Genomic DNA, 57,671 nt, shown 5'->3' with positions numbered 1-57,671 from the left:
AGCCACCGACAGGATGATGGCCAGGCTTACCCAGGCGTACCAGCGTAAAAGGTTGAACGGCTTGCGCGGGGCAGCCAGCTCGTTACCGGCAGGCACTTCGAGAGCGTCGGAACGAGGGGCGATGTCCATGGCGGACTCCACATCTGGGCACCTTCAAAAAGTTATAGCCCAGAGTTGGGGAAACCATAGTGCTAAATTAATGGCATCCGCCGAAGGGTAATTTCTGGGCCTCATGCGATGCCTGTGGGAGCGGGCAAGCCCGCGAACACCGGCGCAGCCGGTGCCATCCATCGCGTCGCCTGCTTCGCGGGCTTGCCCGCTCCCACAGGGATCGCGCCAACTTCAAGATTCTGTGCAAGACGGTTCTAGAAAGGCGAATCATCTGCCAACCCCTGCAATTTGCGGTACTCGCGCAGCACCGCAGGCACGTAGCGCCGGGTCTCGGCAAACGGCGGCACCGCGCCGCGCCGCATGACGGCATCCGGCCCTGCATTGTAAGCCGCCACCGCCAGGGTGATGTCGTTGTCGAACAGGGTGAGCATGCGTTTCAAGTAGCGTGCCCCGCCCTGCACGTTGTCTTCCGGGTCCAGGCGGTCTTCAACGCCCATCTCGCGGGCGGTATCGGGCATCAGTTGCATCAACCCCACCGCGCCTGCCGGCGAACGGGCCTTGGGGTTGTAGCCGGATTCTGCCTTGATCAGCGCATGCAACAACGCCGGGGGTACGTTGTGGATGCGTGCCGCCGTGGCAACCACTTCGGCATAGGGGCGGCCCGTGATCATCTGCGCATTGGCCGGGCCAGCCTGGGCCAGCGGCTCGTTGATCACCTTTTCATAGTGGCGCCCGGGTCGGTGGACGTTGGTCAGTACGTAGCCGCCCTTGGCATCGATGGAAATGTACACATCGGCCTGGGCAGTACCTGCCGCCAGCCAGATCAAGCCAAGGATGAGTCCACGCATGTCGGTCGCCTCTTCGTCGTGGCCCCCGATGTGGGGGAAATGCCCCGGAAAACCCGAGGGTTTTGACCACGACGCAAGCACTGTGCCGCTTCCAGTGCCGCATGGTGCAAGGCCCCGAGGCAGACGTGCACGGCTGTTGCATGGTGCCTGTCAACGCATGTCCCCATGGCGTGGAGGGCTTCACCATGCAGCGCAGAACCAACCCGCAACGTGGCTTCACCCTGCTCGAACTCCTGGTGGTACTGGTGGTACTCGGCCTGTTGGCCGGCATCGTCGCGCCCAAGTACTTCAGCCAGCTCGGCCGCTCCGAGGCCAAGGTGGCACGGGCGCAGATAGAAGGCTTGAGCAAGGCCCTGGATTTATACCGGCTGGAAGTCGGCCACTACCCCAACAGTGAGCAAGGCCTGCAAGCCCTGGTTGTCGCCCCCAGTGGCGAGCCACGCTGGACCGGCCCCTACCTGCAGAAGGCGGTGCCGCAGGACCCGTGGGGCCGCCCGTACATCTACCGGCAACCCGGCGAAAACGGCGGTGAGTACGACCTGCTGTCGATGGGCAAGGACGGCCAGCCCGGTGGTGACGGGGAAAACGCCGAAGTCACCAGTTGGCAGTAAGGAGAGCAGCCATGCGTTACAGCCTAAAGGCCCTGGGCAGACAGGGCGTGGTGCAGTTGCAGATCGACGCCGAGGACGCCGACCACGCTCGCCGCCAGGCCGAGGACCAGGGCCTGCGGGTGCTCAGCCTGCGCGGCAATGGCAGCGCCCTGCGCGGCATGGCCTGGCGCCGTGAGGCGGTGTTTGACCTGGTGCTGTTCAGCCAGGAACTGTCGACCCTGCTCAATGCTGGCCTGCCGTTGATCGATGCACTGGAAAGCCTGGCCGAAAAAGCCCCCGCATCTGCCACCCGCAAGGTGCTGGCCGAGCTGGTGCGCCAACTGTACGAAGGCCGTTCGCTGTCACAGGCACTGGGCCAGCAACCCCGGGTTTTCCCTCCGCTGTATGTGGCGCTGGTGCAGTCCAGCGAACGCACTGGTGCCCTGGGCGACGCCCTCGCCCGCTACATCAGCTACCGCCAGCGCCTGGACCTGGTACGGCAGAAGTTGGTGGGGGCCTCGGTCTACCCGTTGCTGCTGTTGCTGGTGGGGGGTGGGGTGGTGCTGTTCCTGCTCGGCTATGTGGTGCCGCGTTTCAGCCAGGTGTTCGAGGGCATGGGTACCGAGCTGCCTTGGCTGTCACGCATGCTCATGCAGATCGGCCTGTTCCTGCACGCCCAGCAACTGCCGCTGGCGCTGGGCACGGCCGGTGGGGTCACGGCGCTGTGGCTGCTGCGCCGCCATCCCCGCGTGCGGCGCTGGGCCTCGTGCCAGTTGCGCCGCCTGCCGGCGCTGCACCAACGCTTGATGATGTACGAGCTGGCGCGTTTCTATCGCTCGCTGGGCATCCTGCTGCAAGGCGGCATTCCCATCCTCACCGCCATGGGCATGGCTCGCGGCCTGCTTGGCAGCGCAGCGGCCCAAGGCCTGGAACAGGCCAGCCAACGGGTGGGCGAAGGGCTGCCGCTGTCCGATGCACTCGAGGTGGGGCACCTGGTTACGCCGGTGTCGCTGCGCCTGCTGCGGGCCGGCGAACAGTCCGGCAACCTGGGCGAGATGCTGGAGCGCTGCGCCGACTTCCATGACCAGGAAATCGGCCGCTGGGTAGAATGGTTCGTCAAGCTGTTCGAGCCGCTGCTGATGACCTTTATCGGCCTGCTGATCGGCCTGATCGTCATCCTGATGTACATGCCGATCTTCGAACTGGCTTCAAGCATTCACTGAATCGCCAGGCCCAGGCTTTCGCGCAACGTGGTGCCTTCATAGGCTGTGCGGTATACCCCACGCGCCTGCAGCAGCGGCACCACCTCCTGGGTAAACCGGCGGAACTGCCCGGGGTGGCCGATGTAGATGTTGAAGCCGTCCAGCGCCCGCGCCTCGAACCATTCGGCCATTTTTGCCGCGACCGTCTCGGCCGAGCCGACGAAGGCGCCCGGGCGTAGCTTGCGCCCGAACTCCACCGTCTGGCGCAGGCTCAAGCCCTGCTCCCGGGCTTGGTCGGCAATGCGCTTGGCGTTGGTGAAGAAGCTGCTGCGGGCATGCTCCAGGCTTTCCTGGGGGAACGGTGCATCGAGGTCGTACTGGCTGAAGTCGTGCCAGCCGAAGTTGCGCCCGAACTCCTTGAGCGCCAGTTCAAAGCTGTGGTCCTGCTGGTGGTAATGGCGCTCGATCTCACGGGCGTGTTCGTCAGTGTCGCCCACGTAAATCTCGGCCCCGGGCAACACCAGCAGTTGCTCCGGGTCGCGCCCCAGCCGCTCGGCGCGCGCTTTCACATCGCGGTAGAACGCCTGGCCCTGCTCGATGCTGGCAGCGTGGGTGAAGATCACATCCGCGGTGGCTGCCCCCAGCTCACGCCCCTGCTGCGAGTCACCGGCCTGGAAGATGACCGGCTGGCCCTGTGGCGAGCGCTGGATGTTCAACGGCCCTACCACCGAGAAGTGCTCGCCCTTGTGGTTCAAGGCATGCATCCGGCCTGGGTCAAGGAATTGCCCGGTGGCACGATTGCGCGGGAACGCGCCGTCCTCATAGGACTGCCACAGGCCCTGCACCACCGCCACGTGCTCCTGGGCACGGGCATAACGGGTGTCGTAGTCATAGTGCTCGTCACGGCCATAGTTGCCGGCGGTGCCAGCGTCGCCGCTGGTGACCACGTTCCAGCCGGCGCGCCCCTTGCTGATCAGGTCCAGCGAGGCCAGGCGGCGGGCAACGTTGAAGGGTTCGTTGTACGACGTGGTCAGGGTGCCGACCAGGCCGATATGGCGCGTGGTTACGGCCAGTGCCGAGAGCAGGGTCAGCGGCTCCAGGCGGTTGAGGTAATGCGATGGCGAACCGGGGGTGATGTACTGGCTGTCGACAATGAACATCAGGTCGAACAACGCGGCTTCGGCCTGGCGGGCGATGTCGATGTACCAGTCGATGTTGACGCTGGCATCGGCGGGCAGCTCCGGATCGAGCCACAGGTTGTGCCGGCCCGGGCCGCCACAGCCCATGGTCAGGGCGCCGAGTTTGATCTTGCGGGTGGTCATGGTCATTCCTCAAAAAGGCTGTTGTCTGTACCGGCCTCTTCGCGGGCTTGCCCGCTCCCACAGGTACCGCAGAGCGCTTGAGCATTGCGCAACGCCTGTGGGAGCGGGCTTGCCCGCGAAGAGGCCGGTACAGGGGAACTTAATGCTCGAATGCCACCGAGAACGAGGTATCGAACAGGCTCGCCGCCGGGTAGGCCTTGATCAGCCCCAACCCGGCAAAGAAGTCCACGGTCTTCTGCGCATCCACGATCACCTGCGGGTTCAGCGGTGCCAGATCGGTACGCGCCCTGGCAAACCAGGCACGGGCAATGTCAGCATCGGCACGGGTGCGCTTGGCCCACGCGTCGGCATAGGCCGCGGTATGGGCCGGGTCGCTCAGGGTCCAGTCGCGGGCTTTTTTCAGACGCTGTAGAAAATCACTGATCTGCGCCCGTTTGGCCTCCACCGCCTTGGCATTGGCCACCACGAAACTCTGTGCCGGGATCAACCCTTCAGCCGTGGCCAGCACCCGCGCCCCTTGGCGCTCCTGCTGGGTGACATAGGGCTCCCAGGTGGCAATCACATCGACCGAACCACCGTCCAGGGCATGAGAGGCGTCCAGCGCGCTGAGGTAACGCAGCTCCAGCGCATCACGTGGCACGGCGGCCTTGTCCAGCGCGCTGAACAGCAACTGTTGGCTCCACGAGCCCTTCCAGATCGCTGCACGTTTGCCGCGCAGGTCTTCGAGGCTGTGAATGTTCGAGTCCTTGCGCGCCAGGATGGCCACGCCATCCAGGTTCTGCCGGCTGACCGCAATCACCTTGATCGGCGCACCCAGAGCGCCCAGGAACAAAGGCGGCGCATCGCCCAGCAGGCCGATGTCCAGGCTGCCCACGTTCAGCGCCTCGGCAACTGGCGAGCCGGCCGTAAATTGCTTCCATTCCAGGGTGTATGGCAGGTCATCGAGCACGCCGGCTGCCTCCATCACGGCACGGGCATTGAAGCTCTGGTCGCCAACCACCAAGGTTTGTGCGGCAGCAGCCAGGCTGAGAGAGCTGGCCAGCACACCGGCGGCCAATTGCTTGAGGTATCGCACGTTCGTCTCCACGTACCGTAACGGGTACATCAGGCCGATCCGCGCGTGCGGTCTCGTGGGAATGGGAATGGCATATTCACTTTGAATATAACCAGAGGCCTGCTTATAAGTTATCGTTTAATAACAGCGCCGTGAAATTCGTTTTGGGCATAACCTAATGCTTTGACCGCTGCCTATTTCAAATCAGATCAGCCCATCTGTAAATGCATTATTTGCATATTAGCTTATTCTTATTTTTACTTTTGAGAATATTCTGCGCATTTGCTAGGGTTAAGCCAAACCGTCAGCCGAGCCTGAACCATGAGCCAACCCCTGCGCCTTGAGCGCCTACGCCATTTCATCGACGCGCTTTCACAACTGGTGGACCAGCAAGCCGACGAAGCCACCCTGCTCGACCATGGCCAAGGCCTGCTGCGTAGCCTGGTCGCCCATGACGACTGGCTGCCCGAGGCACTGGCGCAGCCAGACCCGGCCCGTTACCAGCAGTACCTGTTGCACTGCGATTCGCGCCAGCGCTTTTCCATCGTCAGCTTCGTCTGGGGGCCTGGCCAGCAGACGCCCATCCACGACCATCGGGTGTGGGGCCTGATCGGCATGCTGCGCGGCGCCGAATACTCGCAAGGCTTTGCCCGCAGCGAACACGGCGCATTACTGCCAGCAGGCGCGCCAGTGCGGTTGGACCCGGGCCAGGTAGAAGCCGTGTCGCCACGCATCGGCGATGTGCACCAGGTCAGCAACGCTTTCGACGACCGGGTATCGATCAGCATCCATGTGTATGGCGCCAACATCGGCGCCGTCAGCCGTGCGGTGTACCTGCCCGACGGCAGCGAAAAACCGTTCATTTCCGGCTATTCCAACAGCCTTCTGCCCAACATCTGGGACCTGTCCAAAGAGAACCCTGCCCAATGAGTACCGTTGCCGCCCGCTCCTACCAAGACATTCGCCGGGCCCTGTTGGCCCACGAAGAACTGGCGCTGATCGATGTGCGCGAGGAAGACCCGTTCGCCCAGGAGCACCCACTGTTTGCCGCCAACATCCCGTTGTCGAAGCTGGAACTTGAGATCTACGCCCGCGTACCCCGGCGTGATACCGCCATCACGGTGTATGACGACGGTGAAGGCCTGGCAGCCCAGGCCGCCGCCCGCCTGCTGGCGTTGGGCTACAGCGATGTCGCACTGCTTGAAGGCGGCCTGCAAGGCTGGCGCGCTGCCGGTGGCGAGCTGTTCCGTGACGTGAACGTGCCAAGCAAGTCCTTTGGTGAGCTGGTGGAAAGCGTGCGCCACACGCCGTCGCTGGCGGCTGAACAGGTACAAGCGCTGTTGGATGCCAAGGCCGATGTGGTGGTACTCGACGCCCGCCGCTTCGACGAATACCAGACCATGAGCATCCCGGGAGGCATCAGCGTGCCGGGTGCCGAGCTGGTGTTGCGGGTTGCCGAACTGGCGCCCAACCCCGCCACCCGCGTCATCGTCAACTGCGCCGGGCGCACCCGTAGCATCATCGGCACCCAATCGCTGGTGAACGCTGGCATACCCAATCCCGTGGCCGCCCTGCGCAACGGCACCATCGGCTGGACCCTGGCCGGGCAAACGCTGGCCCACGGCCAGGAACGCCGCTTTGCCGAGGTAAGCGACAACACCCGCACCGATGCCGCGCAACGCGCGCGCGGCGTGGCCGACCGCGCCGGCGTACTGCGCCTGGGGCAGGAAACGCTGGCCGCCTGGCAGGCCGACACCCGCCGTACCACGTACCTGTTCGACGTACGTACACCCGAGGAATATGCCCTTGGCCACCTGCCGGCCAGCCGCAGCGTGCCGGGTGGGCAACTGGTGCAGGAAACCGACCATGTCGCCAGCGTGCGCGGGGCACGCATCGTGCTGGTGGATGACGACGGCGTACGCGCCAACATGAGCGCTTCGTGGCTGGCCCAGATGGGCTGGCAGGTGGCGGTACTCGATGGCGTGTCGGCAGCGGACTTCAGCGAGACCGGCGAATGGCAGGCACCGCAACCGGCGCTGCCCGCAGTGACCGAGATCGGCGTAGCGCAACTGGATGATTGGCTGGGAGCACCAGGCACCGTGCTGCTGGACTTCACCAGCAGTGCCAACTACGTGAAGCGGCATATTCCCGGCGCTCACTGGGCGATCCGTGCGCAGTTACCGCAAGCGCTGGAACGCCTGCCGGTGGCCGAGCGCTATGTACTGACCTGCGGCAGCAGCCTGCTGGCGCGCTTTGCGGCGATAGACTTGCAGGCACTCACACAAACCCCGGTGTACGTACTGGATGGCGGCACCGCGCGCTGGATTGCGTCAGGCAAACCGTTGGAAAGTGGCGAAACCCGCTTGGCCGTAGCACGAACCGACCGTTATCGCCGGCCCTATGAAGGGACGGATAACCCGCGTGAAGCCATGCAGGGGTATCTGGATTGGGAGTTCGGGTTGATTGCCCAGCTGGAGCGGGATGGGACCCATGGGTTCAGCGTATTGAGCTGAAACCGCCGGGGCCGCAACGCGGCCCCAGGGTATTAGAGAGCGCTAAAACCCCGCAGCCAAGACCGCCATGCCCAAAATCGATGATTGATCCGCACATATCATTCAGCGTGATAATAACCTTCGCCCCGTTCGATTCGTGCCTCACGCGCAACACACTCACACTCCGCCCACTACTAATACATTGGCGGAGTTCTCCATGGAACAATCACTCAAACCCTTGCGCTTCCCCCTCGCTGCCCTGGCAGTGGTGGTGATCAGCGCTTGCGGTCGAACCCCCGACGCCGTGCAGGCTCCCGCCGCGCCAAAGGTCAGTGTGGCCAAGGTGATCGAGCAACCGATCAACGAATGGGACGAGTTCACCGGCCGCCTCGAAGCCCCGGAAACCGTCGAAATCCGCCCACGGGTTTCCGGCCAGATCGACCAGGTGGCCTTCACCGAAGGCGCCCAGGTCAAGAAAGGCGACCTGTTGTTCCAGATCGACCCGCGCCCGTTCCAGGCTGAAGTCCGCCGCCTCGAAGCCCAACTGCAACAGGCCAAGGCCACCGCCATTCGCAGCGCCAATGAAGCCCGCCGTGGCGAACGCCTGCGTGACAGCAACGCCATTTCCGCCGAGTTGGCCGAATCGCGCAGCAGCGCCGCTGCCGAAGCCCGTGCCGGGGTTGATGCAATCCAGGCCCAGCTCGACCTGGCGCGCCTGAACCTCAGCTTCACCCGTGTCACCGCGCCTATCAGCGGCCGCGTCAGCCGTGCCCAGTTCACCGCCGGCAACATCGTCAGTGCCGATGTCACCCCGCTGACCAGCGTGGTGTCCACCGACAAGGTCTACGCCTACTTCGACGCCGACGAGCGCGTGTACCTCAAGTACACCCAGCTGGCCCGCGAAGGCCAGCGTGGCCAGAGCACCCCGGTGTACCTGGGCCTGACCAGCGAAACCGGCAACCCGCACCTGGGCCAGATGAACTTTGTCGACAACCAGGTCAACCCGCGCACCGGCACCATCCGTGGCCGCGCCGTGTTCGACAACAGCGACGGCCAGTTCACCCCTGGCCTGTATGCACGCCTGAAGCTGGTGGGCAGCGCCCAGTACGACGCCGTACTGATCAACGACGAAGCCGTGGGCACCGACCTTGGCAAGAAGTTCGTGCTGGTCATGGACAAGGACAACAAGGCCGCCTACCGCGCCGTGGAGCTGGGGCCGAAGCTGGAAGGCCTGCGCATCGTGCGCAGCGGCCTGGGCAAGGATGACCGCATCGTGGTCAAGGGCCTGCAGCGTGTACGCCCTGGTTCGCCAGTCACCCCTATCGATACCCAGATGGCCAGCGAACAGACCCTCGCCGCCCTCGCCCAGCAGCGCCAGGCCCTGGAGGCCAGCAACCCGGCGCCGAAGGTGGCGGGCAACAACGTGAAAGTCGCCAGCGCCCAGGCGCCACGCGGTTAAGGGACCACACCGATGAACTTCTCGAAATTCTTCATTACCCGGCCGATCTTCGCCGCCGTGTTGTCGCTGGTACTGCTGATTGCGGGCTCGATCTCGCTGTTCCAGTTGCCGATCAGCGAATACCCCGAAGTAGTGCCGCCCACCGTGGTGGTGCGCGCCAACTTCCCCGGCGCCAACCCCAAGGTCATCGGCGAAACCGTCGCCGCGCCGCTGGAGCAGGCCATTACCGGTGTGGAGAACATGCTGTACATGTCCTCCCAGTCCACCGCTGACGGCAAGCTGACGCTGACCATTACCTTCGCCCTGGGCACCGACCTGGACAACGCCCAGGTGCAGGTGCAGAACCGCGTCACCCGGACCCAGCCCAAGCTGCCCGAGGAAGTGACGCGTATCGGTATCACCGTCGACAAGGCCTCGCCCGACCTGACCATGGTCGTGCACCTGACCTCGCCGGACAACCGCTACGACATGCTCTACCTGTCCAACTACGCGATCCTCAACATCAAGGACGAGCTGGCGCGCCTGGGCGGCGTGGGCGATGTGCAGCTGTTCGGCATGGGCGACTACTCGCTGCGCGTGTGGCTGGACCCGAACAAGACCGCTTCGCGCAACCTCACCGCCAGTGATGTAGTGGCCGCGATCCGCGAGCAGAACCGCCAGGTGGCTGCCGGCCAGCTGGGCGCCCCGCCCGCACCCGGTTCCACCAGTTTCCAGTTGTCGATCAACACCCAGGGCCGTCTGGTCAACGAGGAAGAGTTCGAAAACATCATCATCCGTGCCGGTGCCGATGGCGAAATCACCCGCCTGAAGGACATCGCTCGGGTCGAGCTGGGCTCCAGCCAGTACGCCTTGCGCTCGCTGCTGAACAACCAGCCGGCAGTGGCCATTCCGATATTCCAGCGCCCAGGCTCCAACGCCATCGAGATCTCCGACGAAGTGCGGGCGAAAATGGCCGAGCTGAAAAAGGACTTCCCGGAGGGGATGGACTACAGCATCGTCTATGACCCGACCATCTTCGTGCGCGGTTCCATCGAAGCGGTGGTACACACCCTGTTCGAGGCACTGGTACTGGTGGTGCTGGTGGTGATCCTGTTCCTGCAAACCTGGCGCGCCTCGATCATCCCGCTGCTGGCCGTGCCGGTCTCGTTGATCGGTACTTTTGCAGTGATGCACCTGTTCGGCTTCTCGCTCAACGCCTTGTCGTTGTTCGGCCTGGTGTTGGCTATCGGTATCGTGGTGGACGACGCCATCGTCGTGGTGGAAAACGTCGAGCGTAATATCGGGCTGGGCCTGAAACCGCTTGAGGCCACGCAAAAAGCCATGAGCGAAGTGACCGGGCCGATCATTGCCACGGCACTTGTGCTCTGCGCGGTGTTTGTGCCTGCTGCCTTCATCTCTGGCCTTACCGGGCAGTTCTACAAGCAGTTTGCGCTGACCATCGCCATTTCCACCGTCATCTCGGCATTCAACTCGCTGACCTTGTCGCCAGCGCTGGCTGCCGTGCTGTTGAAGGACCACCACGCGCCGAAGGACCGCTTCTCGCGCATCCTGGAAAAACTGCTGGGCAGCTGGCTGTTCGCCCCGTTCAACCGCTTCTTCGACCGTGCCTCCAACCGCTATGTCGGCGGCGTGCGCCGGGTCATCCGTTCCAGCGGCATCGCGCTGTTCGTGTACGCCGGCCTGATGGGCCTGACTTACCTGGGCTTCTCGTCCACCCCGACCGGTTTCGTGCCGGCTCAGGACAAGCAATACCTGGTGGCCTTCGCCCAGTTGCCTGATGCCGCCAGCCTCGACCGCACCGAGGCGGTGATCAAGCGCATGAGCGAAATCGCCCTGAAACAGCCGGGCGTTGCCGACTCGGTCGCCTTCCCCGGCCTGTCGATCAACGGGTTCACCAACAGCCCGAACAGCGGCATCGTGTTCACCCCGCTCAAGCCGTTTGATGAGCGCAAGGACCCGAGCCAGTCGGCGGCGGCCATCGCGGCAGCACTGAACGCCCAGTTTGCCGATATCCAGGACGCCTACATCGCCATCTTCCCACCACCGCCGGTACAGGGCCTGGGCACGATTGGTGGCTTCCGCCTGCAAATCGAAGACCGTGGCAACCTGGGTTACGAAGCGTTGTACAAGGAAACCCAGAACATCATCGCCAAGAGCCACAACGTGCCGGAGCTGGCAGGCCTGTTCACCAGCTATCAGGTCAACGTGCCACAGGTCGATGCCGCCATCGACCGGGAAAAGGCCAAGACCCATGGCGTGGCGATTACCGACATCTTCGACACCCTGCAGGTATACCTGGGCTCGCTGTACACCAACGACTTCAACCGCTTTGGCCGCACCTACCAGGTCAACGTCCAGGCCGAACAGCAGTTCCGTCTTGATGCCGAGCAGATCGGCCAGTTGAAGGTGCGCAACAACCTGGGGGAAATGATCCCGCTGGCGACATTCCTCAAGGTCAGCGACACCTCCGGGCCGGACCGCGTCATGCACTACAACGGCTTCATCACTGCCGAAATCAACGGCGCCGCCGCCCCGGGCTACAGCTCTGGCCAGGCCGAAGCCGCGATCGAGAAACTGCTGAAAGAGGAACTGCCCAACGGCATGACCTTCGAGTGGACCGACCTGACCTATCAGCAGATCCTCTCGGGCAATACTGCACTGCTGGTGTTCCCGCTGTGCGTACTGCTGGCGTTCCTGGTGCTTGCCGCCCAGTACGAAAGCTGGAGCCTGCCGCTGGCCGTGATCCTGATCGTGCCGATGACCCTGCTGTCGGCCATCACCGGCGTGATCGTGTCGGGTGGTGACAACAACATCTTCACCCAGATCGGCTTGATCGTACTGGTCGGCCTGGCGTGCAAGAACGCGATCCTGATCGTCGAGTTCGCCAAGGATGAGCAGGCCAAAGGCCTCGACCCGCTGGCTGCGGTACTGGAAGCCTGCCGCCTGCGTCTGCGGCCGATCCTGATGACCTCGATCGCCTTCATCATGGGGGTGGTACCACTGGTGTTCAGTTCCGGTGCCGGTTCGGAGATGCGCCATGCCATGGGTGTAGCGGTGTTCTCGGGGATGATCGGCGTGACCGTGTTCGGCCTGTTCCTGACCCCGGTGTTCTTCTTCCTGATCCGCCGTTTTGTCGAACGCCGCGAAGCCCGCAAGGCCGAACGCGTTCACGTGTTGGAGAACCACGCATGAACCTGCTCAAACCCCTGACCCCAAGCCTGCTGGCACTGGCCCTGGCGGCCTGTGCGGTAGGCCCGGACTACCAGGCCCCGGCCACCGAACCTGCACAGCTGAACAGCGACGTGCAGGCCAAGGCCTACGACCGTAGCCGCTTCGAAAGCCTGTGGTGGAAGCAGTTCGACGACCCGGTGCTGAACCAGCTGGTGCAGGCCTCGCTCGACGGCAACCGTGATTTGCGCGTGGCCTTCGCCCGTTTGAAATCGGCCCGCTCGATCCGTGAAGACGCCGAGAACGATCAGTTCCCGGTGGTTACCAGCCGCGCCAGCAGCGACATTGGCAAGGGTCAGATCCCTGGCCAGACCACGCAGCGGGTGAACAGCGAGCGCTACGACCTGGGCCTGGACATGGCCTGGGAGCTTGACCTGTTCGGCCGCATCCAGCGCCAGATCGAGGCAAGCGAGGCTCAGGAAGCGGTAGCCGCTGCCGACCTGCAGCAGTTGCAGGTCAGCCTGATCGCCGAACTGGTCGATGCTTACGGGCAGTTGCGCGGTGCACAGTTGCGCGAAAAAATCGCCCTGGCCAACCTGAAGACCCAGCAGGAATCGCGGACCATCACCGAAACCCTGCGCGATGCTGGCGTGGGTAACGACCTGGACGTGGTGCGTGCCGATGCACGCCTGGCCGGGGTCGAGGCCACCGTGCCGCAACTCCAGGCCGAACAGGCACGAGCCCGGCATCGCATCGCCACCCTGCTCGGCCAGCGCCCTGACGCGCTTAGCGTAGACCTGTCGCCCAAGGCCCTGCCGGCCATCGCCAAGGCGTTGCCGGTAGGCGACCCGGGTGAACTGCTGCGTCGCCGCCCGGATATCCGCAGCGCCGAACGTCAACTGGCGGCAGCCACTGCCAACGTGGGCGTGGCCACGGCAGACCTGTTCCCCCGCGTGAGCCTTAGCGGCTTCCTGGGCTTTACTGCCGCGCGCGGCTCGCAGATCGGTTCCTCGGCCGCCAATGCCTGGGCACTGGGCCCAAGCATTACCTGGGCGGCTTTCGACCTGGGCAGCGTGCGCGCCCGCCTGCGTGGCGCCAAGGCCGATGCCGAAGGGGCGCTGGCCAACTACGAGCAGCAGGTTTTGCTGGCCCTGGAAGAATCGGCCAACGCCTTCAGCGACTACGACAAGACCCAGCAGCGGCTGCTGTCGCTGATGCGCCAGAGTGACGCCAGCCGTAAGGCAGCGGAGCTGGCTTCTATTCGCTATCGCGAGGGTACGGTCGATTACCTGGTGCTGCTCGATGCCGAGCGCGAGCGGCTGAGCGCCGAAGATGCGCAGGCCCAGGGTGAGGTGGAGCTGTACCGCGGCATCGTCTCGATCTACAAGGCCCTGGGCGGCGGCTGGCAACCGGAGACCGTGGCCAGCGCACGCTGATACATCCGTTTCAACGACTCCTTTGGTTGGCTCCTCCCCCAACCGTTTGCCCCGCAGGCCCTGGTTTGCGGGGCTTTTTTATACCTCTGCGCCTTCAGCGCCGGCAAGGTTGCATTTACCCCCCGGCTGGCCCAAGCTCTGCCCTTCCCGCCGCCACGGACCGTCCGATGCCCAGACGCAACCGCTACCTGATCGCCCTGCTGCTGTTGATCCTGGTATCGGCCCTGTTCGGCTACCTGTGGCGTGACGATCAGCCTGCCCCACCGACCTTGCCTGCGCACAGCTATGTCAAGGCCCTGCGCCAGGCTCATGAAGGCCGACCCGGGGCGGCGCGCGTGCTGTACCAACAACTGCAACGTAGCGACCTGCCCCCTATCCGCCGCGCAGCCCTTTATGCCGAGCTGCCCAATTACCCCTCGCCGCAGGCCCTGAAACTCGCCCGCCAGGACCTGGAGCACGCAGACCCTCTGGTGCGCCGTGCAGCCATTGCGGGTATTCGCCGCCTGCTGCCGGCGGCGCAACGCAGCCTGGTGCTCGGCCCGCTGCTGGACGATGACGAGCAAAGCGTGCGCTTTGCTGCGGTAGATGCCCTATTGGGCCTCGACCCCGACGACATTGGCCTGTATTTCGGCCCGCTGCAGGCAGCGCTTGAGCAGTACCAGCAAGCCCTTGAACAACAACCTGATGACGCCGACGCCCAAGTGCATCTGGCGCGCCTGTACCTGCACGAAAACGACTACGCCCAGGCTGCCACAGCCCTGCAACGGGCGCTGGCGGTTGCACCCGGCAACCTCGACGCCTTGGCCACCCAGGTGCGCCTGCTGGAACGTCAAGGCCACCACGATGCCTCGCGCCAGGTACTGGGCAAGGCTTTGGCGCTAAGCCCTGACTCAGCCTTTTTGCAATACGAACTGGGGCTGTGGCTGAACCGCCACGAGCAGCAGGAATACGCCTTGCTGGCCTTGTCCCGCGCCGTCGAGCTCGACCCGGATAACGCCGACTATCGCTATACGCTGGCAGCCACCCTGCACGAACTGGAGCAAGTCGATGCCGCGCAGAAGCAGCTGGAAACCGTGCTCAACCGCCAGCCGGCGAACCGCCGCGTGCGGGTGCTGCTGATCCAGTACTGGAAAGAAACCGGGCAGTTGCAAAACGTGCAGGTCCTGCTGGCCGAACTGGAGCGCCAGAACCCGGACGACCCCATCCTGCAACAAGGCCTGTAGCCATCACCTGAAAATTGTTGAACCCTCAGCCAGTGGGCGAGGTCCAGTGGTTATCGGGCCACCCTAAAGGAGATTCGTTTTGGCCAATGCAGTGGCACTGGACGAACGTGCCTTGATCCTGGCACCCCCACCGTTGGCTGCGGACACCTCACGCCTGCTTGCCTCCGTCGGCATCAATTGCCTGTGCGCCGCCGACCTGGCCAACCTGCAAGCCTGCCTGAGCGAAGGCGCGGGCCTGGCGATCATTGCCGAGCAGGTGTTCGACCACGGCCCAAGCGCGCTGCTGCAAGCCTTTATCGACCAGCAACCGAACTGGTCGGACCTGCCTATCGTGCTGGTCACCCAAGCCTCACGGTCGAACATGGGTACCGGCAACCACCCGGTGGGTAACCTGCTGATGCTGGTCGCCCCCTTCGACAATGCCCAACTGCTGCACCTGACCCAGTCGGCCTTGCGCAACCGCCGCAGGCAGTACCTCGCTCGCGACCAGTTGCAGGCATTGCAACAGCGCTTGGACACCCAGGCCGAACAACAGGTACAGAGCGAATTCGATCGCTACCAGGCACGCAAGATGGACGCCATTGGCCAGTTGGCAGGCGGTATAGCCCACGACTTCAACAATCTGCTCACCAGCATTGGCGGCAGTTTTGAACTGATCGAGCGTCGCCTGCAACAGGGGCGCAACGATGGCCTGGACAAGGTCGTGGGCATGGGCCGCCAATCGGTGTCGCGTGCTGCCCGGCTTACCCACCGCCTGCTGGCGTTCTCCTCCCGGCAATCGTTGCACAGCCAACGGGTCGATTTGCATGACCTGTTGGAAGCAGACCGGCTAAGGCCCGGCCTGAGTGCAGCCGTAAAGCTGCAGGTGCAGGTCAACAAGGGTTTATGGCCAGTGGAGGCCGATGACCAGCAACTCAAAGAGGCCCTCGACAACTTGCTGCTCAATGCCTGCGAAGCCATGCCCAGTGGCGGCCAGCTGCGTGTCGAAGCCAGCAACCGCCATGTTGCCACCGGCCAGTTCGCCGACGTTGCCTTGAGTGCCGGTGACTACCTGTGCCTGAGTGTCATCGACAATGGCCAAGGCATGGCGCAAAGCACCTTGGAACACGCCTTCGAACCGTTCTTCAGCACCAAGCCGACTGGCCAGGGTATCGGCCTGGGCCTTTCGATGGTGTACGGTTTCAGCAAGCAGTCTCGCGGCCATGTCACGTTGCAAAGCCAGATCGGCCAAGGCACCCGGGTGGATCTGTACCTGCCGCGCCATGTCGGGCAGCCCCGCCAGGCAAATTCAGCGGAAGCGGTCATTCGAGATAACCGGGGGCATCACGTGCTGGTGGTCGAGGATGACCCGCATGTTCGCCAATTGCTTTGCCAGGCGCTGACCGAGGCGGGTTTCCCCTGTCGCAGCGCAGCCAACGCCAATGAGGCACTGAAGGTACTGCGCTCTGCACAACCGGTGGACTTGCTGGTAAGCGATATCGGCCTACCGGGCATGAACGGCCGGCAGCTGGCCGAAATTGCACGTAGCCTGCAACCGGACTTACCGGTGCTGTTCATTACCGGATACGCCGAAACCGCCATGGCCCGCGAGGGGTTTCTGGCCGCGGGCATGCACTTGATCTGCAAACCGTTCGAACTGGAAACGCTCTGCGCGCAGGTTGTACAGATTCTCGGCGAGCCCTGAGGCCAATTACGCGTCGAGCATGCGCAGCGCCTGATCGGCGAGCTCGGCCAACGAAAACGGCTTGTTCATCAATGCCGTGCCTGGCTGTTCAAGCAGCTGTGCTTCAATGGACTGATCTGCATAGCCCGTGATGAACAGGATCTTCTGCGTCGGCATCTGCATCCGCATGGCCTTGGCCACTTGCCGGCCACTGAAACCGCCCGGCAAACCGATATCGGTAATCACCAAGTCGAACGGGCCATCATGACGGAATCGCCCGAGCGCGGTATTGGCGTCGTTTACATCGACGACATCGAAACCGCGTTCGGTCAGGTACTCACGCATTACGGCACGCAAATTAAGCTCGTCATCCACCAACAACAGGCGTTGCCCGCGGGCCATGTGCTCCGCTGGCTTAACAGGTTTGCGCCCCTTCTCCACTGGCTCATGGCACCGAGGAAAAAGCATGGAGACCTTGGTACCCAGGTTTGGGGTGGATTCGACCCACACATACCCCCCCGATTGCCTGACAAAGCCATACACCATCGATAAACCTAGCCCGGAACCACGCCCGATGGGTTTGGTGGTGAAGAACGGCTCAAAAGCCCTGGCAATCACCTCGGTAGACATGCCATGGCCATCATCCTCGACATGCAAGGCAACGTAGTCGCCAGGCGGCAGGCCACTCTCATCCGGAAAACTGGCCGTTAACCGCTTATTGACGCTGCGGACCGTGACATTGCCGCGTTCCAGACAGGCTTCCCGGGCATTGGTGAACAGGTTGATCAAGGCATTTTCGAGTTGGTGGGCGTCAAGATTGACTGCCCACGGAGCCACATCCAGCTGCCAGTGCAAACGCACCTCTGCGCCCAGCGTCCTCAGCAGCAGCGGCTCGTTTTGCCGCAGGTGCCGATTGAATTCCAGCGGCTTGGGTGCCAGGGGTTGATTGCGAGAGAACGCCAGCAAGCGATGTGTCAGCTCCATGGCACGCAGCACCGAATCACGTGCCACCTCCACATAGGCGTCAACCCGCTCCAGGCGCCCTTCCTGAAGCCGACGCTGCAGCAGTTCGAGGCTGCCACCGATACCCGACAGCAGGTTGTTCATCTCATGACCCACGCCACCGGCCAGCTGACCAACAACCTCCATGCGTTCGCTGTTGCGCATCATCGCTTCAGACTGACGCGCAGCCTCCTCACGGTCCCCCGTGATATCCCGACCCACTGCGGTCAGCAGGCTGCCATTGTAGCGGGCACTCCAGCGAAACCAGTGGTAATGGCCATCAGCATGACGCAAGCGGGTCTCGATCTGCTCGGTGTTGCTGAATTGCAAGAAGCCGCAGACAGCTACCTGCACTTCGGCCCGGTCTGCAGGATGCACCAGTTCCAGTATCGACACATTGCGCACTTGCGCTTCAGTCCAGCCCAGAGTGCGGTACCAGGCGGGATTGGCGGCATGCATCTTGAGTTCTGGGGTAACGGTCATCATCGCGTCACGCGACAACTGCCAGAACTGCTCCCGCTCGGCCACCTGCTGCTCAATCTGCCGTTCAAAGCCTTGCGCCTGCTCGCGCCAATGGTGGTGCGCCTCAACACTTGCCGTGGTCTCGATTACCGTGTGCAGGAACCCCGCTACATTGCCAAACTCATCGTGCAAGGGGGCATAACCGAACGCGCACCACAGCGGCTCCGTGCCTTCGCCACAGGCGATACGCAAGGGCGGATCCTCGACAAAATTCGAGTGCCCTTCGAGTGCCTTGAACACCCAGGGCCCCACCTTTGGCCAGATATCATGCCATAGCCCATCGAACGCCTGGCCCAGCGCATCCGGCACCACGGCCCGCAGCACCCGGTAGCGATCGTTGTGCACCACACTCAGATCCGGCCCCCACACCACCGCGCAGGGGAATGGTGACAAATGCATCAAGTCGACGGCAATGCGTAACGGTGCCGACCAGCGCGGCAACGGCCCGAGCGACGTACGCCCCCAGTCGAACCGGGCAATCCGTTCACCCATCAAGTCTTGCGGCGTCAAAACGTGCGGCTGCATTCCGGCCTTCGGCACAGGCTCGCGCGGCGTACCATTTGCGACCAATCTAGTGACTCCAGCAAGGCACAAGGTTAACCAAGGTGGCAGGGTTGCGCCTTGGGCTTTGTTCAACTTAGCACAGCACGCACGGCATACGATGGCGTACTTGCAGGCGCCAGCTATGCTGAGTAGGTTTTCCCCGGGCCAGGGAGCAATGGCCCACTCAGGTTGCCGACGGGAGCGTGGTCATGAGCAAGAAAATGCTGGTGGTGCTGACCAATACAGCCAAGTATCCAACCCTGAAACGGGCCACAGGGCTGTGGCTGGGTGAAGCGGTACATTTTGTCGAGAAAGCCGAACAGGCCGGCTACACGGTCGACTATGCCAGCCCGGAGGGCGGCTATGTGCCCATCGACCCCCATAGCCTGCAGATGGCGCCCGACCTTGACTGGCAATGGTATGACGACAAGCGCTTCATGACCCGCCTGGGCACCACCTTGAGCCCCGGCCAGGTGAAGGCCGACGATTACAGTGTCATCTATTACACCGGTGGGCATGGGGTGATGTACGACTTTGCCGATAACCAGGCGCTGCAGGAACTGGCACGCAGGGTCTACGAAAACGGCGGCATTGTCGCGGCGGTCTGCCATGGCGTGGTTGGCCTGCTGAATATCAAGCTCAGCGACAACAGCCTGCTATTGAAAGGCCGCAAGGTGACTGGCTTTTCCAATATCGAGGAAAAACTGGTTGAGCTGGACAACGTGGTGCCTTTCCTGACAGAGAATGAGCTTGTTGGCCGGGGTGGTGAGTACACCAAGCACGACGACCCGTGGGCAGCTTATGTTGTCGAGGATGACCGGCTGATCACCGGGCAGAACCCTGCCTCCACCGCCCAACTTGCAGAAAAAGTACTGGAAAAACTCAAGAACAGGTAAAGGCCTACACCCGCTTTTTGGTTTTCCTCTCGCGCAGACTGTACGTGGACTACAGCCGGCCGGCCATTGAATGCATAGGCTCAGGGCTCGGTTGTTCACCACGAACAGCTTCGGCCCGGAGAGCGATTGCCCTATGTTGAAGATCATGCACGCCGGGCGCCGCCTGCGGGAGCTGCTGCTGCTCACCACAGTGGGTCTGGTGCCTGTAATTTCCGGTCTGCTGGTGATGATTGTTCAGCTGGAAATGAAACTTGCGGAAAACGCCACCATCTCCGTTCAGGAAGCGGTGTTCAGCATTGACCAGGCACTGAACCGCCTGCACGAAGCCGCCCAGCGTGCCATGCCGCTTGCAGGCAAGCACTGCGACAGCGTCAAAAGCCAGTTACAGGAGCAAGTGGTAAGCCGCTCCATGATCAGGTCACTGACCTTGGTAGAAGGCAATGAAGCCTACTGCAGCAGTACTTCAGATTCTCTGGAACACTTATCGTCCTTTGCCGCGTCCGGCCAGCAAGTCGAACTGTCCTACGGGCAACCCGACAAACGCCGTAAGCTGCTGGTCAACTATTACTTGCAGGGTAATCATGGCGGGGTGATCGTGACCGCCTATGCCATTCAGCTACGCAGCGAACTGGACGGTTTTCAGGATGGGCTGACACTGTTGCTGGAGTTCGACGACCGCTACATCTGGAGCAAAGGCGACAGCCGTGACGCACAGCGCCCCTCACAGTCCGAGTTTCCTGCCAGCGCGCTGTCGACCAAGTATGGATACAGGGTAAAAGGCGGTTACGCCCAAGGCTTCACCGCCCAGGAAATACACCAATCAATGGTGCAGATCTTTCCCTCACTGATGCTGGTTGGGATCGTGACCGGCTCGATCGTGTATCTGGGCTTGTACCGGTCGCGAACCCACAGGCGTGAGGCGGCCGCCAGACATGCTTGATGGCGGCGCACCTCAAGCCGGCTCAGTCGGTGCTCAGCACACCACGGCGCACCTGGTCACGTTCGATCGATTCGAACAGCGCCTTGAAGTTGCCTTCGCCAAAGCCATCGTCACCCTTGCGCTGGATGAACTCGAAGAACACCGGGCCGAGCAGGGTCTCCGAGAAAATCTGCAGCAGCAGGCGCTTGTCTTCGGGCTGCGAGGCACCGTCCAGCAGGATGCCGCGTGCTTGCAGTTGGTCGACCGGTTCGCCATGACCCGGCAGACGCTCTTCGAGCATTTCATAATAGGTTTGCGGCGGCGCAGTCATGAAGCGCATGCCGAAGCCCTTCAGGGCATCCCAGGTCTTGAGCAGGTCGTCGGTGAGGAAGGCCACGTGCTGGATACCTTCACCGTTGAACTGCATCAGGAACTCTTCGATCTGCCCGGCGCCCTTGGACGACTCTTCGTTGAGCGGGATACGGATCATGCCATCAGGAGCGGTCATGGCCTTGGACGTCAGCCCGGTGTATTCGCCCTTGATATCGAAGTAGCGGATTTCACGGAAATTGAACAGCTTCTCGTAGAAGCCGGCCCAGTAGGCCATGCGCCCGCGGTACACGTTGTGGGTGAGGTGGTCGATGATCTTCAGGCCGGCACCCACCGGGTTGCGGTCCACGCCTTCGATGAAATTGAAGTCGATATCGTAGATCGAACTGCCTTCTTCAAAGCGGTCGATCAGGTACAGCGGCGCACCACCGATGCCTTTGATTGCCGGCAGGCGCAGTTCCATCGGGCCGGTTTCGATCTCCACCGGCTGGGCGCCCAGCTCCAGGGCACGGGCATAGGCCTCATGGGCATTGCGCACGCGGAACGCCATGCCGCATACCGACGGGCCGTGTTCGGCAGCAAAGTAAGAAGCGATGCTCTTGGGTTCGTTGTTCAGGATCAGGTTGATGCCACCTTGGCGATACAGGTGCACGTCCTTGGAGCGGTGGGTAGCCACCTTGGTGAAACCCAGTATCTGGAATACCGGCTCAAGTACGCCAGGGGTGGGCGAAGCCAGTTCGATGAACTCGAAGCCCATCAGGCCCATTGGATTGTCGAAGATATCAGCCATGTTCGTGTCCTCATCTGCAGCGAAAAATTATTGATTGCGTGGGATGTGGAACAGAAACGGCGGTGAGCACGGGATGCCCCGCACGCTGCGGGCGAGGAAGTCACCTATGATCAGCTTGAACCCATGGTATGTCATATGGACCCATTCTCGGCGGGCTTGATCCTTCGGTATTGAAGGATCTTATTGTTGTATTCGTAAACGGATTCTACATTGCGTAAAATCGTTTGTCGCGTTTTAGTTGGCCGTGCGTTCCGACAAGCGGCTATCCTCTCGTTACCCTCCACACACATCAGGTCAGCATGCCCCTCTCCGTGAAACGCCGCGCCAGCCTGGGCTGGCGCAACCTGCTGCCCTGGGCCGTTGGCGTGCTGCCGGTGGTGTGCGGCCTGGCCGTGGGGAGCTGGCAGGTCGAGCGCGAGATGCAGGCCAGCAGCCAGGCCACCACCCGCCAGGCGGTGGATCACATCGAACGCATCCTCGACAACCTGTCCAATGCCGCCACCGCACTCCTGCCGCTGGCAGGCAGCCCTTGCGACCAGGCCCAGCTTACGCTGCGTGCCCAGGTTACCCGCAATGCCTTCGTACGCTCCACCAACCTGTTCACGCACAACACGCTGTATTGCACGTCGCTGTTCGGCGCATTCGACGAACCGGTCAACGCCAGCGACTATACCGACGGCAAACTGTGGCTGATGGACGGTAACTCGGTCACCCCGGGGCACCCGCTACTGGTGTACCGCGCCAGCGACGGCAACCGCGGCGCAATCACCACGGTCGATGGCGACCACCTGCTCACGGCACTGCGCCTGATCGGCCCGGACGAAGACTTGCAGATACGGGTTGGCGAGGCCTGGATGGGCAAGGACGGTGTCGTTCACAAGGGTGCGCCACCTGCAGCCGCCAGCGCCAATGTGTTGCTGGGCTCGACGCGTTACCCGTTCAGCGTGCAGGGCGGCTACGGCGCCGACAAGCAAGGCCAGCTGCTGCGCAGCCATTACCCAGCCCTGCTCAGCCTGCTGCTGGTGCTGGGTGCCGTGGCTGCACTGGTGTGCCGTTGGCAGCTTCGCCGCGCCAACTCGCCCCGCGCCGAGCTGCGCAGGGCCCTGGAGGCCGACGAGTTCCTGCCGTACTTCCAGCCAGTGGTGCGCCAGGGCGATTATCGCTGGGCCGGTGCCGAAGTGCTGATGCGCTGGAAACACCCACGCGAAGGCCTGGTCCGCCCCGACCTGTTCATCCCCTATGCCGAACACAGCGGGCAGATCGTCGCCATGACCCGGGCGCTGATGATGCACACCGCGCAGAGCCTGGCGCCCTATGCCGGGCTGATGGAAGACGGCTTCCATATCGGTATCAACATCACTGCCGACCACTGTCGCGACCTGCGCCTGCTGGACGACTGCCGTACCTTCCTGCAGCATTTCCCGCCCGGCCGGGTGGTACTGACGCTGGAGCTGACCGAGCGCAAGCTGATCGAGCCCACGCCTGTCACCCTGGAGCTGTTCGAAAAGCTGCATGCCATGGGCGTGATGATCGCCCTGGACGACTTCGGCACCGGCCAGTCGAGCCTCAACTACCTGCGCCAGTTCAATGTCGACTACCTGAAGATCGACCAAAGCTTCGTCGCCATGATCGGCGCCGATGCGCTGTCGGTACATATTCTGGAAAGCATCATCGAGCTGTCAGGCAAACTGGGCCTGGGTATCGTTGCCGAGGGCGTGGAAACCGACACGCAGCGCGACTACCTGGCCCTCCATGGCGTGGACTTCCAGCAGGGCTACCTGTTCGCCAGGCCCATGCCGGCCGCCCAGTTCATCGAGGCACTGGCCACGCGCCCAGGCGCGGCGCAGTTGCCGCAAGGCGCAGCCCCTGAGATCATGCGCGGCTGATCCCCCGCACAACTCCCCCTTATTCGAGGCACTCGTGTCAAAAGGCATTGTTTCATCGGTCATGGCGTCCTGCTTGTTCGCTGTGATGTACTTCTATACCTCGCTGCTCACACCACTCGATGGCGAAGAAATCTTTGGCTGGCGCACCCTGCTGACGCTGCCCTGCCTCACCTTGTTCATGCTGGTGTCGAAGGACTGGAAACGGGTAGGCGAACTGTTGGGCCGGGTAAAACGCACGCCAGTGCTGTTGCTGGGCATGGTCGGTACATCGTGGCTGATGGGCGTGCAATTGTGGCTGTTCCTCTGGGCGCCACTGCACGGGCGCAGCCTGGAAGTGTCGATGGGTTACTTCCTGCTGCCGCTGGCCATGGTCCTGACCGGGCGGCTGGTGTATGGCGAGCGCCTGTCGCGCCTGCAAAAGGTAGCCGTGGCCTGTGCCGCGCTGGGCGTTGGCCACGAGCTGTATCAAAACGGCAGCTTTGCCTGGGAAACCCTGCTGGTGACGATCGGTTACCCGATCTACTTCGTGCTGCGCCGGCGCTGCCGCACCGACCACCTGGGCGGGTTGTGGTGCGACATGTGCCTGCTGCTCCCTTGGGCGCTGTACTTCGTCACCCAGGGCCCGCTGTCCAGCGCCGACCTGCAAGCACATCCCGCACTTTACGCACTGATCCCGATCCTTGGCGCGATCAGCGCCTCGGCCCTGATCGCCTACGTGCTCGCCAGCCGCCTGCTGCCGTTCAGCCTGTTTGGCCTGCTCAGCTACGTCGAGCCCGTGCTACTGGTGGGCGTGGCGCTGCTGCTGGGCGAAACCATCGGCCCGGATCAGTGGCTTACTTACCTGCCGATCTGGGCCGCGGTGCTGGTACTGGTGCTCGAGGGTTTCAAGCACCTGCTGCGTCAGCGTCGCCGCTCGGTGTAAGCCTTACCTGGCGCACCCGCCGCTCTTCAACCGCCTCCACGGTGAGCGTCCAGCCATTCCAGGCCAGGCGGTCGCCCACCATCGGCAGGCGGTCGAGCAGGCTCATCACCAAACCTGCCAGCGTCTGGTAATCCTCGGTGGCACGGGCACTGAAGCCGGTACGTGCCTGGACCTGGCTCAGGTTCAGGGCACCGCTCACCACAAAGCCTTCGCCCTCCTGGACAATACCGGGGCCTTCAACCTCACTGGCATCGGGCAATTCACCGGCAATCGACTCAAGGATGTCGGTCATGGTCAGCAGGCCGGTGAAATCACCGAACTCGTTGACCACGAACGCGATGTGGGTCGACTGACCACGCATCTGCTCCAGCGCGTTCAGGATGCTGAAGCTCTCCAACAGGTTCAACGGCACCCGGGCCATGCCTTCCAGGTCCGGCTGGCTGCCCGACAGCAGCTCCTTGAGCAACTCCTTCTTGTGCACGAAGCCCAATGGCTCATCGACACGGCCAGCGCGGATCAACGGCAGGCGCGAGTACGGCGAGTTGGCCAGCGCCTGGGTAATGGCCTCGGCCGGCTGCGCCAGGTCGATCATGTCCACCTCGGCACGTGCGGTCATCACCGTGCGGATAGGCCGTTCGGCCAGGTTCAGCACGCCACTGATCATCACCCGCTCACGGCGGTCGAACAGCACCTGTTCCTCACCACCTTCGACCAGGTCGGCGATTTCCTCGCCCACCTCGTCAGCCTCGACGCGGCGACCACCCAGCAGGCGCAGCACGGCATGGGCGGTGCGCTCACGCAACGGCCGGTGCTGCTGCAAACTGCGCTTGCGGCGGGCACGGGCCAACTGGTTGAACAGCTCGATCAGAATCGAGAAGCCGATAGCCGCGTACAGGTAGCCTTTCGGGATATGGAAGCCCAGGCCTTCGGCGGTCAGGCTGAAACCGATCATCATCAGGAAGCCCAGGCACAGCATGATCACCGTGGGGTGGGCGTTGACGAAGCGGGTCAACGGTTTGCTGGCAACGATCATGATACCGATCGAGAAGATCACGGCGATCATCATCACCGACAGGTGCTCGACCATGCCTACTGCGGTAATGACCGCGTCCAGCGAAAACACCGCGTCGAGTACCACGATCTGGGCAACGATCGGCCAGAACGCCGCATGGCGCACGGCGCCGCTGGCCTGGGTTACATGGCCCTCAAGGCGCTCATGCAGCTCCATGGTGGCCTTGAACAGCAGGAACACACCACCGAACAGCATGATCAGGTCACGGCCGGAGAAGCTCTTGTCGAACACCTCGAACAGCGGCGCGGTCAGGGTGACCATCCACGAGATACTGGCCAACAGGCCCAGGCGCATGATCAATGCCAGGCTCAGGCCAATCACCCGCGCACGGTCGCGCTGATGCGGCGGCAACTTGTCGGCAAGGATGGCGATGAACACCAGGTTGTCGATACCCAGCACCAGCTCGAGGACGATAAGCGTCAACAGGCCTAGCCAGGCCGTGGGATCGGCTAGCCATTCCATTAGCAGGTACTCACGAGGAAAGCGTCACAAGGACGGGGGAAGGATGGCCGAAAGGGCCGAAGACTGGGGGGCTCCGCGAAGGCGCTCATATAGACCTTGTCAACAAATTGGGAAGAAGATGCTACAAGCACAGCAGGTTTCCCTGATAGCGCAAAACTATTACAAAACCTGTAACAAGCAGGCTCCCACCAGGGCACGGGTTTCAACATGGGTACTTTTCTTCAATACCCTGCCCAAACGAATGCAAGAAGATCAGGCCATCTTCAGCCCAATGGATCCGCTCATGAGCCTGTCCCTGTCCATGGCCGCCTTCGCACTGGCGGCCTCGATCTCACCCGGCCCGGTCAACATCGTTGCCCTGAGCAGCGGTGCCACCCATGGTCTGCGCGCCAGCCTGGCCCACGTGGCTGGCGCCACGCTGGGCTTCTGCCTGTTGCTGGTACTGGTCGGCCTGGGCCTGCATCAACTGCTGCTGCGCTGGCCGTTACTGGGCCTGCTGCTGCACTGGGGTGGCGTGGCATTTCTGCTGTACATGGCGTGGAAGCTGGCCAGTGACGACGGCCACCTGGGCGGTGCACATCCTGATCACGCCCCTACAGCCTGGCACGGCGCCGCCATGCAATGGCTCAACCCGAAGGCCTGGCTGGCCGCCGTGGCCGGGGTTGGCGCCTACACCGGCGGTGAGCAGCCCCTGCTGTGGTTGTTCACCTGGATCTACGGACCGATCTGTTTCCTGTCGGTTGCCAGTTGGGCCTGGGCCGGAAGCGTGGTTCGCCAGTATCTGGGCAAGCCCCGGCACATGCGCCTGCTCAATCGGGGGCTGGCGCTACTGCTGGTGGGCAGTGCGGTTTACCTGGTTATCTGACCACATCGGCATTGCGGTAATGCCCAGGCGTCGCCGCCAGGTGCTGTTTGAAGGCCCGCTGCAGGTGCGCCTGGTCGGCAAACCCGGCCTCCTGCGCCACCTCGGCAATCGGCCGCCCTTGACGCAACTGCGCCCTGGCCAGTTGCACGCGCTGGTCGAGCAGGTAGCCATGCGGCGTCAGGCCGAAGCGTTGGCGAAACGCACGAATCAGATAGGAACGTGACAGGCCGCAAGCCGCGCAGATGTCTTCAAGGCTCAGCGGGTCGCTGCGATGGGCGCGCATGAACGCTGCTGCAGCCTCCAGCCGCGGGTTGCCCTGGTCATTCACACAAGCGTCGGCGCCGAGAAAGCCCGGCAATGAGCAGAACAGGGCTGCCAGGCGGCCTTCCCGGTCTGGCACGCTCGCATCGAACAAGTCAGCAAAGGTTCGTAGCAGCCGTTGGTACAACGCAGGCGATGTACTCCAGGTGTGCGTCGGCAAGTGAAAACCTTGCGTCTGTAACCAAGGCAGGTCGACGAACAGCATCAGGTACGACCAAGGCTCACCGTCAATGGGGTTGCAGGTATGCACCACCCCCGGGTTCATCAGCACCGTGGTGCCGGCCCTTGCTTCGATGCGCGTGTCACCGGTCAGGTAGGTGCTGCACCCACCCGTGATCACACCAATCGAAAAGCTCTCGTGGGAATGTGCGGCATAACACACCTGTCGCCCGTCCCCTACGCGCCTGGCCTCGACAAAGGGCAATGCCGGGTCACGCCAGAACCGCGAAACCTCGATCATCCCCTCGTCCACTCGTTGCTGACATGCCCCGATACTACACACTTATCGCGCAAACAGATCGAGCGTGCGCTCCACTTCATCGATATCGATCCGGAACCCATCGCCCTCCGGTATCCCGACCACAAAGCCGAACTGCTGGTGGTCGCGATCCGTCAGGTATTTGTAGTAGCTGACAAACCGGTCAGGCGGCTGCAAGGTCAGCAGGCTACCGCCAGGCTGCAGCACATTCACCCCATGCACCAGCTGGCTACCCTCCACGCCAATCACCACGTTCGCCCCCGCGCAGGCTGCAACAATACTCGGCACATCCGACTTGAGCGGGTTGACCACGCGAAAGCCACGGGTAACCCGCAGATGCTCGGCAAGCTCAAGCTCGTTACGCAGCAAGCGCAAGTCGCCATCACCGCCACGCAGCAGGAACACCCCAGGGTGCGGGGCATGCGGTACATGCGACAGCAGCTTGTCGCCCATGGCCCGATAGCGGGCGTGCCGGCTGCGGTTGTTGCTTTGGTCGTCGAAAAGCACCAGTTCCCGGAAAAACGCACTGCGCAGGCGCAACGGCTTCATGTCCAGCCAGTCTTCATAGGCGGGCGCCTGGGTAAACAACGGGTACCTGGCCGACGGCGCAGTGGTCACGGGTATGCCTTCGTTACAGGCCAGCGCGTAGGTGGGGCAATCTTCCATCAGCCAGGTGCCGAACCAGGAATTGCCGTTTTGCGTGCAATAAATGGCCGCGCGATCGATTTCGTTGTCCACGATGATGCCAGGAAAGGTACTGGGCTTGAGCGACAGCCAATGGCTGGCCTTGCCTTTGTACAGCGCACCATCGACCAGCCATACATTCTTGATCAGGTACCCACGGGTCGGCCCTTGCAGCGTGCTGACGCCGCCCTCCATGGTACGGGCGGGGTGCACGTAGGGGTAGAAACGCTTGCCCTCCCAGCCCGTCACCCGTTCCAGTTGGCCGGGCAGGTAAATGGCGGGTGGCGACACTGTGGTTTCGCCTGGGGCAATGTCCCAACTCTTGCTGGCAATGCTCTTGAGGTCGATGGCCGTGTTCTTGCCCAACCGCTTGCGTGCCATGTAGCGGTAAGCGGCCAACGTCCAGGTATGCTGCTTGGCGCCGGGCGATGCACTGAACTGCGAGATGTCGCTTCCCATGAAGCGTCCTCCCTTGGTAACAAAGTCATAAACCGGGCGCCAGGCGCCCTTTCAACGCATCCCTGGCAAACACTCAGCTGGACATTACCCGCTCCATGGCGGGGGGGGATTGCAAGTTGGCATACCTGCTGCGCAACGCCTCCACGAACGGCTCGCCCGCCCCGTTGCCACCATAGAGGTAAATCTTGTGCAGGCCGCCAAACACCATTTCGTGGTAACGGCTGGCAAACTCCTCTTCACTAGGCCCCTCGGGCAAGCCCAGGTGCAGCGTGAGCTTGTCGCCTTCAACCGCGAACATGGGCGTGTCCCACAAGAACTTCGCGGTACCGGCCTTGGGCAAGCGCACAAACAAGTAGGCATGATTACCCAGCGAATCGATGTCACCGCCGCGCCGACGCTTCCATTTCAGCAGCCCGTCATCCGGGCGCGCCAGGCACAAACCAATGTCGTAATAATCGAAGCCATGTTCCAGCGCCCACTCAAGGGCCATGAACGTCGTGATGGAGTTCACCTCGCGCAACTTTTTGGCATCGGAAAACACCGCTTCGCAATAGCCAAAACGCAAGGTACTCCAGTAACGCTTGCCACCGCGTACCACTTCACATCCCAAGTGGCAGCCGATCACTTCATCGCCCACGGTAATCAGGTCGAGCCGGCCAACACTCTTGGCAATGCGGAACACTTCATCGGTGGGAAACTGCGCAGCATGAATACCCTGCCGGGCCGTGGCATAAGGGCGCAGCAGTTCACGATCAGCCATGGCGATCTCGTCGTCCGAAAGGGCCTGGCGCATCTGGTAAAGCGGGCGATTCTTGCGAATGCTGCGCCGCAGTTCGCTGTCGTAGCGGGCCGTGATGTCTTCCAGCGGGCGCCCTAGCGGTACCACGGCGCTCAGGTAATGCGGCACTGAAAGCGCCCCCGACGTTGGCATTTCGCTGATGACCACTACGTGGTTGGCCGCCGTTGTGGCACTTGCGCCTTCCACGATGGCAGCACTGCCCTGCCCCTTGCCGCCGATCAGCAGCTTGGCCATTTCCCGTTGCTGCTTGCGGCCAATGTAGAGGATTTCGTAAGGGCTCTCCTGCTGCAGCCTGAACCGGGCAACTTCCCAACGCCAGAAACAGGCGCGCGCCAGCACTTCACGCACCTTGCTGGCCAGCAGCCTCATTTCGTAGCGCAGGGAGGGCGACAGGAATTTACGCGCTGTAGCCGTCAGGGTCTCTTTCATTTCTTCTTCGACGTCCTTTTGAAGTGCTCTATGGTCAATCGGAAAAGAGAAAAATTCAGCAAAACCACTTAACGCTTTGATTTTTATAGTGTGCCCTGAAACTTTGTTATCACATTCAGTAACAATTTAAGATGCCTGCAAAGGCTTTGGCAAGCGGCTTCCAGCTAACTTTAGATCAAGTTTCATGGCGTCAAATTTCCTGCATGAAATGCATATTCAACAAGCACTTTGCTATAACCGTGCCCAACCAGCGCTTTCTTGACTACCCATTCGCTATCACTCAATTTGTTTTCATGCCTTCATTGCATAAATGCGGGCAAATGCCTGCGCGTCGACGGGCGCAGGGCGGCAGGTTGGGCCAGACTGGTGTTTTTCCGGCAGCCGGTGCATGCTCGCAGCTGAAGCGATTCACCCGGCTTGAAACCCGCCCTGTCATGTGAGGTGCAGTACCCATGGACCGTCTGCTCGATTCACTCTTCCCCAGCGCCGAAAACATCCCCGAAACCTGGCGCCTGGGAGCCCCCCTGGAACAACGCGACTACCTGGTGAATGGCGAACTCAGGCGCTGGGGCGGGCCCCTGGCCACGGTACGCAGCCCTGTATGGCTCAAGGAAGGCAACGAAGAACGCCAGGTGGTACTGGGCAGCGCTCCGCTGCTCGATGCAGACACCGCCCTTACCGCGCTGGACGCTGCCGTGCAGGCCTACGACAAGGGCCGTGGCGCCTGGCCGAACATGCGCGTCGCCGAACGTATCCAGCACGTCGAAACCTTCCTGGCACGCATGCGCGAACAGCGCCAGGCTGTGGTCAAGCTGCTGATGTGGGAGATCGGCAAGAACCTCAAGGATTCTGAAAAGGAATTCGACCGCACCTGCGACTACATCGTCGACACCATCAACGCCCTCAAGGACCTCGACCGACGCTCCAGCCGCTTCGAGCTCGAACAAGGTACGCTGGGCCAGATTCGCCGTGCACCGCTGGGCGTGGCCCTGTGCATGGGCCCCTACAACTACCCCCTGAACGAAACCTTCACTACCCTGATCCCCGCACTGATCATGGGCAACACGGTGGTGTTCAAGCCGGCCAAGTTCGGCGTACTGCTGATCCGCCCATTGCTGGAAGCGTTCCGTGACAGCTTCCCGCCAGGGGTAATCAACGTCATCTACGGCCGCGGCCGGGAAACGGTGAGCGCGCTGATGGCCAGCGGCAACATCGATATATTCGCCTTCATCGGCACCCACAAGGCCGCCAGCGACCTGAAAAAGCTGCACCCGCGCCCGCACCGGCTGCGCGCCGCACTGGGGCTGGATGCCAAGAACCCGGGTATCGTGCTGCCACAGGTCGACCTCGACAACGCCGTTGAAGAGGCGGTTACCGGTGCGCTGTCGTTCAACGGCCAGCGCTGCACGGCGCTGAAGATCCTGTTCGTGCACGAAGACGTGGTCGATAGTTTCCTCGACAAGTTCCAGCGCAAACTGGCCGCGCTCAAACCCGGCATGCCGTGGGAGCCCGGCGTAGCGCTGACACCGCTGCCAGAGCCCGGCAAGGTCGACTACCTCGACGGCCTGGTCGCCGATGCCACCGCCAAGGGCGCCCGCGTGCTCAACGAAGGCGGCGGGCAAAGCCGCGGCTCGTTCTTCTACCCGGCTTTGCTGTACCCGGTCAGCCACGAAATGCGCGTGTACCACGAGGAGCAATTCGGCCCGCTGGTACCGGTAGTGCCCTACCGCGACCTGCAAACCGTCATCGACTACGTGCTGGACTCCGATTACGGCCAGCAACTGAGCCTGTTCGGCAACGACCCGGCGACCATCGGCAGTCTGGTCGACACCTTCGCCAACCAGGTCGGGCGCATCAACATCAACGCGCAATGCCAGCGCGGCCCCGATACCTACCCGTTCAACGGCCGCAAGAACAGCGCCGAAGGCACCCTGTCGGTACATGACGCCTTGCGTGTGTTCTCTATCCGCACGCTGGTCGCCACCCGCTTCCAGGAGGCCAACAAGGAACTGATCAGCGAAATCATCCGCAACCGCCAGTCGAGCTTCCTTACCACTGACTACATCTTCTGACGGCCGCGTTTATAGACAATCGATCTAGCGCCCTTGTCGATTTTCCATCCGCGCAACCGACTCTAAGCAACAGGGCGCCCTCCGGCGCCCACTGCAAAGGAGCGTCGAACATGGCAGTCAAACCCATCCCCGAAGGCCAGCACAGCATTACCCCCTACCTGGCCATCAACGATGCCGCCAAGGCCATCGAGTTCTACAAGCAGGCCTTTGGTGCGGTCGAAATGTTCCGCCTCGATGCCCCAGGGGGCCGCGTTGGCCATGCCGAGCTGAAAATCGGTGATTCATCGTTGATGCTGGGCGACCCCTGCGACATGGAGGGCGGGCTCACCGCCAGCCAGAAGCTCAGCGGCGCAGGCGTGGGCCTGCACTTGTATGTCGAGGACTGCGACAAGGTTTATGCCCAGGCCCTGGCGGCTGGCGGCACCCAGTTGCACCCTTTGACCGACCAGTTCTACGGCGACCGTAGCGGTACCCTGAAAGACCCGTTCGGCAATATCTGGTTCGTCTCGACCCACAAGGAAGACCTCACCCCCGACGAAATTCGCGCCCGTGCGGCGAAGATGTTCGGCGGTAACTGAGCGGCATGTTGAAAGCGGCGCGAGTTTGCTTGAAGCTTGGGGCTTGTAGCTTGGAGCTGCTTCATGCGAATCATCGACAAAACCGCCGCCCAGGTGCGCAGCCTGACCCCCGCCGAGGAAGAGCTGCTGGTCGGCTTTGCCACCGGCAGCCTCGCCGGCCCACGCCTGTTGCAGGCCAACCAGCTGCTGATGAAGGTGCGCAACGCCAACCAGTGGCTGGCCTGCGACTGCCGTAGCGATGCCTTGCCAGTGCTCAACGTCACGCTCAACGGGAATACCGGCACGCTGTTTATCAAGAACAACCCGGGCACGGCCGAGCACGCACCCGGCTGCCCGTTCACTAAGGACGAGCGGGAAGCGGCCGAACGCGAAAACGACCCGGCACCGCCCGCTGCCTGGTTGCCGCCAGACACACCGCTGCGCCTGATCGGCGACTTCCGCAGCGCCGCCAGCGGTGCCGGCGGCGATGGCAATGACCGGCGCGAACAACAGCGCCTGCTGTCCCTGCTGTTGACCTGGATCGAAACCAGCGGCCTGAACCTTTACGCCACACACCTGAAAAAGGACCTGACCACCCAGTTTGCCGAACTGCGCAGCGTGGCCAACCGCTACCCGCTGCTGGAACGGGTACCCGCCAGCAACTACCTGGAAACCCGCCTGGACATGAAGCACATGATGATGCTCAAGTCCCGCCTGCGCGAAGCCACTGTGTTTGGAAACCATCGCCGCCACGGGCTGATGCTGGACTGCGTCGACCAGATCAAAGGGCGCAAGCTGTTCAACAACCGCAATGAAGACGGCTTCGACTTCCAGGGGCACCACCTGTACTGGGGCGGTAACCGCACCACCGGGCCATTACTGGCGCTGATGATCTACTCGCCAACCAGCGCCGGCAGCCATTACTACGAGCTGATCCATGTGGCCAGCGTACCGGTGCTGTCCCGCGCACACCTGTTCCCGGTGTACCGCGATGAGGAACGCGAACCGCTCAAGGCGCTGGTGTCGCTGATCGACTGGATGGCCAGCAAGGGCGTGAAGGTACAGATGCGCCGGCCGGTAATCGGCGGGCAGGTGATGGATGAACTGGTGCTGACGTCGGACCAGGACCGGGTGCTGTCGGTGTCGCTGCTTGAACAGCCGATCGGGCCTGAGCCGGACGCCGAGAATTTCAAGCGCTATGCCGACTTCAAAAGCCTGGAAACCTTCCGCAAGTTCGTTGCCGGCTTTTTCATGCGTGAGCGTTGAAACCTATTCGTCTGCTTGCGCAGATCCTTGTAGGAGCGGCCTTGTGTCGCGATCGGGCTGCGGAGCAGCCCCTCGATTTGTCCGGCGACGCTGATATCGCGGGGCCGCTTTGCGGCCCTATCGCGACACAAGGCCGCTCCTACACAAGATTGCATTGGTCACACAATTTGAGTCACCCCAGAAACAGCTTGTAAGCCGGGTTATCAGTCTCATCCCAATACCGATACCCCATCTCATCCAGCGCCAGCGGCAACCCTGCCAACTCGTCCCCCGGCACCTCCAGCGCTGCGAACACCCGGGCCTCTGCCGCGCCATGGTTGCGGTAATGGAACAGGCTGATGTTCCAGCGCTTGCCCAGCCGCTCCAGAAAGCCCAGCAACGCCCCGGGCCGCTCGGGGAACTCGAAGCGCATGACCCGCTCATCCGCACCCGGCGCGGCATGCCCCCCCACGGTATGGCGCACATGCAGCTTGGCCAGTTCGTTTTCGGTCAGGTCGAGCACGCTGTAACCCTGCTCGCGCAGGTTGGCCAGCAGCTGGTCTCGCGGGTCGTGCAGCGGGTGCGTCTGAACGCCCACGAACAAACGCGCTTCCTTGCCTGGGTAATAGCGGTAGTTGAACTCCGTGATCTGCCGCTTGCCCAGCGCCTGGCAAAACGCACGGAAGCTGCCCGGCTGCTCCGGGATGGTCACGGCAATGATTGCCTCACGCTGCTCGCCCAGCTCGGCCCGCTCGGCCACATGGCGCAAGCGGTCGAAGTTGACGTTCGCACCGGAGTCGATGGCCACCAGCGTCTGCCCCTGAACACCATCGCGCGCCACATATTTCTTGATCCCGGCTACCGCCAGTGCACCGGAAGGCTCGGTGATCGAACGGGTATCGTCATAGATGTCCTTGATCGCCGCACACAGCTCATCGCTGCTCACCGTCACCACTTCGTCAACGAAATGCCGGCACAACTCGAAGCAATGTGCGCCGATCTGCGCCACCGCCACGCCATCGGCAAAGGTGCCGACCTGCGGCAGGATCACCCGCTCGCCAGCGGCCATGGCGGCCTGCAGGCAGTTGGAATCCTCCGGTTCCACGCCGATCACCTTCACCTCGGGGCGCAGGTATTTCACGTAAGCGGCGATGCCGGCGATCAGCCCACCACCACCGACCGGAACGAAGATGGCATCCAGTGCACCTGGGCGCTGGCGCAAGATCTCCATGGCTACCGTGCCCTGCCCGGCGATCACGTCCGGGTCATCGAACGGCGGCACGAAGGTGGCCCCTTCACTGTCGGCCAGCTTCAGCGCGTGGGCTAGTGCGTGGGGGAAGCTCTCACCGTGCAGCACCACATGTCCGCCGCGTGAACGTACCCCTTCAACCTTAAGTGAAGGCGTGGTAGTCGGCATGACGATAGTGGCCTTCAGGCCCAGGTGGGACGCCGCCAGGGCCACGCCCTGGGCATGGTTGCCTGCCGAGGCAGTGATCACCCCACGCTCGCGTTGCGCGGTGCTCAGCCGTGACAGCCGGGTGTAGGCGCCGCGGATCTTGAACGAGAAAGTGGGCTGCAGGTCTTCACGCTTGAGCAACACCTGGTTACCCAGGCTGGCAGACAGTGCCGGCGCAGCTTGCAGCGGTGTTTCGATGGCCAGGTCGTACACCGGCGCGGCAAGAATGCGCCGCACCTGCTCCGACAGCAGTTGCTGGGGGGTAACGCTGGCACGAGGGACGCTGAAGCTGGTCATCGATGACTCCTTGGCTGTTTTCACGTTGCCCAGGAGTCAGAGAGTGGAAACCCGCCTCCAGGGCGGGTTCGGTGCACGTACGCGCTAGCCCGCCAAACTGATAATGGCGGTAATAATAATGGCGTTCACATGCGGGAATGTTTTCATGGGGTAGGAACTTAGCCGTTAGTGCGGCACAAAGTCAACACTTGGCCTGCTGCGCCGAAAGCGGTACATCGAACACTTTGTCGAACCCCCACTGGAAGACAAAGGCGTACACGAAGAAGAACACGAACAACGCCAGGTTGGTCAGCAGTGCCGCCCACAGGCTCACATCCAGCCAGTACGCCACCAGCGGCAGCAAGATCACCACCAGCCCACCCTCGAAGCCCAGGGCATGCAGCAGGCGCCGCAAGAAGGTGCGCTCGCGCTGCTGCTGGCGCGCTTCCCAGCGCTCGAACACCCAGTTGTAACCCATGTTCCAGCTCATCGCGATGGCCGACATCATGACCGACAACGCGGCCGACTGTGCCATGCCAGCGCCGAACGCCAGCTCTAGCACCGGCGCCACGCAGGCGACGGCGATGGCCTCGTAGAGAATGGCCTGGACGATCTTGCGGGCCTTGCCTTGCATGTTCAGCTCCCTGGGTAAACGACCTGTAAAACTACAAGATGTGGCCCACAAGAAAAAGCCCGAAATTTGGACAACAGCGCGTTCGGCTGCTTGTATCTATCCCGTACAAACGGCGACATCTCGTACAACTTCGTCGAGGGAACCGAGCGAGGATAAAGACGATGGCCCACACCGCCCCCACGGTGACTGCCGTATGAGCCTGGCATTCATCGATTTTCTCACCTATGTGCTGTTCGGCCTGAAGATCCTGGCCATCACCCTCGCCTCGCTGATGTTCCTGCTGGGCCTGGACGACCTGTTCATCGACCTGTGCTACTGGGGCCGCAAGCTGATCCGGCGTTTTCGCATCTACGACAAGTTTGAAAAGGCCGACGAGAAACGCCTGTACGAAGTCCCGGAAAAACCCCTGGCCATCATGGTCCCGGCCTGGAACGAAGTGGGCGTGGTCGGTGAAATGGCGCGCCTGGCGGCCTCCACCATCGACTACGAGAACTACCAGATTTTCGTCGGCACCTACCCCAACGACCCGCAAACCCAGGCCGACGTCGACGCGGTGTGCCTGCACTACCCCAACGTGCACAAGGTGGTGTGCGCCCGCCCCGGCCCTACCAGCAAGGCCGATTGCCTGAACAACATCATCGACGCGCTGCTGCGCTTCCAGCAAGACGCCGGTATCGAGTTCGCCGGTTTCATCCTGCACGACGCCGAAGACGTCATCTCGCCCATGGAACTGCGCCTTTTCAACTACTTGCTGCCGAACAAGGACATGATCCAGATCCCGGTGTACCCCTACGCACCGGAGTGGAAAGGCTTTACCGCCGGCCACTATGTCGACGAGTTCGCCGAAAACCACGGCAAGGACGTGATCGTTCGCGAAGCCCTTACCGGCCAGGTGCCCAGCGCCGGCGTGGGCACCTGTTTCAGTCGCCGCGCCATCAGCGCGCTGTTGGAGGACGGTGACGGCATTGCCTTCGACGTGCAGAGCCTCACCGAAGACTACGACATTGGCTTTCGCCTGAAGCAAAAGGGCATGAAGTGCATTTTTGCCCGCTATTCCATCACCGACCCGGCGCTGACCCTGCAGCAGGCGTGGCGCCCGGGCATGAGCCGGGAGTTCTCGCAGGTGATCTGCGTGCGCGAGCACTTCCCTCGGGACTGGCAGCATGCCATTCGGCAAAAGTCGCGCTGGATCGTCGGCATTGTATTCCAGGGCACCAGCAACCTCGGCTGGAGCCGCAAGGGCGCGCTCAACTACTTCCTCTGGCGCGACCGCCGTGGGCTGTTCGCCTACCTGCTGAGTTTTCTGGTCAACCTGTTGCTGCTGGTGTTGCTGGCCATGTGGCTGGTCACGGTGATTGCACCAGACGCCTGGCGCTTCATGTCGATCCTCAGCGACAGCTGGTTGCTGTCCACCCTGCTGTGGCTCAACGGCCTGATGCTGTTCAACCGCCTGTTCCAGCGCGGCTGGTTCGTTACCCGCTTCTACGGCATTGGCGAAGGCCTGCTGTCGGCGCCGCGCATGATGTGGAGCAACTTCGTCAACTTCTTCGCCAACCTGCGTGCCCTGCGCCAGGTCATGGAAATGGGCGACTCGCGGCGCGTGGCCTGGGACAAGACCACCCACGAGTTCCCCGCCATCGCCACCCCGGCCCGCACGCCGTTGGGCCAGCGCCTGGTGGCCAAAGGGTTGATCACCGACGAGCAGCTGCAACAGGCAATCACCAGCCCGGTACGCCGGCGCCTGGGCCGCGAGCTGCTACTGCGTGGCTGGCTGAACAGCGAACAACTGGTGGCTACCCTGGCCGAGCAACTGGACATGCCCTGGGCACCGCTGAACCCGTTCAAGCTTGACCCGCAACTGATCGCCAGACTGCCACGCAAACTGGCGACGCACTATGGCGTGCTGCCGGTAGCCGAAGACGGCGACACGCTGATCCTGGCCAGCGAAAGCCCGGTCAGCCAGGTGTCGCTGGGGGTGATCAGCCGCCACCTGAAACGCCCGGTCAGCGTCCGTCTGGCACCACAAGGCAGGGTAACCCTGGGCCTGCGCTTGCACTACCCCAGCCCCTGGCAAAAGCCGGAAACCCGCGACATGCTGGCCATCCTCGAACGCCATCAGGATGACGAAGCGCTGCTGGAGCAAGTCAGCCACCACCAGGTGATGCTCGGTGCCCTGCTGCAGGTACGCGGCATGGTCCCGGTCACCCTGTTCAACCAGGCCCTGATCGACTTCGACCCCGAACGCCAAAGCCTGGGCGAGCACCTGATCGCCCGCGGCATCATCACCGAGCAGGTGCTACAGCAGGCGCTCGATGAACAGGCCAGCGAACAGCAGGCTGCCCTAGACCTGACCCGGGAGGTGGCATGAAGCCGCGCGTTTCCCTCACCTTCACTGGCCTGTTGCTGTGCGCCACCGCCCTGCCCGCCACAGCCTCGGCGCCGATGACCGACTTCCAGCGGTTTACCAGCTTCCCGTTCATGGACCGCAGCTACCGTGAAGCGAAGAAGGACAACTGGGCCGAGGTCGAGCGCCTTACCCGCCACGTACTGGGCAGGGTGCCGAACAACGACGAAGCCCGTGCGCTGCTGATAGAGGCCCTGGCCCACCAACGCCGCTACAAGGACGCCCAAGCGCTGGCCGAACAGCTGGGCGGCAGCGCCGAATACGCCGACGCGCTGCTTGAGCTCCGCCTGACCTGGATCGAGCAGGACCCACCGCCGGCCAGCCAGGTGGAGCAATGGCTGGCTACCAGTGATGCCATGCACCGGGTGCGCCTGTGGCAGGCCTACAGCCTGAGCCTGGCCAAGTTCGGGGGGGCCGGCAAAGCACTGGCGTGGCTCAACCAGCTGCCACCGCGCGATGATGGCCAGGTGCTGCGCCTGGCCCGGGCCAACTTTGCCGAACAGTTGCGCAACTGGAAGGAAACCATCGAGCAACTGCAACCGCTTGCCGAAAAGGGCCAGTTGCCGGCCCAGGACTGGCAACGCCTGGCCAATGCCTATGTCCAGCAGGTGGATGAAAAGGGTCTGAGCAAGCTGCTGGCCAGCGCGCCCTCCCCTCAAGCAGCGAACCAGGCGCGCCTGGCCATGGCCAACCGCGCCATTGCCGTGGGCCATAACCAGGCAGCCCAGCGCTGGTTGCAGTCGCTGCCGCCCGAGCAACTGAATCAACCCGACCAGCGCCAGCAACTGTGGGAGCTGGCCCGCGAAGGTGACGATGCAGCGCTGGTGCGCCGTTTGAGCAACGATTTGCAGCGCCCCTGCCTGGAAACCGTAGACTGGCTGTCACGGCAAGACCCGGACCAGGCCCGCGAACAGTTCAAAGGCTGTACCTCCAGCACCGATCCTCGTGCCTACGCCGTGCTCAAGCAACGGCTGTATGGCGCCCCACCGCAACCGCCACAGCCGCGCACAGCCAGCGAATGGGAAAAGCGCTACCGGCAAAGCGGCGACCTGGCAGCGCTGGAGCAAGCCACGTTCCTGCTGCTGGAGCAAGGCCAGGCCGAGCACGCCCGGCAACTGCTGGAGCAGGCCTATGACCGCCGACAGGGCCACCTCAGCCCATCGCTGCTGCAACGCCTGGGCAATCTGTATGCGCGTACTGACGGGCCGCTGGACAGCCGCCGCATGCTTGGCCTGATACCACGAGTGGATGCCAACACCCGCGCCCAGCTACTTGGCCGCCTGGCCGAAGCCGGCCAGTGCGATGCCGTGCGCCAGGCGATACCGGCCACCCCGAGCGAACCGGGCCAGTACCGCGCACTGGGCCGCTGCGCCATGCCTGACCAGCCCGGCGAGGCGGTGGTCTACTACCAGGCCGCCGAACGCTTGGGCGGCAGCGCAGATCGCCTGCCATTGGCCTATGCCCTCGAAGCGGCAGGCGACTCCGAGGCTGCCCTGCCCATCTGGCGCAGCGTGCCGGACAACGCCTGGACCGACAACGCCCGCCTCACCGCCGCCCGCGGCGCGCTGAATGCCGGCGATGCAGAAGCCGCCCGACGCTACTGGGACGCCGCCGCGCACCACAGCGCTGATGACTGGGCGCTGGGCGCCGCCATCGCACAGCGCCAGGGCGATTACCCGTCCGCCTTGGGCTTCCAACGCCAGGCCTTGGCCAGCACCCCACGCGCCGACCACTACTACGCGGCCGCCAGCACCGCGCAACTGGCCGGCGACAGCGCGCAGAGCATGGCCTGGCTGGCCGAAGCGGTGCGCCTTGCCCCCGATCAGCCACGCTACCGCGCCGATTACGGCATGCGCCTGGCCGGCTCCACCGACAAGGCCCAGCGACGCCAGTCGATCCCTTACCTGGAGCGGGCGACCCACGACTTCCCCGAAGACTACCGCCTTGGCGAAACGCTGGCCTTGCGCTACGACGAAGCTGAAGACAGCGCCTCGGCACGCCGCGAGCTGCGCCGTATTCTCGATGTGGAACAGAACCTGGTCGACGGTGACGATGAGTACGGCAGCCTGGAAGCCCGCAAATACCGCCAGCGCAGGGCTCACGAAGCCCTGTCACGGCGTGACACCATCACCCTGGCCAGCACCTGGTCACCCGCCGGCACCTCAACCAACGACAAGTTCCTCGACAACGGCCAGCGCAGCGGCAGCTCGCGCCGCGCCCAATCGCAGAACGTGCAACTGGCCATGTGGGACCACGCCCTGGGCGAAGAGCCGAGCCGCAACGGCAGCACCCTGTCGGTCTATGGGCGGGTGCTGTTCGGTGGCCAGAGCCGCACCGACTATGCGCAAAGCATGGGTACCGGCGTTGGCCTGCGCTACAAGCCGCTCGGCCAGGCCAACCTCAACCTGTACGCAGAGCTGTACCACCAGCGGCAGATCGACGAAGAACACTACCGGGGCCTGAGCCTGGGCCAGTTGCTCAACCCTGCCAAGGTTGGCGGCAACTGGGGCGACCTGCGCCACCACGCCGAGTCGAGCAATGACCTGCTGCTACGCGCCACCGCCTCGTTCCTCGACCAAGGCGACTGGCGCAACGACTGGCGGGTGGATGAAGACGACTGGAACGAGCGCTTCCTCTACCTTGACGCGGCCTGGTGGACCCGCGCCGGCGACCACGCCTGGCTGTCGCGCTACCAGCAAGGGCATGCCTGGAAACTGCCGGGCAGCTCACCGCAAACCCTGATGCCCTACGGCTTTGTCGAGTTTTCCAGCCAGGACCCGAGTAACGACTGGCGCCAGGACGCCCGCGCCGGGGTGGGTGTGCGCTGGCAATGGTGGTTCGATGACGACCGCTACAACGCCTACCGCGGCTCGCTGAAAGTGCGTGCCGAGTACCAGCAGTCGCTGGGCGGTAACCTTTACCAGCGCGCCAATGGCGTGCTGGTCGGTGCGGAGATGACCTTCTGATGCGTACGATCCTCGCCCTCTGCCTGCTTGCCCTGTGCCTGCCCGCCACGGCCGACCAGCGCCTGTTCTACCAACCGCTCAACCGCGACGCCGGTGTTACCCCGGCCCAGTGGCAACAGCTGTGGCACGCCACCGTGGCGCAGGGTGGCAAGACCTTGATCGTGCAATGGAGTGCCTATGGCGACAGTGACTTTGGCGGTGCCCAGGGCTGGTTGGCCAACAGCTTGCGGGCCGCACGTGCCCAGGGGCTGCAACTGGTCGTGGGGTTGTACATGGACCCGGCCTATTACCAGCGCCTCGACGAACTGGACGGCGAAGGCCTGAACAGCTACTGGAAAGCGCAACTGGGGCGTTCGCTAAGCCAGTACCAGCACCTGCGCCGGACCTGGCAGTTGCCGGTGGACGGTTGGTACCTGCCCATGGAACTGGACGACCAGCACTTTCGTGAAAGTGAGCGCCGCGATGCGCTGTACCGCCAGTTGCAGGCCTTCAACCGCCAGTTGGACAAGCCTTTGCACATCAGTGGTTTTAGCGCAGGCAAGCTGTCGCCGCGGGTCAATGCTGCCTGGCTGGATCAACTGGCGGGTCTGGGCTTGACGGTGTGGTGGCAGGATGGCGCCGGGACCGGGCGCTTGCCTGCGTTGGTGCGTCAGGGCTATGAGCAGGCCTTGCCGTGCCGGGTGGGTGTGGTGCGTGAGGCGTTCCGCCAGGTGAGCGCACCGGGGCAGGCATTCCGGGCAGAGCCTGCCGAGCCGAAGGTGGGTGGCGGGTGCCATGCCGAGGCCGTATTTGCCTTGCGCTACCGGCCCTGGGCCCAGGGTGTTTTGCCACAGAATTGAGCAGCCAGGCCGGGCCTCTTCGCGGGCAAGCCCGCTCCCACAGGATCTGCGCAGCGTTCGAAATTTGCGCGGTCCCTGTGGGAGCGGGCTTGCCCGCGAAGAGGCCCGGCCTGGACAAGCAGTAGTCTCAGGAGCCCACCGATGTTCAAGACCATCGAAGCACACATCCGCAAGCAGGTCGCCCCCGCCGCCTTGCGCGCCGAGTTCCGCCAGCACGAATTCGAGTCCATGCGCCCGTTCTGCCAGCTGGTGTTCTGCGTCAGCATCCTGATCTGGCTGGTCTTCGACCTGATCGTCAGTTTCCTCGGCGACCAGGGTTTCACCTGGCGGTCCTACGTGTTCATCGCCCTGCTCGGTTGCCTGACCGTGGTGCTGCGCTTCACCCGACGCAGCCATCACTTCGACGTGCTCAACCTGCTGTTCATTGCCGTCATCACCTTGAGCATGCGCCTGGTGATCGAAGGCATACCGGTGGCCCTGCGCCCGGTGTGGCTGGTGCTCGGCGTCTCTACCGTGCTGTATGCCTTGTCGGTGCTGCCGACGCGGCGCTGGTCGTTCTTCTGCGCCATGGTCATCACCTGGGTAGTACTCAACCCCTTCTACCACACCCGCATCGAACCCGATGCACTCGAAGGCGCCATGCTGATCAGCTATGCCGTGTTCCTCAGCGGCCTGGTCAGCTACAGCTACCTGCAGATCCGCAAAGCCAAGCTGCACAATTTCTACCTGTCCAAAGTGCTACTGGAGCAGGCTTATGTCGACGCGCTGACCGAAATCCCTAACCGCCGCTCGTTCATGGCCAAGGCGGAGCAACAACTGAAACTGGCAACCCCGGGGCAGTACCTGGCGATGGTCGACATAGACAACTTCAAGAAGGTCAACGACCGTTTCGGCCACGACATTGGCGACGAAGTGCTCAAGCGCGTGGCACTGCATATCAAGGCAGCCATGGTCGATTCCGAATTTGCCCGGCTGGGCGGCGAGGAGTTCGCCATTTTTCTTGAAGGGCAGGACCAGCAAGGTGCCGAACAATTGGTGGAGGCGTTGGTACGCAGAGTGCGTGATGATGCCGGCGCACACCCGGTCACCATCAGCATCGGCCTGGCACAGGTGAGCGCGGGCGACACCTTGACCATGGCGTTGGTCAAGGCCGACCAGGCGCTGTATGAAGCCAAGCACACCGGCAAGGACCGGTTTGTGCTGTGGACGTCACAGCTGGCGGAACAGGGTTAGCAGGCAGCCCATCACCCCGCCGGCAAACGAATGCGGAACTGCGCCCCACCCAATGCCGACTGCGCCACGGTCAAGGTCCCACCCTGCCCCTCGATCGCTCGCCGGCTAATGGCCAGCCCCAGGCCAAACCCACCCGTGTTGCGGTCGCGGCTGCGATCCAGCCGATAGAACGGCTGGAAAATCCGCTCCCGCTCCTCCACGGGTATGCCAATCCCGTCATCCTCCACCGTCAGCAGGCAGGCGCCATCGCCCTCCAGACGCAAGCGCAGCAACAGGCTTTCATCGCAATAGCGCATGGCATTGCGCACCAGGTTCTGCACCGCCCGCGCCGTCAGCCGCGGGTCCAGCACAAACCGGGGAAGGTTGCCTTCGGCCTGCACTTCCCAACGGATGTTGCGGCCATCGAGCTCTTCGGCAAAACCGCCGAGCACGCTGTCGACCAACTCCAGCAACGACACCTCGACCCGCTCGCGGGCCTGGTCGGCGTTGTACAGGCGGCTATAGGACAACAGTTCCAGCACCAGTTCATCCAGCTCACGCACGTGCCCCACCAGTTCCAGCAGGCGCTTGCGGCTGGCAGGCGGCACTTCGTCGAACAGCAGCACCAGGCCGAAATCCAGCCGGGTCAGTGGCGTGCGCAGCTCGTGCGACACCGCATTCAGCAACTCGCGTTGCTGGTTGACGTGGCGCTCCAGGTCGCTGGCCATGGTGTCGAACACCCCCGCCAGCTCACCGATGTTGGAATGCGGCGAAATGTGCGTGCGCTCGGCCATCTGCCCCTGGCCCAGGCGCCGGGCGGTTTCCTTCAGCCGCTCCAGGTCGCGCCAGTGCGGCCATACCCACAGCAGCAGGCAGCCCAGCATCGCCGCGCCGATCAGCACGGTTACCCCCCACGACAGCACGTTGATGTCCAGCGGGTCTGGCGGTGAGTGCAGGCGCACCAGCCATTGCTTGTCCAACGGTGCCAGCACTGTTTCGTAGTAGCCCCACTCGGCAATGCGCACCGCGTACAGGCCGTGCTCCAGCCGCGCCTGCTCTTCGGCGCTCAACTCGGCCTGGTCCATGCGCAGCAGTTGCAGCTCCAGCGGCGCGAAATCGCGGGCCAGCTCCTGCGCCACCGCTGGCCACTGCTCGGGCGGGGCCTGGCGGAACTGGCGCACGATCAGCGCCTGTACACCCTTGGCCTGGTCCAGGTTGTAGGCCATGAAGCGGTCGCGGAACAGCCCGACGATGGTGTCAGGGATGAACAGCAACGCACCGGCATAGGCAACGATGATGACCAGGTACAGCCGCACCAGGATCTTGAGCATGGCCGGTCAGCACTCCCACTCTACGCGGCTGAACAGATAACCCTTGCCCCACACGGTCTTGATCTTGCGCGCTTCGCCAGCGTTATCGTCGAACTTGCGCCGCAGCTTGGAGATGGCCACATCCACGGAGCGATCGGTGCCATTGAACTCGATGCCGCGCAGTTGTTGCAGGATACGGTCACGGTTCATCACCTCGCCGGCATTGCGTGCCAGCACCACCAGCAAGTTGTACTCGCCACTGGACAGCTCCACCTCTTCACCGCGCCAGCTTACCGTGCGCTCGGCCAGGTCGATGCGCAGGCCGCCGATCAGGATCAGGTCGTTGTCCAGGCGCGGCTCGTTGACACTGCTGCGGCGCAGCAAGGTACGCACGCGGGCCAGCAACACACGGGGTTCGCAAGGTTTGGTCACGTAGTCGTCGGCGCCCATTTCCAGGCCCAATACCTGGTCATGGCTGTCGTCGCGGGCAGTCAGCATGAGAATGGGCAGGGTTTGTGACTCCTGGCGCAACAGCCGGCACAGTTGCAGGCCATCGATACCCGGCAGCATCAGGTCAAGGATGACCAGGTCGGGCTTTTGCCGACGGTATTCGTCCAGCACATGGTCGCCCCGGGCGATCACCTGGACATGAAAGTCGTTGCGTTGCAGGTAGCTGGCGATCAGCTCGGACAGGGCACTGTCGTCTTCGACCAGGAAAATATTCGGCATAGGCGCTTGGGAGTCTGGGTTGGAGTGAACCTGTACCGACCCTTTCGCGGGCAAGCCCGCTCCCACAGGTACAGCACAGGTTTCAGATGCTGTGCGGTCCCTGTGGGAGCGGGCTTGCCCGCGAAAGGGCCGGCACAGGCCTACGCAGAATATAGAACCCAGCCACTCGACAGGATCATTCTTCACACTTTTTCACACTCGCCCTACAGGTGTTAACAGCCGCTCGGCCAACACCTGCCGTACCATATGCACGGTCATCATCGGAAGATCCGCATGCCTACTCTCCTCCCCCCTCGTCTGCGCCCAGTGGCGCTTCTGGCGTTCTTGAGCCTGTCCCTTGCAGGCTGCGGCGACAGCGCCGAACAAGACGAACAGGCCCCCACCCCGCAAGTGCGGGTAGAAACCCTGCAATTGCAGCCCCTGGCCATCAGCAGCGAACTCAGTGGCCGCATCCTGGCCCCGCGTACCGCCGAAGTACGTGCGCGTGTCGCAGGCGTGGTGCTCAAGCGCGTCTACCGCGAGGGCAGCGACGTCAAGCAAGGTGATGTGCTGTTCCTGATCGACCCGGCGCCGTTCAAGGCCGACCACGACAGTGCCCGCGCCACCCTGTCCAAAGCCGAGGCCACCCTGTACCAGGCGCGCCTGCAAGAGCAACGCTACCGCGAACTGGTCGACGACAAAGCCGTCAGCCGCCAGGAATACGACAACGCCAAAGCCAGCTTCCTGCAAGCCGACGCCGAAGTGGCCGCCGCCAAGGCTGCCCTGGAGCGCACCCGCCTGAACCTCGGCTACGCCACCGTCACCGCGCCGATTTCCGGCCGCATCGGCCGCGCCCTGGTCACCGAGGGCGCACTGGTCGGGCAAAACGAAAGCACCCCGCTGGCGACCATCCAGCAACTGGACCCGATCCACGCCGACGTTACCCAGTCCACCCGCGAGCTCAACGCCTTGCGCCGCGCCTTGCGCGCTGGCGAGTTGCAGCAGGTGGGCGACGGCCAGGCCCGCGCCACGCTGATCCAGGACGATGGCAGCGCCTACCCGCTGCCGGGCAAGCTGCTGTTCTCCGACATCAGCGTCGACCCCAGCACCAACCAGATCACCCTGCGCAGCGAGTTCCCCAACCCGGACCTCGACCTGCTGCCCGGCAGCTACGTGCGCGTACGCCTGGAACAGGCCGTGCAGCCCAAGGGCCTGAGCGTGCCGCAGCGGGCCATCCTGCGTGACAGTGCCGGTGTGCCGAAGGTGTTGGTGGTCGACCAGCAAGCCCGCGTCAGCGACCGCCAGGTGGTACTGGGCAGCGCCCAGGGCGACCGTTGGGTCGTCAGCGAAGGCCTGGCCCCAGGCGAACAGGTGGTGGTCGAGGGCCTGCAACATGTCAAGGCCGGTGACCAGGTGAAGGTCGACAACGCATCAGGCACAGCACCCATCGCACAGCACAACGGCCAGTGAGGGCCTGATTCATGCCGCAATTCTTCATCGACCGCCCGGTGTTCGCCTGGGTGGTCGCACTGTTCATCCTGCTGGCCGGAGCACTGGCCATCCCGCAGTTGCCGGTGGCCCAGTACCCCAACGTGGCCCCGCCGCAGGTGGAAATCTACGCCGTGTACCCGGGCGCCTCGGCGGCGACCATGGACGAAAGCGTGGTGAGCCTGATCGAGCAGGAACTCAACGGCGCCGACAACCTGCTGTACTTCGAGTCGCAGAGCAGCCTGGGCAGCGCCACCATCACCGCCACCTTCGCCCCGGGCACCAACCCGGACCTGGCCCAGGTCGACGTGCAGAACCGCCTGAAGGTGGTTGAGTCGCGCCTGCCGCGCCCGGTCACCCAGCAGGGCTTGCAGGTAGAAAAGGTGTCCACCGGTTTCCTGCTGCTGGGCACCCTCACCTCCGAAGACGGCAAGCTCGACGAAACCGCACTGTCGGACATTCTTGCGCGCAACGTGATGGACGAAATCCGCCGTATCAAGGGCGTCGGCAAGGCCCAGCTGTACGGTTCGGAGCGCGCCATGCGCATCTGGATCGACCCGGCCAGGCTGATCGGCTTCAACCTCACGCCCAACGACGTGGCCGAAGCCATCGCCGCGCAGAACGCCCAGGTCGCGCCAGGCAGCATCGGCGACCTGCCCAGCCGCAGCACCCAGGAAATCACCGCCAACGTGGTGGTCAAGGGCCAGCTGAGCACCCCCGAGGAGTTCGCCGCCATTGTCCTGCGTGCCAATCTGGATGGCTCCATGGTAACCGTCGGGGATGTCGCCCGTGTCGAGATCGGCGCCCAGGAATACCAGTACGGCACACGCCTGAACGGCAAGCCCGCCACTGCGTTCAGCGTGCAGCTCTCGCCGGGTGCCAATGCCATGGAAACCGCTACCCTGGTGCGGGCAAAAATGCAGGAGCTGGCGCGTTACTTCCCGGAAGGCGTCAAGTACGACATCCCCTATGACACTTCTCCGTTCGTCAAGGTGTCGATCGAGCAGGTCATTACCACCCTGTTCGAAGCCATGCTGCTGGTGTTTGCGGTGATGTTCCTGTTCCTGCAGAACCTGCGCTACACCCTGATCCCCACGCTGGTAGTACCGGTGGCGCTGATGGGCACCTTCGCGGTGATGCTGGCCATGGGCTTCTCGGTCAACGTGCTGACCCTGTTCGGCATGGTGCTGGCCATCGGTATTCTGGTCGACGACGCCATCGTGGTGGTGGAAAACGTCGAGCGGATCATGGCCGAAGAGGGCCTGCCGCCCAAAGAAGCAACGCGCAAAGCCATGGGTCAGATCAGCGGTGCGATCGTCGGCATCACCCTGGTGCTGGTGGCAGTGTTCCTGCCCATGGCGTTCATGCAAGGCTCGGTGGGGGTGATCTACCAGCAGTTCTCAGTGTCGATGGCGGTGTCGATCCTGTTCTCGGCGTTCCTGGCCCTCAGCCTTACCCCGGCGCTGTGCGCCACCCTGCTCAAGCCGGTGGCCAAGGGCGAGCACCATGCACGCAAAGGCTTCTTCGGCTGGTTCAACCGCCGCTTCGAAAGCATGAGCAACGGCTACCAGCGCTGGGTGGTGCAGGCGCTCAAGCGTAGCGGCCGTTACCTGCTGGTGTACGCGGTACTGCTGGCGGTGCTGGGCTATGGCTTCAGCCAGTTGCCCACGGCGTTCCTGCCCACCGAAGACCAGGGCTACACCATCACCGACATCCAGCTGCCGCCAGGCGCCAGCCGCATGCGCACGGAACAGGTGGCTGCGCAAATCGAGGCGCACAACGCCGAAGAACCCGGCGTAGGCAACACAACCGTGATTCTCGGCTTCAGCTTCTCCGGCAGCGGGCAAAACGCGGCATTGACCTTCACCACCCTCAAGGACTGGTCCGAGCGTGGTGCCGACGACAGCGCCCAGTCGATTGCCGACCGCGCCAGCGCGGCCTTCTCGCAGCTAAAGGACGCAGTAGCGTTTTCGGTGTTGCCACCGCCTATCGACGGCCTGGGCGAGTCGACCGGCTTCGAGTTCCGCCTGCAAGACCGCGGCGGCATGGGCCACGCCGAGCTGATGGCCGCCCGCGACACGTTGCTGGCCAATGCGGGCAAAAGCAAGGTATTGACCAACGTGCGCGAAGCATCGCTGGCCGAAAGCCCGCAAGTGCAGTTGGAGATCGACCGCCGCCAGGCCAATGCCTTGGGTGTGTCGTTCGCCGATATCGGCTCGGTACTCGATGTTGCAGTGGGCTCCAGCTACGTCAACGACTTCCCCAACCAGGGCCGCATGCAGCGCGTGGTGGTGCAAGCCGAAGGCGACCAGCGCAGCCAGGTCGAAGACCTGCTGAAAATCCACGTGCGCAACAACAGCGGCAAGATGGTGCCACTGGGCGCATTCGTCCAGGCCAAGTGGGTGAGCGGCCCGGTCCAGTTGACCCGCTACAACGGCTACCCGGCGGTATCGATTTCCGGTGAGCCGGCCGCCGGCCACAGCTCGGGTGAAGCCATGGCCGAGGTCGAGCGGCTGGTGGCCCAACTACCGCCCGGCACCGGCCTGGAATGGACCGGCCTGTCGCTACAGGAACGCTTATCGGGCAGCCAGGCCCCCCTGCTGATGGCACTGTCGCTGCTGGTGGTGTTCCTGTGCCTGGCGGCGCTGTACGAAAGCTGGTCGATCCCCACCGCCGTGCTATTGGTGGTACCACTCGGCGTGCTGGGTGCGGTGCTGGCCGTGACCCTGCGCGGCATGCCCAACGACGTGTTCTTCAAGGTGGGGCTTATTACCCTGATCGGCCTGTCGGCGAAAAACGCCATCCTGATCATCGAGTTCGCCAAGCATCTGGTTGACCAGGGCGTGGACGCCGCCGACGCCGCCGTGCAGGCCGCCCGCCTGCGCCTGCGGCCCATCGTGATGACCTCGCTGGCGTTCATTCTCGGTGTGGTCCCCCTGGCCATCGCCAGCGGCGCCAGCTCGGCCAGCCAGCAGGCCATCGGCACCGGGGTGATCGGTGGCATGGTCAGCGCCACGTTGGCAGTGGTGTTCGTGCCGGTGTTCTTCGTGGTGGTGATGCGGCTGTCTGGACGACGCCAGGCGCGTAACGCCAGCGCACACGGTGCGATCAGCGAAAGCTGACTGGACAACCCCGGCGTGAAATGGGAGGGTTCCCGGCAATGACTGCCCGGAGCCCTTTTTCATGCCTGAACCATTACCCCCCTGCTCCATCCTCATCCTTGCCGGTGGCCGAGGCCAGCGCATGGGCGGCCGCGACAAGGGCTTGATCGACTGGCAGGGCGAGCCGCTGGTGGCACATGTACAGCGGGTGGTGCGGGCGCTCAGCGATGACCTCGTCATTTCCTGCAACCGCAACCAGAAGGCATACCGGGTGTATGCAGACCAGCTGGTGGGCGATGCGCAAGCGGACTTCCCCGGGCCATTGGCGGGCGTGATTGCCGGGCTCAAGGTGGCACGGCATGACTGGGTGGTGGTGCTGGCTTGCGATGCACCGCTGGTTGACCGGGTGTTGATCGAAGATCTGCTGCGGTTGGCGGTGGCCAATGACAGTGCGGCCATGGTGCGCCAGGGTGGGTATTGGCAGCCGATGTTCAGTGTGCTGCCGCGGCGGGTGCTGCCGGGGCTGGAGCAGGCCTGGGCAGCGGGTGAGCGGAGTTTGCAGAAGGCCTTGCTGCGTGAGGCGGTGCAGGGGTTGGAGTGTGCCGATGATGACCGCCGGCTAAGCAACTTCAACAGCCCGGAGTTGCTGCAAGGCTGAAGTCATCTGCCGCCTGTGCGGGCCTCTTCGCGGGCAAGCCCGCTCCCACAGGTACTGCACAGATTTCAGATCCTGTGCGGTCCCTGTGGGAGCGGGCTTGCCCGCGAAGAGGCCCGCACAGGCAATACATCACCGTGCAGACAACTCCTCGACACTGATCTCGCGCATCCTGAACTTCTGCACCTTGCCCGTCACCGTCATCGGGAACTCGTCGACAAAGCGGAAGTACCGGGGCACCTTGAAGTGCGCAATCCGCGCCCTCGCCCACTCGCGCAACTCATCCTCACTGGCAGCATGCCCGGGATGCAGCCGCACCCAGGCCACGATCTCTTCGCCGTACTTGCTGCACGGCACGCCAATCACCTGCACATCCGCTACTGCCGGGTGGGTGAAGAAAAACTCTTCCAGTTCGCGCGGGTAGATGTTCTCGCCGCCGCGGATGATCATGTCTTTACTACGCCCGACGATGCGCACGTACCCCTGCTCGTCCATCACGGCAAGGTCGCCGGTGTGCATCCAGCCTTCGCCATCGATGCTTTCAGCCGTGGCCTTGGGGTTGTTCCAGTAACCGAGCATCACGCTGTAACCGCGGGTGCACAGCTCACCTATCTCGCCACGCGGCACGGTGTTGCCGTCGGCGTCGACCACCTTATTTTCCAGGCGTGGCTGGGTGCGGCCGACGCTGGTCACCCGGCGTTCCAGGTCATCGTCAGGCCCGGTTTGCAGCGACACCGGGCTGGTTTCGGTCATGCCGTAGGCAATCTGCACCTCGGCCATGTGCATCTCGCCAATCACCCGGCGCATCACTTCGATCGGGCACGTGGCACCGGCCATGATCCCGGTGCGCAGGCTGGACAGGTCGAATTCGCCCCGCTGCGGGTGGTCCAGTTCGGCGATGAACATGGTCGGCACACCGTACAGCGCCGTGGCCTTTTCTTCCGCCACAGCACGCAGCGTGGCCAGCGGGTCGAAGGCATCGTTGGGGTAGATCAGGGTGCTGCCGTGGGTCATGCAGCCAAGGTTGGCCATGACCATGCCGAAGCAGTGGTACAGCGGCACCGGTACCACCAGCCGGTCATGCTCGGTCAGGCCCAGGCTTTCGCCGACCATGTAACCGTTGTTGAGGATGTTGCTGTGGCTGAGGGTGGCGCCCTTGGGGAAACCGGTTGTGCCCGAGGTGTACTGGATGTTGATCGGGTCGTCGCAGCGCAGTTGTGCCTGGCGCTCGGCCAGGGCCTCACGGCTGACAACCTGGGCGCGGGCCTGCAACGCGTGCCAGGCCAGAAAGCCCGGCGGTGGCGCAGCAGCCAGGCTGACCACGCCACGTAGTTCGGGGAACCGTTCGCAGTTCAGCGCGCCCGGTTGGCCGCTGGCAAGGCCCGGGATCAGGCCCAGCAGCATGGCGTGGTAATCGGAGGTTTTGAACGCGTCGGCGCAGATCACCCAACGGCAGCCGGACTGACCAAGGGCGTAGTCCAGTTCGCTGAAGCGGTAGGCCGGGTTGATGTTGACCAGGATCGCGCCGACCTTGGCGCTGGCAAACTGGGTAATGCACCATTCGGCGCAGTTGGGCGCCCAAATACCCAGCCGGTCGCCGGGTTGCACGCCCAGGGCCATCAGCGCGCGGGCGTGCTGGTCGACGGCCTCGGCCAGTTGCTGCCAGGTGTAGCGCAGAGCCTGGTGGCGGACCACCAGGGCTTCGCGGTCGGGGAAGCGGGCGACGGTGGTGTCGAAGGCATCGCCGATGCATTGGCTGAGCAGGGCTTTGGCCTGGTCGCCCTGGGAGTAGCTTGGCTGGGGCATGGGCGTTCTCTTGTTGTTTTTGTGTTGTCTGGGCCGGCCTCTTCGCGGGCTTGCCCGCTCCCACAGATACCACACAGGTTTCAAGGACTGTGCAGTACCTGTGGGAGCGGGCAAGCCCGCGAAGAAGGCAACGCCGATCTAGCGGATAAACACCTGCGGCGTAGTGGTAGACATGTCACCACCCGGCAGCTTGATGTTTTTCACCTTTTCCAGCGTATCCGGGTTGAACACCGCCAGGTCATTGAAAGTGCCACCCAGGTACAGCTTGTCGCCTTTCTTGTCGAAGGTGACGCAGTAGTAAGTGTGCTCAAGGTTAGCCGCCTTGATCAGCTTGCGCTGCTTGATGTCGTACTTGGCCAGGCGGTTGAGCACGCCGTAGATCTGGTTCGGGTCCTTGGGCGAGCGCAGGCCGGTGAAGTACAGCTCGGTCAGGTCGGCAAACTCCTGGGTATGGGTCTTGCCGGTCTTCAGGTCGACGCTCAGGTAGCCGTACAGCAGCTCGGCCTCGTTCGGGTCCTGCTTCTCATCCTTGAACCTGGCGATGGTGTACAACATCGAGAACTCGTGGCGCGGGTTCTGGTGCGGCCAGAAATACAGCACGTCCGGGGCGCTGTAACCCTTGCGGTTCCAGTTGCGCAGCGGCAAGGCCACCGTGTACTTGCCGGTCTTCACGTCCATTTTGTAGATGTCCGGCCCGGCAAAATACAGCGTGCCATCGTCGGCAGTGCGCATCAGGTACACCTGGCGCGGCATCGGGAAGGTGCGCACCGGCTTGGCCTGCAGGCCATCGGTGGTGCTGAACACTTCCAGCCGCGGTGGCTTGACCACATAGTGGTCGTTCAGCATCTGGGTCGGGTTGACCGTGGCGTACACTTCCTTGCCGTCCGGGCTGATGGCGAACGAGTACATCGACCGGCCCACTTCACCTGCCACGCTGGACAGGTTGGCCCGGAAGGTATTCTTGCAGGTGTCCAGGTCGATGCCGTAGATGTCGCCGTAATGGTTGTTCAGCACGTAGGCCGTGCGGTTGTCCGGCGCCATCATTGCGGTGCCGGGGCCGAACCTGTCGGGCATCTTGCAGCTTTTGTAGACCGTGTCACTGGCCACGTCGACCACATGCAGGTTGTTCGGGTAGTTGGTCACGATCATGTATTCGTGCCCTGCCTTCAGCGCCGGCCCGGTGTCGTCGGCCTGCGCCAGCCCGGCGCAAGCCGTGGCGGCGATGGTGAGCGCGAGTTGCGCGCAGCGTCCAGCTTTCATGCGGTTTCCCCTTGTCATTCTTGTTGGGCCGGTCACTTGTCTTTCGGGAACACAGTGCCGAGGTTGCGCCAGTCGTCCGCCGAGTTGGTCGCCTGGGCGTTCCAGTCCTGATAGGTGCTCATCATGTCCGGCACCTGGGCCGGCCACCAGCAAGGGTCGGAGCAGCCATACAGGTCGGCTTCCATCGGCTGGCACAGCGAACTCACACCGCCAAAGGCATCCACTTCCCAGCCCGGGTCTGTGGTGGCCGTACAACCGGCCACCGCACTCATGGCCATGACTTCTTCCACGCGGTCTTCGGCGGCGGCTTGTTCGAGGATGCGCGCCTTGTTGTTCAGGGGCTTCAAGTGCTTCATGTCAGTGCGCCTTCCGCGGGGTGATGTAGCGGTCGATGAAGGCCGGGTTGGCGGCCATGATGCGGCTGTAGACCTCGATGCCGAAGTCGACCCAGTCGCGCATCAGTTCGCAATAGTGATAGGTCGGGTGCTGCGGGTCGCCGTAGCGGGCGTAGCTTTCGTGGTAGCAGCCGCCAGAGCACAGGTTGCGGATGCGGCAGCTCTCGCAGCCGGTGTTGCTGCGGTCCAGGCGCTGCGACAGGAAGTCGTTGAGCTCTACCTGCTTCACGCCCTGGTGCACATTGCCGAAGGTCGGCAGGTTGGAGCCGGTGAAACGGTGGCACAGGTTCAACTCGCCCTTGTGGTCCACCGCCAGCATTTTCAGCCCGGCACCGCATGGCAGGGCCTTCTTGTGGCCCTCGTGAATGTCGGTGATCAGCTGGTGCAGGTTGGAGAAGCCGATGTTGCGGTGTTCCAGCGCAGCTTCCAGGTAACGGCGGCCCAGCGCCTTCATGTTGGCGAAGACCTCGACCAGTTCTTCGCCGGTGAGGTTGAAGTCGGCCATGTCGCCGGAGGTGACCGGGGCAAAGCCCACTTCGGCAAAGCCCATTTCGTTGAACAGGTGGTTCCAGATGGTCTCGATATCGGTAATGCCGCGGGTCAAGGTCACCCGTGCGCCCACCGGGCGGCTGTTGTACCGCGACAGCAGCATGTCGGCCTTGCGCCGCACCACGTCATAGGTGCCCTGCCCGCCCACGGTGATGCGGTTGCGGTCGTGCACGGTCTTGGGGCCGTCGATGCTGATCGACAGGCCGAAGCGGTGGGCATTGAGCCAGTCGATGATCTCTTCGGTCAGCAGCGTGGCATTGGTGGTCATGATGAACTCCACCTGCTTGCCCGCCTCGGCGAACCGCCGCTCGCAGTAGGCCACCATGTGCTCGATCAGCGGCCGGTTGGACAATGGCTCGCCACCGAAGAACACCACGCTGTAGCGCTCTTCGTCGGGCGATTCCTTGAGCAGCATTTCCACCGAGGCTTCGGCAGTGGCGGCGCTCATCTTCTTGCCGGCTGACGGCTTGTCCAGGTCTTCCTTGTAGCAATAGGTGCAGCTGAGGTTGCAACCGGTGTTGACGTTGAGCACCACCGTATTCAGGGCAGTGCGCTCGACCCGCTTGAGGGCGATTTCCGGGGTCAGTGGCGAGCCGTCGCTGACCAGCTCCAGCGCGATCAGCTCGTGCAGGGTGTCCTGGATATCGTTGCCGGCAAACTGCTGGCCAAGGCGCTGCACCAGTTCCTCGGCCGAGCAGCCTTGCTGGCGCAGGGTGTCGATGATGCCGCCGGTTACCGCATCGGCGGTGAACAGCGAACTGCTGGGGATATGAAACAACATGCGGTCGGCGTCGACCTGCACTTCGTGCAGGTTGCGCTCGACAAGATTAAGTAGTGCGCCCATGGCGACCTCCCGATAATCGATCCGTTGGAAAACCGTTGCGCCCGGCCGTTACGGCAGTGGCGGGTTGTTCCAGCGCTGAACGGTGACGATCATGTGCCCTTCGCCGGTCTGGCCACCGTCGGCCAGCGTGGCGATGACCTTCAGGTTGCCAGCGTTGTTGGTCATCATCTTGCGCTCAGGGTTGGGGCCGGCGCCGCCTGGCACGAACACGCCATCGGCCTGCATCTTGCCGGCGAACTTGACGTCTTCGTCCTCGACCGCACGCTCGTTGAACGGCTCAACCTTCCAGGTGGCCGGCAGGTAGCCGATGCGCAGGGGCTGGCCACTGGCGTCCTTACCCCAGGCTTCAGCCTCGAAGCGGCCCTGCACTTTCGGTACCGAAGCGCCGTTCTCGCCAATGCGGGCAATGGAGAACGCCGGCACTACCTTCACTTCATCAACCTTGTCGTACACCGCCAGGTTAACGCCCTTGAGCGCGCCAACCGCAACTTCGCGCTGGCCAGGCTTGGCGTCTGCAGCTGCGCGAGCCTTGACCCGCACCAGCGTTGGGGTTTGCTCCAGCACCTCGGTCACTTCCACGCCAGCGCCCAGGTCGGGCTTGCCGTCCAGGCCGCTGCCCACCAGGGTGATTTCGCTTTCGCCGCCCGCCTTGATGAACGCCGGTTGCACCGCCAGCAGGCGTGCCTTGCCTTCCTTGACGGCAGTGAAGTCCAGGCCACGCTCATCGTGCTCAGCTTCGAACATGCGGCCTTTCATTTCGCCATCAAGCGCCGCGAACACCTGGCGCAGGTTGGCATCGCCCACCTTGACGTTGCCACGCCATTCGTAGCCGTTGTACAGGATCGCCGTACCGCTGCCGTTGAACGGCGTGCCGTCGGCATAGGCGCCCTTGACCTCGACCTTGAAAGTGTCACCTTGCTCGGCCGAAACACTCATCACGCCGCGCACGTCGCCTTTGGCCAGCATGTGGCCGCTGAAGGCCCATTGCCCCGGCAGCACGTCGGCGCCTGGCTTGGCCTTCTGCCACTCAGCCCAGGCCGGGTTGTCCAGTGGGTAGCGCTTGGCAAGCTCTGGCACCACTTGCTGCAAGGCAATCGGCAGCCAGTCGCGGTCCCGCGCCTGGGCCTGGTATTCGAGGGACGGCCATTGGCCGAGGTGGAAGTTGACCAGGTGCTCCCATTCCTTGGCAGGGCGGCGCTGCAAGGCGACGCGGGCGCCGGAGTGGCAACGGCCACAGGTTTCGCTGAGCTGGGTGTCGAAATGCTCGACAGTATTGAGGCGGCGTTCCATGGCGTAGCGCACGCCATCGGTTTCGCTGGGCGCCAGGCCTTGCTTGTCGGCCAGGTACTTGACCAGCGTGCGACGGTCGTCGTCACTGATCTGCAGGCCGTGCATCACCTGCATGCGGGCGATGCTCATCAGCCAGCCTTCCGGGGTTTTGCGCTGGTGGCTGATACGGCTGTAGGTATCGTTGCCTTCGGGGATATGGCACCCCATGCACTTGTTCTGCAACAGGCTCGGGCCCTGCTCGGCCGCCATGGCCTGGGTGCTCAGCAGCGCGGCGGCGACCAGCGCCAGTTTGCCCGCATGCCGCCGGAGTCGAGTCGTCTTCAAGGTCAGACCTCCACGGTTGTTGTTCTTATCGTTTTTCGCACGCTTTGGTACAGCAGGTGTGCATGTGACGGTTGTGATACAGGAACTGTGCCAGGTGCTGCAAAAATGTTTCAAATCAAGGTGTTGAGGGGAGTTTCAGCGACATTCGAATGCCGCATCCTGTTCATTGAGCGTCACATTCCGCGACTGAGTGTTTCACCTTGAGACAAGGGGCCTGCTGCGCAGGCCGATCGCGACGCAAGGCCGCTCCTATGTATGGACTCGCCCACACTGTCTAATTGCTTTTGAACATAGGAACCCGGTTGCATCTATGTATCAGGCCTATTCGAGGAA

At 63.2% G+C, this 57,671-nt stretch carries 43 protein-coding genes (1 of these 43 running past the window's edge); 24 read left to right on the top strand and 19 right to left on the bottom strand.

Annotation, left to right across the window (positions count from 1 at the left end):
* Positions 1-129, bottom strand: partial view of a sensor histidine kinase gene (locus tag ACQKPZ_RS10390; RefSeq protein ID WP_427537478.1) — the 5' portion only. 1,332 nt of this gene lie to the left of the window's left edge; only the first 129 of its 1,461 coding nucleotides appear in the window; its start codon is at positions 127-129; the stop codon falls past the left edge of the window.
* A 236-nt stretch (positions 130-365) separates the two neighbouring features.
* The gene (locus ACQKPZ_RS10385; RefSeq protein ID WP_391136837.1) at positions 366-959 is read right to left on the bottom strand and encodes a lytic transglycosylase domain-containing protein; all 594 of its coding nucleotides are present in this window, start codon (positions 957-959) and stop codon (positions 366-368) included.
* A gap of 185 nt (positions 960-1,144) precedes the next feature.
* Between ACQKPZ_RS10385 and gspG the strand changes: the two genes are divergently transcribed.
* Positions 1,145-1,570: a type II secretion system major pseudopilin GspG gene (gene gspG / locus ACQKPZ_RS10380; protein WP_403195765.1), complete on the top strand. Its 426-nt coding sequence runs from the start codon at positions 1,145-1,147 to the stop codon at positions 1,568-1,570.
* An 11-nt stretch (positions 1,571-1,581) separates the two neighbouring features.
* Positions 1,582-2,772 carry a type II secretion system F family protein gene (locus ACQKPZ_RS10375; RefSeq protein WP_427537475.1) on the top strand — a complete coding sequence of 397 codons (1,191 nt, stop codon included), beginning with the start codon at positions 1,582-1,584 and terminating at the stop codon, positions 2,770-2,772.
* Here the strand turns inward: ACQKPZ_RS10375 and ACQKPZ_RS10370 are convergent.
* Both ACQKPZ_RS10370 and ACQKPZ_RS10365 read right to left on the bottom strand, forming a co-directional pair.
* Positions 2,766-4,073, bottom strand: a complete 1,308-nt coding sequence (locus ACQKPZ_RS10370; RefSeq protein WP_427537472.1) for an LLM class flavin-dependent oxidoreductase — start codon at positions 4,071-4,073, stop codon at positions 2,766-2,768. The two genes, ACQKPZ_RS10375 and ACQKPZ_RS10370, sit on opposite strands and share 7 nt — an antisense overlap.
* A gap of 139 nt (positions 4,074-4,212) precedes the next feature.
* A complete protein-coding gene (locus ACQKPZ_RS10365) occupies positions 4,213-5,148 on the bottom strand; it encodes an ABC transporter substrate-binding protein (RefSeq protein ID WP_391136849.1) in 936 nt (311 codons plus the stop codon).
* Between the two features lie 300 nt (positions 5,149-5,448).
* Here ACQKPZ_RS10365 and ACQKPZ_RS10360 point away from each other — a divergent pair, with 300 nt between their 5' ends.
* From ACQKPZ_RS10360 to ACQKPZ_RS10330, 7 genes are all read left to right on the top strand, one after another.
* Positions 5,449-6,057 carry a cysteine dioxygenase gene (locus ACQKPZ_RS10360; protein WP_427537469.1) on the top strand — a complete coding sequence of 203 codons (609 nt, stop codon included), beginning with the start codon at positions 5,449-5,451 and terminating at the stop codon, positions 6,055-6,057.
* On the top strand, positions 6,054-7,640 hold the full coding sequence (locus ACQKPZ_RS10355) for a rhodanese-related sulfurtransferase (protein WP_427537466.1): 1,587 nt from the start codon (positions 6,054-6,056) through the stop codon (positions 7,638-7,640). The genes ACQKPZ_RS10360 and ACQKPZ_RS10355 overlap by 4 nt, the downstream gene beginning before the upstream one ends.
* A gap of 196 nt (positions 7,641-7,836) precedes the next feature.
* The gene (mexE, locus tag ACQKPZ_RS10350; RefSeq protein ID WP_391136858.1) at positions 7,837-9,078 is read left to right on the top strand and encodes a multidrug efflux RND transporter periplasmic adaptor subunit MexE; all 1,242 of its coding nucleotides are present in this window, start codon (positions 7,837-7,839) and stop codon (positions 9,076-9,078) included.
* 12 nt (positions 9,079-9,090) lie between these two features.
* Positions 9,091-12,270 carry an efflux RND transporter permease subunit gene (locus ACQKPZ_RS10345; protein ID WP_427537463.1) on the top strand — a complete coding sequence of 1,060 codons (3,180 nt, stop codon included), beginning with the start codon at positions 9,091-9,093 and terminating at the stop codon, positions 12,268-12,270.
* Positions 12,267-13,682, top strand: a complete 1,416-nt coding sequence (locus tag ACQKPZ_RS10340; RefSeq protein ID WP_427537460.1) for an efflux transporter outer membrane subunit — start codon at positions 12,267-12,269, stop codon at positions 13,680-13,682. The genes ACQKPZ_RS10345 and ACQKPZ_RS10340 overlap by 4 nt, the downstream gene beginning before the upstream one ends.
* Positions 13,683-13,849: 167 nt before the next feature.
* Positions 13,850-14,905 (top strand): tetratricopeptide repeat protein, encoded by a 1,056-nt coding sequence (locus ACQKPZ_RS10335; protein ID WP_427537457.1) that lies wholly within the window; start codon positions 13,850-13,852, stop codon positions 14,903-14,905.
* Positions 14,906-14,984: 79 nt separating this feature from the next.
* Entirely contained in the window at positions 14,985-16,589 is a 1,605-nt protein-coding gene (locus ACQKPZ_RS10330; RefSeq protein ID WP_427537454.1) for a response regulator, read from the top strand.
* Positions 16,590-16,595: 6 nt separating this feature from the next.
* On the opposite strand, the gene ACQKPZ_RS10325 is transcribed toward ACQKPZ_RS10330, so the two are convergent.
* Positions 16,596-18,662 carry an ATP-binding protein gene (locus ACQKPZ_RS10325; RefSeq protein WP_427537451.1) on the bottom strand — a complete coding sequence of 689 codons (2,067 nt, stop codon included), beginning with the start codon at positions 18,660-18,662 and terminating at the stop codon, positions 16,596-16,598.
* Between the two features lie 182 nt (positions 18,663-18,844).
* Between ACQKPZ_RS10325 and ACQKPZ_RS10320 the strand changes: the two genes are divergently transcribed.
* Positions 18,845-19,531, top strand: coding sequence for a type 1 glutamine amidotransferase domain-containing protein (locus tag ACQKPZ_RS10320; protein ID WP_427537448.1), 687 nt, complete (start codon positions 18,845-18,847; stop codon positions 19,529-19,531).
* Between the two features lie 133 nt (positions 19,532-19,664).
* Positions 19,665-20,471 (top strand): CSS-motif domain-containing protein, encoded by an 807-nt coding sequence (locus tag ACQKPZ_RS10315; RefSeq protein WP_427537445.1) that lies wholly within the window; start codon positions 19,665-19,667, stop codon positions 20,469-20,471.
* 22 nt (positions 20,472-20,493) lie between these two features.
* Here ACQKPZ_RS10315 and hppD read toward each other — a convergent pair whose 3' ends face one another.
* On the bottom strand, positions 20,494-21,570 hold the full coding sequence (gene hppD / locus ACQKPZ_RS10310; RefSeq protein ID WP_346643578.1) for a 4-hydroxyphenylpyruvate dioxygenase: 1,077 nt from the start codon (positions 21,568-21,570) through the stop codon (positions 20,494-20,496).
* A 299-nt stretch (positions 21,571-21,869) separates the two neighbouring features.
* Here hppD and ACQKPZ_RS10305 point away from each other — a divergent pair, with 299 nt between their 5' ends.
* Entirely contained in the window at positions 21,870-23,456 is a 1,587-nt protein-coding gene (locus ACQKPZ_RS10305) for an EAL domain-containing protein (protein WP_427537442.1), read from the top strand.
* 34 nt (positions 23,457-23,490) lie between these two features.
* Positions 23,491-24,378, top strand: coding sequence for an EamA family transporter RarD (rarD, locus tag ACQKPZ_RS10300; RefSeq protein ID WP_391133403.1), 888 nt, complete (start codon positions 23,491-23,493; stop codon positions 24,376-24,378).
* Here the strand turns inward: rarD and ACQKPZ_RS10295 are convergent.
* Positions 24,341-25,912 carry a TerC family protein gene (locus ACQKPZ_RS10295; protein WP_391133406.1) on the bottom strand — a complete coding sequence of 524 codons (1,572 nt, stop codon included), beginning with the start codon at positions 25,910-25,912 and terminating at the stop codon, positions 24,341-24,343. The genes rarD and ACQKPZ_RS10295 overlap by 38 nt on opposite strands.
* A gap of 283 nt (positions 25,913-26,195) precedes the next feature.
* Between ACQKPZ_RS10295 and ACQKPZ_RS10290 the strand changes: the two genes are divergently transcribed.
* On the top strand, positions 26,196-26,777 hold the full coding sequence (locus ACQKPZ_RS10290; RefSeq protein ID WP_427537439.1) for a LysE family translocator: 582 nt from the start codon (positions 26,196-26,198) through the stop codon (positions 26,775-26,777).
* Here the strand turns inward: ACQKPZ_RS10290 and ACQKPZ_RS10285 are convergent.
* From ACQKPZ_RS10285 to ACQKPZ_RS10275, 3 genes are all read right to left on the bottom strand, one after another.
* Positions 26,770-27,558, bottom strand: coding sequence for a helix-turn-helix domain-containing protein (locus tag ACQKPZ_RS10285; RefSeq protein WP_427537436.1), 789 nt, complete (start codon positions 27,556-27,558; stop codon positions 26,770-26,772). The two genes, ACQKPZ_RS10290 and ACQKPZ_RS10285, sit on opposite strands and share 8 nt — an antisense overlap.
* A 42-nt stretch (positions 27,559-27,600) precedes the next feature.
* On the bottom strand, positions 27,601-28,719 hold the full coding sequence (locus ACQKPZ_RS10280; RefSeq protein ID WP_427537433.1) for a glycosyltransferase 61 family protein: 1,119 nt from the start codon (positions 28,717-28,719) through the stop codon (positions 27,601-27,603).
* Positions 28,720-28,792: 73 nt separating this feature from the next.
* A complete protein-coding gene (locus ACQKPZ_RS10275) occupies positions 28,793-29,947 on the bottom strand; it encodes a hypothetical protein (protein WP_427537430.1) in 1,155 nt (384 codons plus the stop codon).
* 452 nt (positions 29,948-30,399) lie between these two features.
* On the opposite strand from ACQKPZ_RS10275, the gene ACQKPZ_RS10270 reads away from it, so the two are divergent.
* The 3 genes from ACQKPZ_RS10270 (at position 30,400) to ACQKPZ_RS10260 (ending at position 33,842) form a co-directional block, all read left to right on the top strand.
* The gene (locus ACQKPZ_RS10270; RefSeq protein WP_427537427.1) at positions 30,400-32,019 is read left to right on the top strand and encodes an NADP-dependent glyceraldehyde-3-phosphate dehydrogenase; all 1,620 of its coding nucleotides are present in this window, start codon (positions 30,400-30,402) and stop codon (positions 32,017-32,019) included.
* A 110-nt stretch (positions 32,020-32,129) separates the two neighbouring features.
* The gene (locus ACQKPZ_RS10265) at positions 32,130-32,597 is read left to right on the top strand and encodes a VOC family protein (RefSeq protein WP_012272133.1); all 468 of its coding nucleotides are present in this window, start codon (positions 32,130-32,132) and stop codon (positions 32,595-32,597) included.
* Between the two features lie 63 nt (positions 32,598-32,660).
* Positions 32,661-33,842: a hypothetical protein gene (locus ACQKPZ_RS10260; protein WP_427537424.1), complete on the top strand. Its 1,182-nt coding sequence runs from the start codon at positions 32,661-32,663 to the stop codon at positions 33,840-33,842.
* 172 nt (positions 33,843-34,014) lie between these two features.
* On the opposite strand, the gene ilvA is transcribed toward ACQKPZ_RS10260, so the two are convergent.
* Both ilvA and ACQKPZ_RS10250 read right to left on the bottom strand, forming a co-directional pair.
* Positions 34,015-35,574 carry a threonine ammonia-lyase, biosynthetic gene (gene ilvA, locus ACQKPZ_RS10255; RefSeq protein ID WP_427537421.1) on the bottom strand — a complete coding sequence of 520 codons (1,560 nt, stop codon included), beginning with the start codon at positions 35,572-35,574 and terminating at the stop codon, positions 34,015-34,017.
* Between the two features lie 181 nt (positions 35,575-35,755).
* Positions 35,756-36,187 carry a PACE efflux transporter gene (locus tag ACQKPZ_RS10250; protein WP_403195825.1) on the bottom strand — a complete coding sequence of 144 codons (432 nt, stop codon included), beginning with the start codon at positions 36,185-36,187 and terminating at the stop codon, positions 35,756-35,758.
* A gap of 193 nt (positions 36,188-36,380) precedes the next feature.
* On the opposite strand from ACQKPZ_RS10250, the gene nrfB reads away from it, so the two are divergent.
* From nrfB to ACQKPZ_RS10230, 4 genes are all read left to right on the top strand, one after another.
* Positions 36,381-38,555, top strand: a complete 2,175-nt coding sequence (gene nrfB, locus ACQKPZ_RS10245) for a cyclic di-3',5'-guanylate-activated glycosyltransferase NrfB (RefSeq protein WP_391133435.1) — start codon at positions 36,381-36,383, stop codon at positions 38,553-38,555.
* Positions 38,552-41,557 carry a phage receptor gene (locus ACQKPZ_RS10240; protein WP_427537418.1) on the top strand — a complete coding sequence of 1,002 codons (3,006 nt, stop codon included), beginning with the start codon at positions 38,552-38,554 and terminating at the stop codon, positions 41,555-41,557. Before nrfB ends, ACQKPZ_RS10240 begins: the two co-directional genes overlap by 4 nt.
* Positions 41,557-42,396 (top strand): DUF4434 family protein, encoded by an 840-nt coding sequence (locus tag ACQKPZ_RS10235; RefSeq protein ID WP_427537415.1) that lies wholly within the window; start codon positions 41,557-41,559, stop codon positions 42,394-42,396. The genes ACQKPZ_RS10240 and ACQKPZ_RS10235 overlap by 1 nt, the downstream gene beginning before the upstream one ends.
* Before the next feature lie 141 nt (positions 42,397-42,537).
* Positions 42,538-43,629, top strand: a complete 1,092-nt coding sequence (locus ACQKPZ_RS10230) for a diguanylate cyclase domain-containing protein (protein WP_427537412.1) — start codon at positions 42,538-42,540, stop codon at positions 43,627-43,629.
* A gap of 11 nt (positions 43,630-43,640) precedes the next feature.
* On the opposite strand, the gene ACQKPZ_RS10225 is transcribed toward ACQKPZ_RS10230, so the two are convergent.
* Both ACQKPZ_RS10225 and ACQKPZ_RS10220 read right to left on the bottom strand, forming a co-directional pair.
* Positions 43,641-44,939 carry an ATP-binding protein gene (locus tag ACQKPZ_RS10225; protein ID WP_427537409.1) on the bottom strand — a complete coding sequence of 433 codons (1,299 nt, stop codon included), beginning with the start codon at positions 44,937-44,939 and terminating at the stop codon, positions 43,641-43,643.
* Between the two features lie 6 nt (positions 44,940-44,945).
* Entirely contained in the window at positions 44,946-45,647 is a 702-nt protein-coding gene (locus ACQKPZ_RS10220; protein ID WP_391133450.1) for a response regulator, read from the bottom strand.
* A 273-nt stretch (positions 45,648-45,920) separates the two neighbouring features.
* Between ACQKPZ_RS10220 and ACQKPZ_RS10215 the strand changes: the two genes are divergently transcribed.
* From ACQKPZ_RS10215 to mobA, 3 genes are all read left to right on the top strand, one after another.
* Positions 45,921-47,096, top strand: a complete 1,176-nt coding sequence (locus tag ACQKPZ_RS10215) for an efflux RND transporter periplasmic adaptor subunit (protein ID WP_427537406.1) — start codon at positions 45,921-45,923, stop codon at positions 47,094-47,096.
* An 11-nt stretch (positions 47,097-47,107) separates the two neighbouring features.
* Positions 47,108-50,236: a multidrug efflux RND transporter permease subunit gene (locus ACQKPZ_RS10210; RefSeq protein ID WP_427537403.1), complete on the top strand. Its 3,129-nt coding sequence runs from the start codon at positions 47,108-47,110 to the stop codon at positions 50,234-50,236.
* 61 nt (positions 50,237-50,297) lie between these two features.
* Positions 50,298-50,873: a molybdenum cofactor guanylyltransferase MobA gene (gene mobA, locus ACQKPZ_RS10205; RefSeq protein ID WP_427537400.1), complete on the top strand. Its 576-nt coding sequence runs from the start codon at positions 50,298-50,300 to the stop codon at positions 50,871-50,873.
* Between the two features lie 129 nt (positions 50,874-51,002).
* Here mobA and ACQKPZ_RS10200 read toward each other — a convergent pair whose 3' ends face one another.
* The 5 genes from ACQKPZ_RS10200 to peaA form a co-directional block, all read right to left on the bottom strand.
* Positions 51,003-52,676, bottom strand: a complete 1,674-nt coding sequence (locus ACQKPZ_RS10200) for a fatty acid CoA ligase family protein (protein ID WP_427537398.1) — start codon at positions 52,674-52,676, stop codon at positions 51,003-51,005.
* Positions 52,677-52,814: 138 nt separating this feature from the next.
* The gene (peaD, locus tag ACQKPZ_RS10195; protein ID WP_427537395.1) at positions 52,815-53,936 is read right to left on the bottom strand and encodes a quinohemoprotein amine dehydrogenase subunit beta; all 1,122 of its coding nucleotides are present in this window, start codon (positions 53,934-53,936) and stop codon (positions 52,815-52,817) included.
* A gap of 32 nt (positions 53,937-53,968) precedes the next feature.
* Entirely contained in the window at positions 53,969-54,292 is a 324-nt protein-coding gene (gene qhpC / locus ACQKPZ_RS10190; protein WP_012272119.1) for a quinohemoprotein amine dehydrogenase subunit gamma, read from the bottom strand.
* A gap of 1 nt (position 54,293) precedes the next feature.
* A complete protein-coding gene (gene peaB / locus ACQKPZ_RS10185; RefSeq protein ID WP_391133472.1) occupies positions 54,294-55,724 on the bottom strand; it encodes a quinohemoprotein amine dehydrogenase maturation protein in 1,431 nt (476 codons plus the stop codon).
* Between the two features lie 48 nt (positions 55,725-55,772).
* Positions 55,773-57,338, bottom strand: coding sequence for a quinohemoprotein amine dehydrogenase subunit alpha (peaA, locus tag ACQKPZ_RS10180; protein WP_427537392.1), 1,566 nt, complete (start codon positions 57,336-57,338; stop codon positions 55,773-55,775).
* Positions 57,339-57,671: the final 333 nt, after the last annotated feature.

The sequence above is a fragment of the Pseudomonas sp. NPDC089547 genome (assembly GCF_050280665.1).
Classification (GTDB): domain Bacteria; phylum Pseudomonadota; class Gammaproteobacteria; order Pseudomonadales; family Pseudomonadaceae; genus Aquipseudomonas.
The sequence above is the reverse complement of the archived record's forward strand: the minus strand, read 5'-3'. Positions and strand labels throughout refer to the sequence as shown.

Coding starts and splice junctions, on each gene's coding strand:
- hppD (WP_346643578.1), bottom strand. CDS start 21,570: ATGGCTGATATCTTCGACAATCCAATGGGCCTGATGGGCTTCGAGTTC.
- ACQKPZ_RS10355 (WP_427537466.1), top strand. CDS start 6,054: ATGAGTACCGTTGCCGCCCGCTCCTACCAAGACATTCGCCGGGCCCTG.
- nrfB (WP_391133435.1), top strand. CDS start 36,381: ATGAGCCTGGCATTCATCGATTTTCTCACCTATGTGCTGTTCGGCCTG.
- ACQKPZ_RS10200 (WP_427537398.1), bottom strand. CDS start 52,676: ATGCCCCAGCCAAGCTACTCCCAGGGCGACCAGGCCAAAGCCCTGCTC.
- ACQKPZ_RS10260 (WP_427537424.1), top strand. CDS start 32,661: ATGCGAATCATCGACAAAACCGCCGCCCAGGTGCGCAGCCTGACCCCC.
- ACQKPZ_RS10320 (WP_427537448.1), top strand. CDS start 18,845: ATGAGCAAGAAAATGCTGGTGGTGCTGACCAATACAGCCAAGTATCCA.
- ACQKPZ_RS10215 (WP_427537406.1), top strand. CDS start 45,921: ATGCCTACTCTCCTCCCCCCTCGTCTGCGCCCAGTGGCGCTTCTGGCG.
- ACQKPZ_RS10335 (WP_427537457.1), top strand. CDS start 13,850: ATGCCCAGACGCAACCGCTACCTGATCGCCCTGCTGCTGTTGATCCTG.
- mexE (WP_391136858.1), top strand. CDS start 7,837: ATGGAACAATCACTCAAACCCTTGCGCTTCCCCCTCGCTGCCCTGGCA.
- ACQKPZ_RS10305 (WP_427537442.1), top strand. CDS start 21,870: ATGCCCCTCTCCGTGAAACGCCGCGCCAGCCTGGGCTGGCGCAACCTG.
- ACQKPZ_RS10370 (WP_427537472.1), bottom strand. CDS start 4,073: ATGACCACCCGCAAGATCAAACTCGGCGCCCTGACCATGGGCTGTGGC.
- qhpC (WP_012272119.1), bottom strand. CDS start 54,292: ATGAAGCACTTGAAGCCCCTGAACAACAAGGCGCGCATCCTCGAACAA.
- ACQKPZ_RS10285 (WP_427537436.1), bottom strand. CDS start 27,558: ATGATCGAGGTTTCGCGGTTCTGGCGTGACCCGGCATTGCCCTTTGTC.
- peaD (WP_427537395.1), bottom strand. CDS start 53,936: ATGAAAGCTGGACGCTGCGCGCAACTCGCGCTCACCATCGCCGCCACG.
- ilvA (WP_427537421.1), bottom strand. CDS start 35,574: ATGACCAGCTTCAGCGTCCCTCGTGCCAGCGTTACCCCCCAGCAACTG.
- mobA (WP_427537400.1), top strand. CDS start 50,298: ATGCCTGAACCATTACCCCCCTGCTCCATCCTCATCCTTGCCGGTGGC.
- ACQKPZ_RS10270 (WP_427537427.1), top strand. CDS start 30,400: ATGGACCGTCTGCTCGATTCACTCTTCCCCAGCGCCGAAAACATCCCC.
- ACQKPZ_RS10220 (WP_391133450.1), bottom strand. CDS start 45,647: ATGCCGAATATTTTCCTGGTCGAAGACGACAGTGCCCTGTCCGAGCTG.
- ACQKPZ_RS10230 (WP_427537412.1), top strand. CDS start 42,538: ATGTTCAAGACCATCGAAGCACACATCCGCAAGCAGGTCGCCCCCGCC.
- ACQKPZ_RS10290 (WP_427537439.1), top strand. CDS start 26,196: ATGAGCCTGTCCCTGTCCATGGCCGCCTTCGCACTGGCGGCCTCGATC.
- ACQKPZ_RS10235 (WP_427537415.1), top strand. CDS start 41,557: ATGCGTACGATCCTCGCCCTCTGCCTGCTTGCCCTGTGCCTGCCCGCC.
- ACQKPZ_RS10385 (WP_391136837.1), bottom strand. CDS start 959: ATGCGTGGACTCATCCTTGGCTTGATCTGGCTGGCGGCAGGTACTGCC.
- ACQKPZ_RS10295 (WP_391133406.1), bottom strand. CDS start 25,912: ATGGAATGGCTAGCCGATCCCACGGCCTGGCTAGGCCTGTTGACGCTT.
- ACQKPZ_RS10265 (WP_012272133.1), top strand. CDS start 32,130: ATGGCAGTCAAACCCATCCCCGAAGGCCAGCACAGCATTACCCCCTAC.
- ACQKPZ_RS10315 (WP_427537445.1), top strand. CDS start 19,665: ATGTTGAAGATCATGCACGCCGGGCGCCGCCTGCGGGAGCTGCTGCTG.
- ACQKPZ_RS10250 (WP_403195825.1), bottom strand. CDS start 36,187: ATGCAAGGCAAGGCCCGCAAGATCGTCCAGGCCATTCTCTACGAGGCC.
- ACQKPZ_RS10360 (WP_427537469.1), top strand. CDS start 5,449: ATGAGCCAACCCCTGCGCCTTGAGCGCCTACGCCATTTCATCGACGCG.
- ACQKPZ_RS10340 (WP_427537460.1), top strand. CDS start 12,267: ATGAACCTGCTCAAACCCCTGACCCCAAGCCTGCTGGCACTGGCCCTG.
- ACQKPZ_RS10345 (WP_427537463.1), top strand. CDS start 9,091: ATGAACTTCTCGAAATTCTTCATTACCCGGCCGATCTTCGCCGCCGTG.
- peaB (WP_391133472.1), bottom strand. CDS start 55,724: ATGGGCGCACTACTTAATCTTGTCGAGCGCAACCTGCACGAAGTGCAG.
- ACQKPZ_RS10375 (WP_427537475.1), top strand. CDS start 1,582: ATGCGTTACAGCCTAAAGGCCCTGGGCAGACAGGGCGTGGTGCAGTTG.
- ACQKPZ_RS10280 (WP_427537433.1), bottom strand. CDS start 28,719: ATGGGAAGCGACATCTCGCAGTTCAGTGCATCGCCCGGCGCCAAGCAG.
- ACQKPZ_RS10275 (WP_427537430.1), bottom strand. CDS start 29,947: ATGAAAGAGACCCTGACGGCTACAGCGCGTAAATTCCTGTCGCCCTCC.
- ACQKPZ_RS10225 (WP_427537409.1), bottom strand. CDS start 44,939: ATGCTCAAGATCCTGGTGCGGCTGTACCTGGTCATCATCGTTGCCTAT.
- gspG (WP_403195765.1), top strand. CDS start 1,145: ATGCAGCGCAGAACCAACCCGCAACGTGGCTTCACCCTGCTCGAACTC.
- ACQKPZ_RS10240 (WP_427537418.1), top strand. CDS start 38,552: ATGAAGCCGCGCGTTTCCCTCACCTTCACTGGCCTGTTGCTGTGCGCC.
- ACQKPZ_RS10210 (WP_427537403.1), top strand. CDS start 47,108: ATGCCGCAATTCTTCATCGACCGCCCGGTGTTCGCCTGGGTGGTCGCA.